The 57671-nt window shown below is 49.6% G+C and carries 56 protein-coding genes and 4 tRNA genes (2 of these 60 only partly in view); 31 read left to right on the top strand and 29 right to left on the bottom strand.

Annotation, left to right across the window (positions count from 1 at the left end; translation table 11 throughout):
• The 3 genes in view from ACNI29_RS11180 to ACNI29_RS11170 are tightly spaced (at most 58 nt apart) and all read left to right on the top strand, a layout consistent with a single transcriptional unit that may run on beyond the window.
• Positions 1–194, top strand: partial view of a P-II family nitrogen regulator gene (locus tag ACNI29_RS11180; RefSeq protein ID WP_419778456.1) — the 3' portion only. The gene continues 154 nt to the left of window position 1, outside the view; only the last 194 of its 348 coding nucleotides appear in the window; its start codon lies off the left edge, out of view; its stop codon occupies positions 192–194.
• Between the two features lie 11 nt (positions 195–205).
• Complete coding sequence (locus ACNI29_RS11175; protein ID WP_419778455.1) at positions 206–601, top strand: CBS domain-containing protein; 396 nt, start codon at positions 206–208, stop codon at positions 599–601.
• A 58-nt stretch (positions 602–659) separates the two neighbouring features.
• On the top strand, positions 660–818 hold the full coding sequence (locus tag ACNI29_RS11170; RefSeq protein ID WP_419778454.1) for a hypothetical protein: 159 nt from the start codon (positions 660–662) through the stop codon (positions 816–818).
• A 182-nt stretch (positions 819–1000) separates the two neighbouring features.
• Here ACNI29_RS11170 and ACNI29_RS11165 read toward each other — a convergent pair whose 3' ends face one another.
• Positions 1001–3577, bottom strand: coding sequence for a PEP/pyruvate-binding domain-containing protein (locus ACNI29_RS11165; protein WP_419778453.1), 2577 nt, complete (start codon positions 3575–3577; stop codon positions 1001–1003).
• A 317-nt stretch (positions 3578–3894) separates the two neighbouring features.
• Here ACNI29_RS11165 and ACNI29_RS11160 point away from each other — a divergent pair.
• The 4 genes from ACNI29_RS11160 (at position 3895) to ACNI29_RS11145 (ending at position 4723) form a co-directional block, all read left to right on the top strand.
• Positions 3895–3971 (top strand) — tRNA-Pro (locus ACNI29_RS11160).
• A 171-nt stretch (positions 3972–4142) separates the two neighbouring features.
• Positions 4143–4218 (top strand) — tRNA-Thr (locus ACNI29_RS11155).
• A 181-nt stretch (positions 4219–4399) separates the two neighbouring features.
• Positions 4400–4476: transfer RNA gene (locus tag ACNI29_RS11150), tRNA-Pro, on the top strand.
• Positions 4477–4647: 171 nt separating this feature from the next.
• A tRNA-Thr gene (locus tag ACNI29_RS11145) sits at positions 4648–4723 on the top strand.
• 64 nt (positions 4724–4787) lie between these two features.
• Here ACNI29_RS11145 and ACNI29_RS11140 read toward each other — a convergent pair.
• Together ACNI29_RS11140 and ACNI29_RS11135 are read right to left on the bottom strand one after the other, a co-directional pair.
• A complete protein-coding gene (locus ACNI29_RS11140; RefSeq protein WP_419778452.1) occupies positions 4788–5228 on the bottom strand; it encodes a nucleoside deaminase in 441 nt (146 codons plus the stop codon).
• Positions 5229–5294: 66 nt separating this feature from the next.
• A complete protein-coding gene (locus ACNI29_RS11135) occupies positions 5295–6467 on the bottom strand; it encodes an MFS transporter (protein WP_419778451.1) in 1173 nt (390 codons plus the stop codon).
• A 100-nt stretch (positions 6468–6567) separates the two neighbouring features.
• On the opposite strand from ACNI29_RS11135, the gene ACNI29_RS11130 reads away from it, so the two are divergent.
• A complete protein-coding gene (locus ACNI29_RS11130) occupies positions 6568–7182 on the top strand; it encodes a LysE family translocator (RefSeq protein ID WP_419778450.1) in 615 nt (204 codons plus the stop codon).
• Positions 7183–7334: 152 nt separating this feature from the next.
• Here the strand turns inward: ACNI29_RS11130 and ACNI29_RS11125 are convergent, their stop codons facing one another.
• Entirely contained in the window at positions 7335–8027 is a 693-nt protein-coding gene (locus ACNI29_RS11125; protein ID WP_419778449.1) for an aspartate/glutamate racemase family protein, read from the bottom strand.
• 200 nt (positions 8028–8227) lie between these two features.
• On the opposite strand from ACNI29_RS11125, the gene pnuC reads away from it, so the two are divergent.
• The 7 genes from pnuC to ACNI29_RS11090 all read left to right on the top strand — a co-directional run bounded on the left by pnuC (position 8228) and on the right by ACNI29_RS11090 (position 15489).
• Positions 8228–8848: a nicotinamide riboside transporter PnuC gene (pnuC, locus tag ACNI29_RS11120; protein WP_419778448.1), complete on the top strand. Its 621-nt coding sequence runs from the start codon at positions 8228–8230 to the stop codon at positions 8846–8848.
• On the top strand, positions 8836–9375 hold the full coding sequence (locus tag ACNI29_RS11115) for an AAA family ATPase (RefSeq protein ID WP_419778447.1): 540 nt from the start codon (positions 8836–8838) through the stop codon (positions 9373–9375). The genes pnuC and ACNI29_RS11115 overlap by 13 nt, the downstream gene beginning before the upstream one ends.
• A gap of 172 nt (positions 9376–9547) precedes the next feature.
• Complete coding sequence (locus tag ACNI29_RS11110; protein ID WP_419778446.1) at positions 9548–11119, top strand: ABC transporter substrate-binding protein; 1572 nt, start codon at positions 9548–9550, stop codon at positions 11117–11119.
• 70 nt (positions 11120–11189) lie between these two features.
• The gene (locus tag ACNI29_RS11105) at positions 11190–12164 is read left to right on the top strand and encodes an ABC transporter permease (RefSeq protein WP_419778445.1); all 975 of its coding nucleotides are present in this window, start codon (positions 11190–11192) and stop codon (positions 12162–12164) included.
• Between the two features lie 103 nt (positions 12165–12267).
• Entirely contained in the window at positions 12268–13179 is a 912-nt protein-coding gene (locus tag ACNI29_RS11100; RefSeq protein WP_419778444.1) for an ABC transporter permease, read from the top strand.
• Positions 13176–14138 (top strand): ABC transporter ATP-binding protein, encoded by a 963-nt coding sequence (locus ACNI29_RS11095; protein WP_419778443.1) that lies wholly within the window; start codon positions 13176–13178, stop codon positions 14136–14138. The genes ACNI29_RS11100 and ACNI29_RS11095 overlap by 4 nt, the downstream gene beginning before the upstream one ends.
• A gap of 313 nt (positions 14139–14451) precedes the next feature.
• Entirely contained in the window at positions 14452–15489 is a 1038-nt protein-coding gene (locus ACNI29_RS11090; RefSeq protein WP_419778442.1) for an ABC transporter ATP-binding protein, read from the top strand.
• A gap of 64 nt (positions 15490–15553) precedes the next feature.
• Here ACNI29_RS11090 and ACNI29_RS11085 read toward each other — a convergent pair whose 3' ends face one another.
• On the bottom strand, positions 15554–15949 hold the full coding sequence (locus tag ACNI29_RS11085; RefSeq protein WP_419778441.1) for a DUF3574 domain-containing protein: 396 nt from the start codon (positions 15947–15949) through the stop codon (positions 15554–15556).
• Positions 15950–16011: 62 nt separating this feature from the next.
• Positions 16012–16800 carry a 4Fe-4S binding protein gene (locus ACNI29_RS11080; protein ID WP_419778440.1) on the bottom strand — a complete coding sequence of 263 codons (789 nt, stop codon included), beginning with the start codon at positions 16798–16800 and terminating at the stop codon, positions 16012–16014.
• Between the two features lie 185 nt (positions 16801–16985).
• Between ACNI29_RS11080 and ACNI29_RS11075 the strand changes: the two genes are divergently transcribed.
• The 3 genes from ACNI29_RS11075 (at position 16986) to ACNI29_RS11065 (ending at position 20566) form a co-directional block, all read left to right on the top strand.
• A complete protein-coding gene (locus ACNI29_RS11075) occupies positions 16986–18836 on the top strand; it encodes an NTP transferase domain-containing protein (protein WP_419778439.1) in 1851 nt (616 codons plus the stop codon).
• A 90-nt stretch (positions 18837–18926) separates the two neighbouring features.
• Complete coding sequence (locus ACNI29_RS11070) at positions 18927–19187, top strand: hypothetical protein (protein WP_419778438.1); 261 nt, start codon at positions 18927–18929, stop codon at positions 19185–19187.
• 188 nt (positions 19188–19375) lie between these two features.
• Positions 19376–20566, top strand: a complete 1191-nt coding sequence (locus ACNI29_RS11065) for a PhoH family protein (protein WP_419778437.1) — start codon at positions 19376–19378, stop codon at positions 20564–20566.
• Between the two features lie 189 nt (positions 20567–20755).
• Here ACNI29_RS11065 and ACNI29_RS11060 read toward each other — a convergent pair whose 3' ends face one another.
• From ACNI29_RS11060 to thyX, 3 genes are all read right to left on the bottom strand, one after another.
• Complete coding sequence (locus ACNI29_RS11060; RefSeq protein ID WP_419778436.1) at positions 20756–21442, bottom strand: DnaA N-terminal domain-containing protein; 687 nt, start codon at positions 21440–21442, stop codon at positions 20756–20758.
• 295 nt (positions 21443–21737) lie between these two features.
• Positions 21738–23096 carry a chromosomal replication initiator protein DnaA gene (locus tag ACNI29_RS11055; RefSeq protein WP_419778435.1) on the bottom strand — a complete coding sequence of 453 codons (1359 nt, stop codon included), beginning with the start codon at positions 23094–23096 and terminating at the stop codon, positions 21738–21740.
• A 984-nt stretch (positions 23097–24080) separates the two neighbouring features.
• Complete coding sequence (thyX, locus tag ACNI29_RS11050; RefSeq protein ID WP_419778434.1) at positions 24081–24821, bottom strand: FAD-dependent thymidylate synthase; 741 nt, start codon at positions 24819–24821, stop codon at positions 24081–24083.
• Between the two features lie 282 nt (positions 24822–25103).
• Between thyX and typA the strand changes: the two genes are divergently transcribed.
• A complete protein-coding gene (typA, locus tag ACNI29_RS11045; protein WP_419778433.1) occupies positions 25104–26951 on the top strand; it encodes a translational GTPase TypA in 1848 nt (615 codons plus the stop codon).
• 101 nt (positions 26952–27052) lie between these two features.
• On the opposite strand, the gene ACNI29_RS11040 is transcribed toward typA, so the two are convergent.
• Entirely contained in the window at positions 27053–29011 is a 1959-nt protein-coding gene (locus ACNI29_RS11040; RefSeq protein ID WP_419778432.1) for a PAS domain-containing protein, read from the bottom strand.
• A 171-nt stretch (positions 29012–29182) separates the two neighbouring features.
• Between ACNI29_RS11040 and ACNI29_RS11035 the strand changes: the two genes are divergently transcribed.
• Positions 29183–30193 (top strand): asparaginase, encoded by a 1011-nt coding sequence (locus ACNI29_RS11035; RefSeq protein WP_419778431.1) that lies wholly within the window; start codon positions 29183–29185, stop codon positions 30191–30193.
• Between the two features lie 57 nt (positions 30194–30250).
• Here the strand turns inward: ACNI29_RS11035 and ACNI29_RS11030 are convergent, their stop codons facing one another.
• The 4 genes from ACNI29_RS11030 to ACNI29_RS11015 all read right to left on the bottom strand — a co-directional run bounded on the left by ACNI29_RS11030 (position 30251) and on the right by ACNI29_RS11015 (position 34948).
• A complete protein-coding gene (locus tag ACNI29_RS11030) occupies positions 30251–30532 on the bottom strand; it encodes a peptidylprolyl isomerase (protein WP_419778430.1) in 282 nt (93 codons plus the stop codon).
• A gap of 126 nt (positions 30533–30658) precedes the next feature.
• A complete protein-coding gene (locus ACNI29_RS11025; protein ID WP_419778429.1) occupies positions 30659–32164 on the bottom strand; it encodes a leucyl aminopeptidase in 1506 nt (501 codons plus the stop codon).
• 97 nt (positions 32165–32261) lie between these two features.
• Complete coding sequence (locus ACNI29_RS11020; protein WP_419778428.1) at positions 32262–33392, bottom strand: ABC transporter substrate-binding protein; 1131 nt, start codon at positions 33390–33392, stop codon at positions 32262–32264.
• Between the two features lie 80 nt (positions 33393–33472).
• Positions 33473–34948, bottom strand: a complete 1476-nt coding sequence (locus ACNI29_RS11015) for an STAS domain-containing protein (RefSeq protein WP_419778427.1) — start codon at positions 34946–34948, stop codon at positions 33473–33475.
• A gap of 147 nt (positions 34949–35095) precedes the next feature.
• On the opposite strand from ACNI29_RS11015, the gene ACNI29_RS11010 reads away from it, so the two are divergent.
• Positions 35096–35773: a 4Fe-4S binding protein gene (locus ACNI29_RS11010; RefSeq protein ID WP_419778426.1), complete on the top strand. Its 678-nt coding sequence runs from the start codon at positions 35096–35098 to the stop codon at positions 35771–35773.
• 41 nt (positions 35774–35814) lie between these two features.
• On the opposite strand, the gene ACNI29_RS11005 is transcribed toward ACNI29_RS11010, so the two are convergent.
• The 5 genes from ACNI29_RS11005 to ACNI29_RS10985 all read right to left on the bottom strand — a co-directional run bounded on the left by ACNI29_RS11005 (position 35815) and on the right by ACNI29_RS10985 (position 41454).
• Entirely contained in the window at positions 35815–36921 is a 1107-nt protein-coding gene (locus tag ACNI29_RS11005; protein ID WP_419778425.1) for an HD domain-containing phosphohydrolase, read from the bottom strand.
• Positions 36922–37098: 177 nt separating this feature from the next.
• Positions 37099–37608 (bottom strand): peptidylprolyl isomerase, encoded by a 510-nt coding sequence (locus ACNI29_RS11000; RefSeq protein WP_419778424.1) that lies wholly within the window; start codon positions 37606–37608, stop codon positions 37099–37101.
• A gap of 50 nt (positions 37609–37658) precedes the next feature.
• A complete protein-coding gene (locus tag ACNI29_RS10995; RefSeq protein WP_419778423.1) occupies positions 37659–38945 on the bottom strand; it encodes a DUF401 family protein in 1287 nt (428 codons plus the stop codon).
• Between the two features lie 26 nt (positions 38946–38971).
• Positions 38972–40687 carry a tetratricopeptide repeat protein gene (locus ACNI29_RS10990; protein WP_419778422.1) on the bottom strand — a complete coding sequence of 572 codons (1716 nt, stop codon included), beginning with the start codon at positions 40685–40687 and terminating at the stop codon, positions 38972–38974.
• 2 nt (positions 40688–40689) lie between these two features.
• Positions 40690–41454, bottom strand: coding sequence for a glycosyltransferase family 2 protein (locus ACNI29_RS10985; RefSeq protein ID WP_419778421.1), 765 nt, complete (start codon positions 41452–41454; stop codon positions 40690–40692).
• Positions 41455–41653: 199 nt separating this feature from the next.
• On the opposite strand from ACNI29_RS10985, the gene ACNI29_RS10980 reads away from it, so the two are divergent.
• Entirely contained in the window at positions 41654–42112 is a 459-nt protein-coding gene (locus ACNI29_RS10980) for a hypothetical protein (protein ID WP_419778420.1), read from the top strand.
• Positions 42113–42124: 12 nt separating this feature from the next.
• Complete coding sequence (locus ACNI29_RS10975; protein ID WP_419778419.1) at positions 42125–42901, top strand: dimethylarginine dimethylaminohydrolase family protein; 777 nt, start codon at positions 42125–42127, stop codon at positions 42899–42901.
• A gap of 43 nt (positions 42902–42944) precedes the next feature.
• Here ACNI29_RS10975 and ACNI29_RS10970 read toward each other — a convergent pair whose 3' ends face one another.
• Positions 42945–43469 (bottom strand): shikimate kinase, encoded by a 525-nt coding sequence (locus ACNI29_RS10970; protein WP_419778418.1) that lies wholly within the window; start codon positions 43467–43469, stop codon positions 42945–42947.
• A gap of 73 nt (positions 43470–43542) precedes the next feature.
• Positions 43543–44223 (bottom strand): methyltransferase domain-containing protein, encoded by a 681-nt coding sequence (locus ACNI29_RS10965; protein WP_419778417.1) that lies wholly within the window; start codon positions 44221–44223, stop codon positions 43543–43545.
• 140 nt (positions 44224–44363) lie between these two features.
• Between ACNI29_RS10965 and cbiQ the strand changes: the two genes are divergently transcribed.
• From cbiQ to ACNI29_RS10945, 4 genes are all read left to right on the top strand, one after another.
• Positions 44364–45137, top strand: coding sequence for a cobalt ECF transporter T component CbiQ (gene cbiQ / locus ACNI29_RS10960; protein ID WP_419778416.1), 774 nt, complete (start codon positions 44364–44366; stop codon positions 45135–45137).
• Positions 45134–45832 (top strand): energy-coupling factor ABC transporter ATP-binding protein, encoded by a 699-nt coding sequence (locus tag ACNI29_RS10955; RefSeq protein ID WP_419778415.1) that lies wholly within the window; start codon positions 45134–45136, stop codon positions 45830–45832. The genes cbiQ and ACNI29_RS10955 overlap by 4 nt, the downstream gene beginning before the upstream one ends.
• A 24-nt stretch (positions 45833–45856) precedes the next feature.
• The gene (locus ACNI29_RS10950) at positions 45857–46255 is read left to right on the top strand and encodes a 3D domain-containing protein (RefSeq protein WP_419778414.1); all 399 of its coding nucleotides are present in this window, start codon (positions 45857–45859) and stop codon (positions 46253–46255) included.
• 211 nt (positions 46256–46466) lie between these two features.
• Positions 46467–46802, top strand: a complete 336-nt coding sequence (locus tag ACNI29_RS10945) for a restriction endonuclease (protein ID WP_419778413.1) — start codon at positions 46467–46469, stop codon at positions 46800–46802.
• Between the two features lie 240 nt (positions 46803–47042).
• On the opposite strand, the gene ACNI29_RS10940 is transcribed toward ACNI29_RS10945, so the two are convergent.
• From ACNI29_RS10940 to ACNI29_RS10930, 3 genes are read right to left on the bottom strand one after another with little or no spacing between them, the layout of a single operon-like run.
• Positions 47043–49193 carry a Tex family protein gene (locus ACNI29_RS10940; protein ID WP_419778412.1) on the bottom strand — a complete coding sequence of 717 codons (2151 nt, stop codon included), beginning with the start codon at positions 49191–49193 and terminating at the stop codon, positions 47043–47045.
• 5 nt (positions 49194–49198) lie between these two features.
• Positions 49199–49684 carry a MamS/MamX family magnetosome protein gene (locus tag ACNI29_RS10935; RefSeq protein ID WP_419778411.1) on the bottom strand — a complete coding sequence of 162 codons (486 nt, stop codon included), beginning with the start codon at positions 49682–49684 and terminating at the stop codon, positions 49199–49201.
• A gap of 27 nt (positions 49685–49711) precedes the next feature.
• On the bottom strand, positions 49712–50290 hold the full coding sequence (locus ACNI29_RS10930) for a hypothetical protein (protein ID WP_419778410.1): 579 nt from the start codon (positions 50288–50290) through the stop codon (positions 49712–49714).
• A gap of 131 nt (positions 50291–50421) precedes the next feature.
• Here ACNI29_RS10930 and ACNI29_RS10925 point away from each other — a divergent pair, with 131 nt between their 5' ends.
• Positions 50422–50967, top strand: coding sequence for a tetratricopeptide repeat protein (locus ACNI29_RS10925; protein ID WP_419778409.1), 546 nt, complete (start codon positions 50422–50424; stop codon positions 50965–50967).
• Between the two features lie 165 nt (positions 50968–51132).
• Here ACNI29_RS10925 and ACNI29_RS10920 read toward each other — a convergent pair whose 3' ends face one another.
• On the bottom strand, positions 51133–52563 hold the full coding sequence (locus ACNI29_RS10920; protein ID WP_419778408.1) for an aminotransferase-like domain-containing protein: 1431 nt from the start codon (positions 52561–52563) through the stop codon (positions 51133–51135).
• A gap of 133 nt (positions 52564–52696) precedes the next feature.
• Here ACNI29_RS10920 and ACNI29_RS10915 point away from each other — a divergent pair, with 133 nt between their 5' ends.
• The 3 genes from ACNI29_RS10915 to ACNI29_RS10905 are packed head-to-tail and all read left to right on the top strand — an operon-like array spanning position 52697 to position 54309.
• Positions 52697–53407: an AzlC family ABC transporter permease gene (locus ACNI29_RS10915; RefSeq protein ID WP_419778407.1), complete on the top strand. Its 711-nt coding sequence runs from the start codon at positions 52697–52699 to the stop codon at positions 53405–53407.
• A complete protein-coding gene (locus ACNI29_RS10910; RefSeq protein WP_419778406.1) occupies positions 53407–53730 on the top strand; it encodes an AzlD domain-containing protein in 324 nt (107 codons plus the stop codon). The genes ACNI29_RS10915 and ACNI29_RS10910 overlap by 1 nt, the downstream gene beginning before the upstream one ends.
• A 24-nt stretch (positions 53731–53754) precedes the next feature.
• The gene (locus ACNI29_RS10905; protein WP_419778405.1) at positions 53755–54309 is read left to right on the top strand and encodes an HDIG domain-containing metalloprotein; all 555 of its coding nucleotides are present in this window, start codon (positions 53755–53757) and stop codon (positions 54307–54309) included.
• Positions 54310–54409: 100 nt separating this feature from the next.
• Here the strand turns inward: ACNI29_RS10905 and ACNI29_RS10900 are convergent, their stop codons facing one another.
• The 4 genes in view from ACNI29_RS10900 to ACNI29_RS10885 are tightly spaced (at most 29 nt apart) and all read right to left on the bottom strand, a layout consistent with a single transcriptional unit that may run on beyond the window.
• Positions 54410–55219: a sugar phosphate isomerase/epimerase family protein gene (locus tag ACNI29_RS10900; RefSeq protein WP_419778404.1), complete on the bottom strand. Its 810-nt coding sequence runs from the start codon at positions 55217–55219 to the stop codon at positions 54410–54412.
• Positions 55220–55248: 29 nt separating this feature from the next.
• On the bottom strand, positions 55249–56985 hold the full coding sequence (locus ACNI29_RS10895; RefSeq protein ID WP_419778403.1) for a M99 family carboxypeptidase catalytic domain-containing protein: 1737 nt from the start codon (positions 56983–56985) through the stop codon (positions 55249–55251).
• Positions 56951–57655 (bottom strand): hypothetical protein, encoded by a 705-nt coding sequence (locus ACNI29_RS10890; protein ID WP_419778402.1) that lies wholly within the window; start codon positions 57653–57655, stop codon positions 56951–56953. Before ACNI29_RS10890 ends, ACNI29_RS10895 begins: the two co-directional genes overlap by 35 nt.
• Positions 57655–57671 carry the end of a L,D-transpeptidase family protein gene (locus tag ACNI29_RS10885; RefSeq protein WP_419778401.1) on the bottom strand. It continues 1252 nt past the right edge of the window, so only the last 17 of its 1269 coding nucleotides appear in the window; its start codon lies beyond the right edge, outside the window; it ends in the stop codon at positions 57655–57657. Before ACNI29_RS10885 ends, ACNI29_RS10890 begins: the two co-directional genes overlap by 1 nt.

The raw sequence follows: 57671 nt of genomic DNA, 5'->3' as shown, positions 1-57671 counted from the left end.
AAGACCAGACCGACATCGTCCTCTTTCTGCTCGAAGAGCATCTGGTTAAACCGGTAATGGAAGCCATCAAGACCGCCGGGGAATTCCACAAGCCCGGAACCGGGATTGCCTTTGTGCTTCCGGTGGAAAATGTCCTCGGAATGGAAAGCCAGATAGAAGTTTTCAAAGAAAAAGTCCGCGACAGCTACCTGTAAAGGAGATAACAATGAGTTTACCTATCATCCGTGTTCAGGATGTGATGCAGTCTGAAATTGTCAGCATTGACGGCATGGCTACAGCCAAGGAAGCCGCAGAGCAGATGCGTCTCTCCGGGATATCTGAACTGCTGGTCAACAAACGCAGCAAAGATGACGCATGGGGTATCGTAACCGTTAATGATCTGGTCAGGGACGTCATCGTAGCCGGACGTGAAGCGGAAATGGTCTACGTATACGAAATTATGACCAAGCCGATCATAACCGTTCCAGCGCAGATGGATATACGTTATGCTGTACGCCTGATCCACCGGATCGGGATTCATCGTGCCCCGGTAGAACATATGAATGAAATAATCGGCATGGTCACCCTGTCGTCACTAATACTTGATAACGACCTGCTTTAATTAACAACAGGCAGGTGAACCGCCCCTTTAACCAGCATACAATGCGGGAACTATAAGCATGTGGGGAATATACTCATCTCTTCTGGCGGCTTTCAACCGCAAACGCAAATGTCCGAACTGCGGAAAAATGAATATTATCCGTATTGAAGACAAGGACAGAACCGTGAAATGCCGAAAATGCGGAACCCCTATTCCGCCCCCCGGCCCCACTGCGTAACAACAACCTTCCAAAGTCCTTAAGCAAAAAGGATCCATACAGACCTCAGGAGAGGAAAGGTTTATCCTTTTCTGAGTCCCCAAAAAACGGCGGAATTACCCCTTCCGCCGTTTTTCTTTGGTTTTTAATAGTACTCCTTACCACTCTAGGCGTATGCCCTTGAATCCGGCAGGCAAACATAATCAGCTGTTAAAAACTTCAAAGTCCTTGAAAAATCTGGCACGATAGCCATCCACCTGTTCCGGGTTGGTCATGATCATATCCAACTGGCGGGTGTGGGTGATCAGATAGCCCAGTATCTTCAAATGATACTCCATTCCTTCACGACTCATCCCTTCAAGGCGGGCGTGCATGTTGTCCTCGCGGATGCGGACCCGGAAATCAAATTCATCCAGAATGGAACCGATAAACTTTGCCCGCAACCTGCGCCGCTCAGGATTTGCAGCCCCGCCCTTGAACTGAAAGCTGGCATAATTCTCTGAAGTACGATCGCCCACAAGGGACTCCACCCCGCAGAAATGAAAACCGAAACGGGACTGCAGACAGCAGTAGTTCCGTGAAATCATGAAATAGTTCTTCTGGGTGTAAGTAGAACGGGTTCCGACATTCAGATTAGGATTCATGGTGGACTCAAACATTACCGACATCAGCCCCTTTCCATGAATAGCAGGCGGTCCCTCCCACGGCACAGCCTGCATACCCGCCCAAAGAGCGCGCATAGGGATTGATTCAACATGTTCCATAAACACGCAACGGTCATTCACCTCACCTTCAGGACTTACGCCGTTGCCGAGGTCCAGGACCCAGAACTGCTTGGGGACATTGCAGATCAGCTGCTTGGAAGCAGCCATGATATATTTATCACTTATGCCGAACCCGAACATTTCACGCACGGCCATTTCATGGCAGAAACGCATGATGTCGTGATAGGTCTTGCACTTGGAAGGCTTGAAATTAGGTCCATCCGGATCAGTCAGGTTCAGGCGGACAATATGCCGTGCAGCCTTACGCAAGACCGCCTGCACCGGGCTGCCCCGCATGAGCCGCTGCCGAGGTTTCTCCGTAAGAAGAGCTTCCACCGGGCCGGAATAAACCCCGTGCCCGTCTGCATCAACAGTCACAATCTGCCCTTCGGAAGATAAATCAAAAGCTCCTTTCACTCCGAACAAAGCAGCTACCCCGAATTCACGGGCGACGTTAGCCAGATGCCCGGCCATACCGCCCTGCTCGGAAATAACTGCACTGCAACGGTCCAACAATGCAGCATATTCAGGCAATGCCTGCCTGATAACCATAACGCCTCCATCAGGGAACGCTAGAGCATCAGCACTCTTACGAATATGAAACACAGGACCAACCCCGACTCCGGGACTCGCTGTGCGGCCCCCTGAAAACAATGCCGCAGGCAGGTCCATTGTATTATTGCTTTGCTCGGAATCATCGTCCAGCAGCATCAGTGGGCGGCATTGCAACAGATAAAATTCACCGGACTCGGTCAAAGCCCATTCAATATCCTGAGGAGGACCGAAATGCTCCTCAATACGCACGGCCACATCCGCCACCAGCAAAGCCTGTTCATCATTCAAAGAAGGTTCGGTGCGACAATTGTCGAGCAACTCGGTACGGCAGACCCCCTCACCGATATCGCAAATGTATTTTTCACACTTCTCGGCAATACGCCTTTCCACCACTTGAGGCGAAGGACCACGGCTGACCGCGAACTCATCTGTCTCCGTTGAGCCGTCAACAACCGCCCGCGGCAACCCCCAGACAGAATAAATTGAAATATTCTCATCACGTATATTCACCGGATTCCGCGAATACGCAACCCCGGATGCAGACGGGACCACCATCTCAATGCAGCCCACACTCATAGCAACATCTTCATCTTTCAAACCGCGGCTGCTGCGGTAAGCCATGGCTTGCATTGAATACTTGGAAGCCATGACCTCTTTAACCGCCATGAGTAGGGAATCAGAATCAACGTTCAGGATAGAGCAATACTGCCCGGCAAAAGCGGAACCTTCCACGTCTTCGCCCAGAGCACTGGAGCGCACTGCCAACATAACCTCATGCCCCAAAGACTCACGCAAACGTGCGTATCCATCCATTATGGAAGATGATATTTCATCTGAAAATTCAGTGGTTATGATCAGCTGCATTACCTTGGATGAAACCTGAAAGACCTCATCCCGATTACCGAAATCCGTGGATTGGATGATGCGGTCAATCTCATCCTGAAGGCCGTCAAGCTGCATGAAACGACGGAAAGCCGCAGTTGTGACCACAAACCCGGCGGGAACCCTAAACCCAAGACTCTTCCCGGCCTCACCCAGCATAGCCATCTTCGGACCGCATAGATCTGCCTGATCCCGGCCCACACGGTCAAAATCCAAAACCAACTCACCTTCGCCGGAGAAAGAGACCGGCTCAATCTGCGCTGAGATCTGTTCCTGTATTTCCTTGAAGCGGTCAAAAAGAGCACTGTATGGCTCCGGATTCAGCTCATTCAACTGCCGTATCATCTTATATACGGTGACTGAAATGCGGGTACACAAAGCACGCACATAATGAATGCCGTAGGGATGGAAACCGCGCAAGGCTTCCTCCAACTCGGCAATAAGCTCATGCGTTTTGGTATTGGCCTGAATCAGCAGACGGAACTGATTGTAACGAGTAGTAAGTAATTTACGCGCCTCTTCAGGGTCGAGCTGCGGTCCCTTCGGTTTAAAAAATGGCAACCAATCCAACAAACTCATATGCAACGGCCCTCTGGTTACAGAAAAGTTAGCAAGAAATATTACACCGCCAATCCCATGCGGTATTCATACTCCAGTCTACCCCGTAAACAACCGGGACCGCAATGAAAACCGAACAAAAGGGCCAATAAAGTAAGTAATTGAACACTCCAAGACATCCTCGGCAATTGCTTTCTATCAATTTCATTAACCAAAAAGAAAGGCCACAACGCTACTAATTAACCCCTCAATTTTCCTTATTTTTAACTTTTTTCATTTTTTTAAGAAAAGCTATTGACTTCTCCAGAGGTTTTCCATAGAACCTCTCTTCGTGACGTCGGGATGTAGCGCAGCCTGGGAGCGCACTTGAATGGGGTTCAAGGGGTCGGAGGTTCAAATCCTCTCATCCCGACCACGTCAAAAAGATACCCCCGAGGGTCGTAAGACAAACTTTACGACCCTCATCTTTTGACACTACGATCTTTTTAAAAATTGGTTCTCTAAGGCTTTCGACGAAGCTCCCGCTTAAAGCGGTTGAGCGTACCTAACAAGGTATTATCGCTAAAGAAAGCCACCATATAAAGGTGCTTCCGTGGCTCAGTCGGTAGAGCGCGTCCTTGGTAAGGACGAGGTCAGCAGTTCAATCCTGCTCGGAAGCTCCACAGCAAATCAAGCCCTTACAGCTTTAAGTTGTAAGGGCTTTTTTACGTCCTATGAATTTGAGGGCTGTACGGGACCGTTATGAAAACAAAAAAATGCGAAAAATATAAAAAAAATGCATTTCAGGCTCCCTAACAAGTTGACTTGTTCGAGAGTTTTCCATAGAACCTCTCTTCGTGACGTCGGGATGTAGCGCAGCCTGGGAGCGCACTTGAATGGGGTTCAAGGGGTCGGAGGTTCAAATCCTCTCATCCCGACCACGTTAAAAAGATACCCCTGAGGGTCGTAAAAATAAACTTTACGACCCTCATTTTTTAACATTACGTTCTTTTAAAAATTGGTTCTCTAAGGCTTTCAACGAAGCTCCCGCTTAAAGCGGTTGAGCGTGCCGGAAACGGCATTATCGCTAAAGAAAGCCACCATATAAAGGTGCTTCCGTGGCTCAGTCGGTAGAGCGCGTCCTTGGTAAGGACGAGGTCAGCAGTTCAATCCTGCTCGGAAGCTCCACAGCAAATAAAAAGCCCAGCTTTAGAAATAAAGCTGGGCTTTTTGTATTTGAATCTTAAGCTAATTAATCTTCACCGATATCTTCGGCCCAGAGTGCGGGCTTTTCCGACTTCAATCTTTCCATGAGTGCAATACATTTGGGATGGTCCAGAATTTCCACTTCAACTCCACGTGACCTGAGAAATTCCTCATTTCCACCGAAATTAAGGTTTTCGCCGATAACCACTCGCGCTATTCCGAACTGTACAATAGTGCCGGAACACATCATACACGGGGAAAGAGTGGTATAGATTGTCGTATCCTTATATGTCTTCTGCCGTCCGGCATTGCGGATGCAGTCCATCTCACCATGGGCTATTGGATCCCCTTTCTGAACCCGTTGATTATGCCCTTGTCCAATTATCTCACCATTGCGGACCAAAACCGATCCAATGGGCAATCCACCTTCGTCAAAACTCTTTTTTGCCAGTTTGTAGGCCTCTTCCATAAATTTCATATCAGACATGATCAGCTCCATAAATTAGCATTATCTTTACATATAACTGTCTTTTTATATTCAAGCCAGCCTTAACTACTCCACCCTGCCCATCAACATAAAAATTAAAGCCGTACAGGCAGTCCCCGACGCAGCAATCCACAGGAACCCGCCGTAACCGATGGAATCCACTGCAATCCCACCCAGCAAAGGCCCTAAAAACGATCCCAGATGCACGGTAAACATCATCATATTCACATTAAAACTGCGGAAATGCGGTTCGCTGACCACAAACATAAGCGAATTCAGAGCCGGAGCACTCAGCCCCATGCCCGTACCGAAAACCACAGCAATAGGCAGAAGCATGGATTCATCATGCAGGTCATTAAGCAGCACAAATCCGGCAGCTGTAAATATAAACGCAGTTACGATCAGTCCGCGCTTGGAAAAACGGTCAAACACAGCACCGCCGAACAGACGGATTGCTATCATCACTCCCATCTGCAGCGAAAAGAAATACCCGGCTTTAACAACTCCCCTTGAGAGCGCAAAATCCTGAAAAAGAAAAAATAAACCTGCGAAAATCATAAAGTAGACGCCGTTGACCGCCAATACTGATAAAATTTTCAAGCGGAACAGGTTTGCATAGGAATCGCGCATGGAGACAGGTTCCTGCTGTCCATTGCCACGCTGCTCTATCTTGGAGGTGCGGAATTTTAGAAATACAGTCAGCAAAAACGCCAACGGAGTCAGTCCGGCTGTTCCGACATAAATCCACTCAGGTCCGGCAACCAACGGACCAAATTGTTCCGAGACGTGAGGCATAACCGCATACGGCAGCAGCAAAGCTGTGGAGTAAAGGCTGAACGCCGAGCCAGCATTCTCCGCACTGGTCATGGAAACAAGAATCGCCACACATGGAGCCAGAACCATAAAAATACCCACCCCCTGCCCGATACGCAGTAGAAGCAGAGGCCAGAATTCATTGATATAAACATACCCGCAACCGCATATCCCCACCAGCAGCATACCCGTGAACATAAAACGATAGGCATTCACTGCATTAATGCGGCTGCTGACTGCAAGGTACATGAACATCCCCGACAGTGAATAGAGACTTATCAACAAACCGGAAGTAGCCTTATTAAATCCAAGACCTTGGAGATAGACATTCAGACTGTAATAAACGGAAATATTGCACACAGCCAAAAAGACCACGCAGCACAGGGTGACAAAATCAAGGAACGGAAGAGATTTTTTTTCAGCCATATATCCTCATAGACAACTCCGCCCGTACTGCCAATGCATAAATCACTGGACCGGGCGGACTCTGACGAGTTATCGATAGCCTGAATAATGGAGCAAAACAATGACAATCACATCCACAATTGCACTGATATTTGCAGTTTTGATTTTCGCCCTTATCCCCGGTCCGGGAGTAATGTCCATCATCGCCCAGTCTGTGGCGCGCGGATTCAAATCCACCGCTCTGTACTGTCTAGGCGTTGTCAGCGGAGATCTCTGCTATCTGCTGATGGCAATCTTCGGTATGGGATTTGTGGCCCAGAAACTCGGTGCCGGATTCATGATTTTGAAATGGGCAGGTGCGGCCTATCTTATATACCTTGGGATCAAAAGCTGGAGGGCAGCACCTCCTGCTGTAGACGGCTCTAATCCGCCTGTAGCCAAAGGTACTGGGAAAACATATCTTGCCGGACTCTGCGTTTCACTGGGCAACCCTAAATTGATTGCATTCTATTGTGGATTTCTGCCCGGATTCATGAATTTACAGGCCCTGACTTCCAGTGATGTTGTCATCGTAGCCTGCTCGGTCATTCCCACAGTATTGTCCGTCCTGTTGGTCTACGCGTGGCTCGGGGACCGCAGCCGCGCCGCCATCCGCAGTCCAAAAATATGGAAAATTGCCAACCGCTGTGCCGGATCTGTCCTGATCGGCTCAGGGGTGGCTGTGGCTACTGAGTAGTTTGCCTCCGGCGGCCCTCCGGGGTCCAAAGAAACTTTTCATCGGGGCTTCGCCGCTTCGCATTAAAATTATACATATAAATCAAACCGCCATAACAACTAAGTTATGACGGTTTTTATTTTGAAAAGGGTTTAAGCCACCGGAGGCATAAGCTATTTCAAAATATAATCCAGTGCCAGACTTACGTGGGCCTGAACCGTATCAATCAGCGGCACGGAGACATCTTCCGGCTTGACCAACAAACCGATCTCGGTACAGCCAAGCACGATTGCCTCGGCTCCCTGCGCGGCCATTTCTTCGATAATTTTAACATATCCCTCTCTGGTATTATCCAGAATCTTCCCGCAGCAGAGTTCATCAAAAATAGAACAATGAACCATGGCCCGGCCTTTACTGTCAGGGACAATCACATCCAGCCCGTACTTTTCCCTGAGCGGACGGGACAGAAAATCCTGCTCCATGGTAAAGGCTGTCCCGAGCAAACCAAGTTTGGATGCTCCGGTCTTTTCCGCGCCCCCGGCGATGGCGTCAGCCATATGCAGCAGCGGAATATTGACTGCCTCCTGAACTTCACCGGCAACCTTGTGCATGGTGTTAGTGGCAATTATCAAAGCATCCGCCCCTCCGGCCTCAACACTCTTCGCGCCCTCGACCAATCCGGCAGTTATACTTTCCCAATCATTTTTAGCCATCAGCTTTTCAAAAGGGGCGAAATCCACACTGTGCATTACCATGCGACAGGAGTGAAATCCGCCTAACTCAGTACGCACACCTTCATTTAACAATTTGTAATATGATATAGTTGATTCCCAGCTCATACCGCCGAGAATTCCTAGAGTTTTCATCTGCTCCTCCTTGAATTGAAACTTTGAGATTTTCATATAGCAAAACAATCTGTACCGCAAAACTGACAGCGAAAAGAAATATTACCGGAACAGATCATCTCAGCCGATGCCATGAATAAGCGGCATGGACTTTATCCCGGAAATTGATAACATCCTGAGACCAACTTAAAGCTTAACCAAATACCAATTGCAGGACAAACATGGAAATCTTTAATTTCATTGTCAATTTCGTATCCGCCATGAGCCTCGGCGAACAACTTTCCATCGCTACCGGACTGATCTACATATTTTTGAGCGTGCGCCAGAACCCGATCTGCTGGCCTTTTGGTATTGTCAGCGTTGGAATCTGGATGGTTATCGTCTTCCAAGGAAAACTCTATTCTGACGCCTTCCTGCAATTTGTCTATGTCGTGCTCGGATTTTACGGGTGGTATCAATGGCTGCGCGGCGGTACAGATAATTCTCCGCTCAAGGTCCAGCGCGTGGACCGCAAACTGGGCTTGCGTTTAACCTTAATCGGTCTGGCCGCTTTCCTGCCTACCGGATACATCATGGAAAACTATCTGGAGGCTTCCTTTCCTTGGTGGGACGCGCTGACCACCGTTATCTCCCTCATCGCCCAATATCTGCTGGCTAAAAAATACATGGAAAACTGGCTGCTCTGGATCAGCGCTGATGTGATGTACATTGGAATATACTACGCCAAGGGCTGGACCGGATACAGCGGGCTCATGGCAGTCTACACCGCCATGGCCGTGCTCGGCTTCATCAGCTGGCTGAAATCCTACCGCGCCGACCGGGAGCTTGAATGCTCCGCGTAGTCCTCAGCGGCTCGGAATGTACCGGAAAATCCACCCTTGCAGCTGCGCTTGCCGCGCACTATGGAGTGGAACCCGTCCCCGAATATCTGCGTGAATATTTCGCGCTGAAAAGCGGCATCCTGACCGCAGACGATGTTATCCCCATTGCCGATGGACAGCTGCGGCTTGAGTCAGAAGCTGCCGCCAAAGGATTCAACCCGCTTATCTGCGATACGGATATTATTTCGTCCATGGTCTACGCCAAGCACTATTTCGGAACCTGCCCCGACTGGCTTAACGATAAGTTTGCACGGCTCGGTCCCAGTCTCTACCTGCTCTGCGCCATTGATATTGAATGGCGGGCAGACGGTCAACGCGACATGCCCGAAAATCGCGAACACATGCAGGGACTTTTTATAAAGGAACTGCAACGACTTAATATTTCTTTCCATAATATCAGCGGCGATATTGAACGCAGAACTGCAAAGGCCATACGCATCATTGATACGGCACGAGCCAAATCACAACCATGTCATTATGTTACGTAAAACACTCAACATTGATTGATTGATCAAATTCACAGCACAACAAAGCGAAACAACAAAAATACACCCCTCATATTTCCGCATTCATTAATTCCATAATCACCGAAACCTTGATTTCAGACGATATTTATGTAAAGTACAGCTGGCTTTATAAGACTGTAAAAAGGAGTATTGAATGCGCCAAAAACTATTGATCGTTCTTGCTATCGTGGCTTGCTTTGCCTTCGGGGCAACCATGGCCCATGCAGAAAAACTGACCCTCGGCCTGAAAGGTGAACCCACCTCTCTCGATCCCCATTTCCACAACGTATCAGCAAACAACATGCAGTCCCTGTATGTTTTCGACAAGCTGGTCCGTCAGGATAACAGACAGAAACTCCAGCCCGGTCTGGCTCTTTCCTGGAAACCTGTTTCCGACAATGTATGGGAATTCAAACTCCGTGAAGGCGTAAAATTTCACGATGGCTCCCCCTTCACTGCTGAAGATGTGAAGTTCACCATCGAACGCATTCCCAATGTACCCAACAGTCCTTCTTCCTTCACCGGATTTGTTTCCAACATCCAGAAGATCGACATCGTTGATCCCCTGACCATCCGCTTCACCACTGAAGCACCTGCACCGCTGCTGCCCCGTCAGATGGCTGCTTTCCCCATCATTTCCAAGAAAAATGCTGATGGCGCTGCCACTGAAGATTTCAACTCCGGCAAAGCATGCATCGGAACCGGTCCTTACGCACTGGTAAAATGGGAACGCGGTGACAAAATCATCTACAAACGCAATGACAACTACTGGGGCGAAAAAATGCCTTGGGAAGAAATCATTGTGCGCCCCATCACCAACGACGGAACCCGTGTTGCAGCACTGAAATCCGGCGATGTGGACATGATCAACTTCGTGCCCCCGGCAGACGTTGACAACCTCGGTGAAAATAAGAAAATCACCCTTTCCGAATCTCCCTCCACCCGTCTGATCTACCTGCACCTCGATACCGACCGTGATGATTCGCCCACTGTTTCCGGTAACAACGGCGAAAAGATCAAAAACCCGCTGAAAGATTTCCGCGTACGTAAAGCTATCTCCAAGGCCATCAACCGCCGCGCCATCGCAGGCCGCATCATGGACGGTCTCGCAGTGCCTGCCAGCCAGATGGTTCCTGACGGATACGAAGGTACAAGTAAACGCCTCAAGCCTGAAGCATACGATCCCAAAGGCGCAAAGGCCATGCTTGCCGATGCTGGATACCCCGAAGGCTTCAAGCTGATCATCCACGGTCCCAATGACCGTTACGTTAACGATGCTGACATCGCTCAGGCAATTGCTCAGATGCTGACCAAAGTAGGCATCACAACTGAAGTTAACACCATGCCTAAGAGTGTTTACTTCGGCCGCGCTTCCAAGCTTGAGTTCAGCTTCATGCTCGTAGGCTGGGCAACTGATACCGGTGAACAGTCCAACTGCATCGGCGCACTGCTGCACACCTATGATAAAGAAAAGGGTTTCGGCTCCTCCAACCGTGGCCGTTACTCCAACCCCGATCTTGACGCTACCCTCGAAGAAGCTCTGGTTACCGTTGATCCTGCAAAGCACAACGAGCTGATCATCAAAGCTACCGAAATGGGCATCGGCGATCTGGGTATTATCCCCATCCACTATCAGGTAAACGTCTGGGCATCCAAGAAAGGACTTGAGTACAACGGCCGTACCGACGGTTACACTCTGCCCCGCGAAATCAAAACTGTTAAATAGAACGCCTGCTTAATAATACAATCAAAAGGGGCGTACGTTGTGCGCCCCTTTTTTAACTGGAGCAAAATAGATGCTCGCATTTCTGATTCGAAGAATTTCACAATCCATCGTCGTCCTGCTGGTCATGTCCGTGCTGGTCTTCGGCGGTGTATTCTGTATCGGGAACCCGGTGGATATCCTCATCGCTCCCGACGCCACCCCGGCGGAAAGGGATCGCGCCATTAAAGAACTCGGTCTGGATAAACCGCTGCCCGAACAGTACATGCGCTTCCTCAAGGATGCCATGCACGGAGACCTCGGTAATTCCTTTGTTTACAACGAACCGGCCCTCAAACTTATCATGCAGCGTATGCCCGCGACCATGGAACTGGCGGTAACCGCCATGCTCATGGCCGTATTTTTCGGCATCCCCTTAGGCATGGTCGCCGGGATAAAATCTGACACGCTACTCGGACGAAGTATCATGCGTTTCTCCATACTGGGCTTCAGTCTACCCACATTCTGGGTCGGGCTGATGTTCATCATCATCTTCTCGGTATATCTGGGCTGGCTGCCCTCCGGGGGACGTGGGGAAACGGTTGAATTACTAGGTGTTCCGGTAAGTTTCCTGACCTGGGACGGCATACGCCATCTCATTCTCCCGGCCATGAACCTCGCCCTGTTCAAGACTTCGCTGGCAATCAGACTCAGCCGGGCCGGGGTACAGGAAAACCTGCAAATGGATTACGTTAAGTTCGCCCGAGCCAAAGGACTTACCAATACCCGCATCATCGGGCTGCACGTCATGAAAAACATCATGATCCCGGTCGTTACCGTTCTGGGTATGGAGTTCGGCGGACTTATCGCATTCGCGGTTGTAACCGAGACAATCTTTTCATGGCCCGGCATGGGTAAGCTGGTTATCGACTCCATCGGAGTTCTCGACCGTCCGGTTATCGTTGCCTATCTGCTAATAACCGTGACCATGTTTATCATCATCAATTTAATAGTAGACATAATTTATTCAATTCTTGATCCCCGAGTAAGACTGGGAGACCAGAATTAATTAATAACCCAAGCGGCAAAGCCTTACTAAAAGGTTTTGGGATTCTTAAACCCTTTTGCAAAAGGGTTTAAGGCCCCCGGCAGGGTCGCCGAAGGCAGAAAATATGGCAGAAACACAAGAAATACAGCAGCCGGAAAAGGATGAATCCCTGCTCCTGCAATCGCTGAAAGAATACTTTGAAAGCAAGACCGCTACCATCGGTCTGATAGTGCTGACTCTGATGGTGGTTGTGGCGCTTATGGCCCCTTACATCTCGCCGCAGAACCCGTACGACCTGATGACCATCGACATCATGGATTCCAAGCTCGAACCGGGCGAAAAATCCATGGACGAATCCATCTCCTACTGGCTGGGAACCGACAGTCAGGGCCGCGATATGCTCAGTGCCATCCTTTACGGCCTGCGCATCAGCCTCGGTGTCGGCGTGGTCAGTACCATCATCGCGCTGGTAATAGGTTCCGTCATCGGCCTCTGGGCCTCGTTCATCGGCGGGCGCACGGACTCGTTCATCATGCGGGTGGTCGACCTGCAACTGAGCTTCCCGGCCATTCTGGTGGCCCTGATCCTGCTGGCGATACTCGGCAAGGGGGTGGACAAGATAATCCTCTCGCTGGTCATAGTCCAGTGGGCATACTACGCCCGCGCCATCCGCAGTAACGTGCTGGTGGAACGCAAAAAGGAATACGTGGAAGCGGCCAAATGTCTGGCCCTGCCCCAGAACCGAATCATGTTCGGACACGTGCTGCCCAACTGTACCCCGGAGCTGATCGTTATCTCCACCGTTAAAGTGGCAGGGGCCATCGCCCTTGAAGCTACCCTTTCCTTCCTCGGACTGGGTATGCCCATTACCCAGCCTTCACTGGGCCTGCTTATCGCCAACGGTTTCAAGTACCTGCAATCCGGCTACTACTGGATCAGCTTCTATCCCGGTGTGGCCCTGCTCATCCTCATCGTATCCATCAACCTTGTGGGTGACCGGTTGCGCGATGTTCTGAACCCGAGGTTGAAAAAATGAGTGAAAATATTCTCAGCATACAAAATCTTAAGACCTACTTTTACACCCGTGCCGGGATTGCCAAGGCTGTTGACGACATCAGCCTCGACATCGGTAAGGGCGAGATCGTCGGTATTGTGGGCGAGTCCGGTTCCGGCAAATCCGTAACCGGGTTCTCGGTCATGGGTCTGGTGGACCCTCCGGGTGAAATCGCAGGCGGTTCCGTCAAGTTCAAAGGACAGGAAATCATCGGCCAGTCCGAAGAGGAATGGCGCAGGTTCAGGGGCGCAAAGGTCTCCATGATCTTTCAGGACCCCATGATGACCCTGAACCCGGTACTGCGTATCGACACCCAGATGATGGAAGCCATCACCGCCCATGAAAAGGTCAGCAAGGATGAAGCGCGACGCCGTTCCATCGAAGCACTGGCCATGGTCGGTATTCCCTCACCGGAAGAACGCATCAAGGCTTACCCGCACCAGTTCTCAGGCGGTATGCGACAGCGCGTTGCCATCGCCATCGGGCTTATCAACAAGCCGGACCTGATCATCGCCGACGAACCGACCACTGCGCTGGACGTAACCATTCAGAGCCAGATTCTTTCCGAAATGCAGGCTCTCTGCCGCAAGACCGGGATGGCCCTGATCTGGATCACCCACGACCTTACAGTAGTAGCCGGTCTGGCCCACAAGGTAGCGGTTATGTATGCCGGACGGATCATCGAGCAGGGTAATGTTCAGGAAATCCTCGACCACCCCATGCATCCGTACACCCACGGTCTGATCGGCTCCGTACCCAGCCGCAACAAACGCGGCGAACCGCTGTTCCAGATTCCGGGCATGACCCCGTCACTGATCAATATCCCCGAAGGATGCTCCTTCAGGATGCGCTGCCCCTACGCAGATGATCAGTGTCTGGTCGCCCCTGAAAGGGTCGAAATGGGAGACAGACGCATAGTTCGCTGTCATCATCCATTGTAATAATGCCTCCGGCGAGTCTGCGACGCTTTGTTTTGATGCGCTACCGCGCTTTTTGATAAAAAGATTTTGCCTTCGGCGACCCTGCCGGGAACCTTAAACCCTTTTGCAAAAGTGTTTAAGAATCCCAAAACCTTTTATTAGGTTTAAATAAGTTCAACTTTAAAGGACGTCTCAGTAAGCTACTTGCGAAGCATTACTAAAACGTCTTTTGGGAAGAGGGGATGGGGTCTGGGGAAGGGGAGAAGCCCTTTTGGGCGTTAGCAAAAGGGTTTCTCCCCTTCCCCAGCCGCCGGAGGCAATAAGGATTATAAATATGAATAATAATACGCCATTTCTTAGCTGCGAGAATCTTAGCCGGGTATTCGTCAAGAAACTCGACTTTGCAGGTAAAATCGCCCAGAAGCTTGGTTCAAAGATGCGTGAAGAGCGTGTTCAGGCCGTGGACAGCGTCAATCTGGACATCATGCCCGGCGAAGTGCTGGGACTGGTTGGTGAATCAGGTTGCGGTAAATCCACACTGGGCCGCATGCTCTGTGAAATCCTCACCCCGTCGGGCGGGGATATTTTCTACAAAGGCCGGAATGTAAAGGACATGAGTTCCAAGGAACATATGGACTACGCACGCAACGTGCAGATGATCTTCCAGGACCCCTTTGCCTCGCTGAACCCGCGCAAAAGGGTCAATCAGATTATCGGCGAAGCACCGCTTTACCACGGCCTGACCGACAAGGCCGGATTCGATAAGTACCTTGCAGACGTTATGCTGCGCTGCGGGCTGGACCCCAGCTACAAGAACCGCTACCCGCACCAGTTCTCCGGCGGTCAACGCCAGAGAATCGGTATTGCCAGAGCCATGGCCATGCAGCCGGAATGTCTGATCTGTGATGAATCAGTTGCCGCACTGGATGTATCCATTCAGGCCCAGATTCTGAACCTGTTCATGAACCTGCGCAAGGAACTGAACCTGACCTGCCTGTTCATCAGTCATGACTTAGGCGTGGTTGAGCATATCTCGGACCGCATCGCGGTCATGTACCTCGGCCGGGTAGTTGAAGTAGGAACGGTTGAAAAGCTTTTCAGCAAGCCGTTCCACCCCTACACGCAGGCCCTGCTCAACGAAGTGCCCAGACTGGATAAACGCGACGTGGACTTTGCCCCGCTCAAAGGCGAAATCCCCTCGCCGCTCGATCCCCCGAAAGGCTGCCACTTCCACCCGCGCTGTGCCCATGCCATGGACATCTGCCGTGAAGAAGCACCCAAAGACAAGGAACTTGGCCCCGGCCACCGCACCTGCTGCCATCTGGAATACAAGCCGGAAGAAAAGAAGCAGGACGAATGGATTAGTTTGTAGGGATTTTTGGATAGATATAAAGCAAAAAGTCCCCCGGCGCACAAGCGACGGGGGACTTCTTTTATTACCTGAACTCAACATCAACAGGGCTGACAACTTTCAGCACCGCTTCCTGCTGGAACATTTCCTTGTAGGCCTTGGCAATCTCATCAATCCGCTTTTCAGCGTTCTTGTCCGGCGAGACGATCATGATGACCTTGCTTCTCTCGGAATATGTAAAACCGCCTTTGCCGCCCCAGAAACCTTGGGCATCGAGAATGGTGTAACCATCGCTGAACTTGGGAGTAACTTCCCTGCTCAAAAAATCCTGAAACTGTTCACCGGAAACCTGCTTCTGACCATCCTGATAAGTCTGACCCATGTACAACTCATAGCGGTTCCATTTACCGGATGCACAACCGGACAACCACAAGGCCGACAACACAACCGCAACAGCCAGCATACGTACAGAATTACGCATAAAACAACTCCTCCAAGTCTACGACAAAACTCCAACGAAAGCCGGAGGCCAATGCGCATCAACTATATAAAAATCTCAGGTTCGCGACGCTCGCTGAAATTATCAGCCAGCCACTGCGAGACTTCGAGCAGGCGGGGAACTTCGAGCTTGCGGGCTTCGAAAGCACAGACCTTAACGCAGGCACAGCAAAAGATGCATTTATCAGGATCAGTCTCGACCATAGCTCCTACGGATATAGCCGCAGTAGGGCAAACACGCTCGCAGGAACCGCAAAGCTGGCACTTGTCGTTGGATACGGGTGATGCGGAAGCCTTGGGTGAACGTTCTTTGTATGGATGGTCACCGGGAACTTCAACGGAAGCAGAAAGAGTACCCTCTGCCATCTTGGCGGCGAGGGACTTACCAAATTCACGGGCCTTGTCGATATCATCCTGATCAGGGCGGCTGACAGCGATGGGAGTCTTCTCGGTGGAAAAGGAATGCTCACCGATGAACGCAGCCCCGGCAACAGACTTGAATCCGGCCTCAACAACGATATCGCTAAGCTCGATCAGGGCATCCTCATAAGCGCGGTTACCGTAAACTACAACCGGAACCGCAGGAATGCCACAGGACTTCAAAGCCTTGAAACGCTGGGCAGCAGTCAGGGGAATGCGTCCGCTGTAGACCGGAGCACCGATTATCACCAGATCATCATCAGCACATTCGCAAATCTCTGGTACGCGGTCAGCACGGGTCACATCAATGACTTCCAGCTGCTCCGCGCCGACGCCTTCCACAATGGCATCGAGAATGCGGCGGGTGGTCCGGGTAGGGGAAAAACAGATCATTTTCAATTTATTGCAGGACATAAAAAACTCCGTATCAGATTACTCAAGTAAGACATCCGCCAAGTGACTTTACTTTCTGAAAGCATAAGTACAGGGGGAACGGGGATGTTGTAAACTGTTTTGCAACCGGCAGGCATCCATCAGGCTTTTTTCAGCATAATAAAAAGGTTATGGCACTGGATTTCCTTTTATGCGATATAAAGTGCATGACCGGAAACAATGCATCATACCCTCAAATCAGCGCAGCAATCCTGGCTGGTGGCGAAGGCCGCCGCATGGGCAGGACCGATAAATCATGTCTGGAAATTTCCGGTGAAAAACTGATCAGCAGAATTATCCGTTCCCTCGACGGAATTTTCGCGGAAACATTTATCATTACCCGCACCCCGGAAAACCACACGGACCTTGATGTCCGACTGGTGGGCGATATTTTTGAAGCGCGCAGCTCCCTGACCGGAATCCATTCCGCACTGCACCATACACAGACAGAGCACGTATTTGTCACCGCCTGTGATTCCCCTTTCCTGAACCGGGAACTGATCACTGAACTGCTCAGCCGGGTTGAAACTGACGACGATGTGGTCATCCCCATCCACCCCGACGGATTTTATGAACCGCTTTGTGCGGTCTACTCAAAACGCTGCCTGCCCTTCATTGAGCAGAACCTGCAAAATAATATTTTCCAAATCATCCGCTTTTTCCCGGATGTGAAAGTCCGCACGGTGGGAACAGAAGAGCTTAAGCACAAAGACTGTGAACTGGAAACCTTTGTCAACATTAATACTCCTGACCAGCTGGTCCGGGTACAGCAAGCCGTAAGCGGCGTGAAAACGTCAGACGCAGGCTTCCCGCTTTCCATCCCGCGTAGCGCAGCACTTAAGCTTATCCGCAAATCCCTGCGTCCGGTACAAGCCCATTTCATGGCCGTAACAGATTGCGCCGGACTGGTAACTGCTGAAACTGTTTCCTCAGGAATATCTCTTCCCGAACATGACCGCTCGGCTATGGACGGCTTTGCCGTGCATAGCAAACTAACGGAGAAAGCTTCGGATAAAAATCCGGTTGTGCTGGCTTTTTCCGGAGAAGTGCGCCCTTCATGTCCGGTTTCAGAGCAAAACAGCTCAGGAGGAGCAGTTCGGGTGCTTACCGGGGGCATTATCCCGCAGGGAACAGACGCTGTTATCCCCTTTGAAAAAGTTACTGCCGACGAATGCTCCATCAGCATCAGCAGTCCGGTTCGCGAAGGAGAATTCATCCGGAGAACCGGTTCCGATATTTTAAAAGGCGAAACCATCATCAGCAAAGGTTCCGTTATTTCGCCCTGCGACGCCGCCCTGCTCGCCTACGCAGGAATCCGTTCTGTTCCGGTCAGCCCACTACCGTCTGTGGCGGTGCTGGCTGTTGGCAACGAACTCTGCGACCCGGCCAAGGAAACGGAGTGCGGCCTGATCCCGGCGGACAACCTGATTCTCATGAAATCACTTTGCGCTCGCTACGGAATCAAAGACATCCGCATCTCCCCCTGCGCCAACTCACCGGAAGCCATTTCCGAAGCAGTGCAGGCCAATAACGATTGCGGGCTGATCGTCACCACCGGGGGGACTGGTCCCGGCAACCGCGATTTTGTTTTCAATTCCGTTCGGCAGGCCGGAGGAACACCTATTTTCAAGGGACTGGCCATGCATCCGGCAAAATCAATATTCGCCTGCAAGCTGGCAAATTCCATTGTTATCGGCCTGCCCGGACCGCCAAATGCCGTAAACCTCGCATTTCACACCATCATCAATCCGGTGCTTTCCATGCTGCAGGCAAAATCCGAAATATCCAGCACCATCCCGGCAATTCTTACCGAAGAATTGAAAGGAGGAAGGGACCGTGAGAAACTTAGGCCCTGCCTGATCACAGAAAAAGAAGGAATAATATTCACCGACCCGCTGCTGGATAAAACCCTTTCACCACGTCGAGTCATGAGCTTAAGTAACGGGATAATCATCCTCCCTGCGGACTGCGGGCGGGTTGATAAGGGGGCAGTAGTTCAGGTCATCAGGTTCACCTAGATATTTCAGAACAAGGTAGATGTCCTTTTTCTGGAAAACGGCATCAGTACCGATCCCCCGGTAGAACTGACCACAGACGGGTCAGGCAATGTGCGCGTCAAGGGAGATCACCCCGATAAAGATAAAATCGAACAACTCTTTCAGGATGACCCGGACCTTTCCAACGATTTCCGTGGTATCAGCGCGCTGAGCAGTCTTGTGGAGGCAGGAAAAGAATATCTCGAATTCGCCAAGGCATATGAAAAGGACCCTTACGAAGCCGTGGCCCGCTTCGGTCATCTATTTAACGGCATGAATAATGAGGAATTCAGCATGATCATCGGTGGCGATAAGGCCGTTACAAAAACTTAACCTAACCGGGATAAAATAAAGTTTTCCAAAATAAACATCGCGTGTACCTTTAGGACATGAGAATGAAAGCTGCAGGGAAATCCTGCATTATAACCAGAACATCACGGATGTATTTTTCATAGCCAAGGCGACCAGACTTACGGGTCGCCTTTTCTCTTTTGTACAACCGCAAAAAGAGTTGAGGAATTATGGGACAAAAAAATTTTGTTTTGGATACCAACGTACTCATTGAAAACCCGCAATGTATCACGGCCCTGAGAAATGGAGTGGAAAACAAGGTCCACATTCCCTACACAGTGCTAACCGAACTGGATAAACTAAAAAGGGATTCACGCATCGGACACATTGTTTCCCAAGCCGTACATTCCATTCTCAGGGACGATAAACTGACCATCCTTTCCCCGGAATTTGCCGAAAAGCTCGGTGAGCTCAGCCCGGATGACCGTATACTCAAGGAAGCTCTCAACGCGTCCATAGAAAACCCCATACTGGTCACCAATGACCGAATTCTGCAAATCAAAGCCGGGATCTATAATCTCAAGTGCGAGGAGTACAAAGATTCTGACCCCTTCCGTTCCGATTCTCAAATGTACACCGGCTTTGTGGACGACGACCAAACTCCCTACCTGAACAGCTTTCGCTGGGAAAACGGAACTCCGGTATTCTACGGGGACAAAGAAAACAAGGCCATCTCCTATACCCACGAAGTCTGGGGAGTAAAACCTCGTAACATCTACCAGAACCTCGCCCTTGAACTGATGCTGAATCAGGACATCAACCTCGTCTCCATCCAGTCCGAGGCCGGGTACGGCAAAACATTTCTCGCTCTCGCTTCTGCGCTCTATCTGGCTCTTGAAAAAAAAGATAACCCTTTTGAAAAAGTCTATCTGGTCAAACCCATCTGGGAGATCGGGGCCAAAATGGGCTACCTGCCCGGTTCTGTGGAAGAAAAGATGCAGCCTTACGTGCGCTACGTCCGCGACCTGACTGTGAAGTTGCATGAACAGCGTCCGGCGAACCGCATTTTCATGGATACCGATTCCGACAAGTTCCGCTTCAACCAAAAAAAATTCGAGATCCTGCCCATCGCCTATATCCGGGGCATGAACCTCGAAAACTGCGTGGTCATTATTGATGAAATGCAAAATATGTCACGGTCCGAAGTACGCTCGCTGCTGACCCGCATGGGCGAAGGGGTCAAATGCATCTGCCTCGGTGATACCCGGCAGGTGGATAACCCCTACCTCAACGAAAGCAACAACGGCCTCAACTGGGTGGTAAAGAAGCTGCGCAACAACAAGGAATACGCGCACATGGTCCTAAAGGGAGAACGCTCACGCGGGCCGATAACCGACATGGTTTTGAAAACCGGATTATAAAGATGCCTCAGGGCTAATGCAAGAATCCCAAAACTTTTTAATAAGCTTCGGAGTTAGCTTATTTAGGCGAATTCCAAATAAAAACCGCCATAGCTATCAAGCTATGGCGGTTTTTAATTTCTATACAAAATTTTGGGATCAGGTGGAGAAACCCCTAATAAAACGTTTCTCTGGCCGCCTGAGGCAATCTTATTTCTGAAAAATTCTCAATAACAATTCATCCAGATCCTCGCCATTATCGATGGCTTCAGATATTTCGCTTTCAAGCATTTTAGCTCCGTTGCGAACTTCGGAAACGGTGCAATCCATGTTCAGGGCAACTTCTTCGGCGGGGATGCCGTAGCGGTAGCAAAGATAATACAAAGCTCGGCGGGCCAGAACGGCATGCTCATTTTCCTGCATCATCAATTCCCGAAAACTGACCCCGAAAGCTTCGATAACAGCATCAAGAATGGAATCGAAGGTCTGCACTTCCAGTGGTGGCATAGTTTCTTCAGCTTCGGCCTGATTCTCGACGAAATCAACTGGAGCCGCACTGCGCACTATTCCGGTTAACCTGTTAATACTACTTAAAATTTCATCCACTGCATAGTAAGCGGATACATCAGAGATAAACTCACGGGGCTGGTTCTCTTTGCCGCTTTCCAAATCAATGGTAACCCCGACCTTGGCCTCAAGCACTTCCTGAGCCGCATCCTTAATGCGATCCAGCAAATGCTCCTGCACCCAGTTCATGACAAACTCATTGGGCGCGGTAAGCTGCACAACCCCGTCTTCATAACGCGCTGATAAAGGTTCCACCCAAACCCTGACCAATACGGGATTAATACGCACAAGAAGCTTCTTCTTTATGGAGTTCCATACATTGGAATTCATTTCCCACCTCTGCAATTGAGCCCCAAAAACAAAGGGCCGTCTAAGAACATTCACAAACCGGAGTTATGAGTATCCCCAAACCCGAAAAAGAGCAAACAGCACGAAGCTGTCACTCTTTTTCGGGACAAAAAACGCTAACCTTCTTAAACAATAAACCTGCCTCCGACACGCCTGGTTAACTAAAAAGCTCCAGATGCGTGAAGCAAAGAGAAGGCAGGAACGAAACATATCTACATACGTGAGTTTCTGTCTCCTCTACAGCGGCAAAGCAGATGATGCTTTATAGGCTGTCAGACTAGGGAGTAAGACGGTCTATTGTATCCTGCAGCTGTCTACCAAGAGGAGTCTGCAGGGAAATTTCGCGTTCAATATTGGTGATACCTTTAATTACGGTGGAATGTCTGCGGCCCAGTCGGGTACCGATATCTTTCAAGGAAAGCTCGGTGTGTTTACGGGCGAGGAAGAAAGCGGTGTTTCTAGCCAGTACAATCTGGCGCTTACGGCTTTTCGAACGCAATTGATCAGCAGTGAGTTCATAGGAACGGCAGATATGGTCCACGATAGAATCATAACTGGGTGCAACCCTGGCGATGGAGTAGTTCTCCAATACCTGCCAGGCGAGTTCCTGCGAAACATCACGGTTTAAAAGTCTTGCCTTGAGTACGAGGTTCTGCAGGCAGCTTTCCAGCTGTCTTACATCAGTGGTAATACGGTCCGCCAGCAACTCGGAAATGGAATCCGGAACCTGGGTTCCCAAACGTATGGCTTTACTTTCAACGATTCGTTTTCTGGTCTCGAAGTCCGGAGTGGAAATAAGTGCCAGCAGTCCCGAACTGAAACGGGAAACAAGCTGCTGATCAATTTTTTCCAGATCACGGGGCAGGAAAGAACTGGTCATAACCACTTTGGAGCCACGCAACTGCAGACTCTTCAGGGTTTCCAGAATTTCATCCTGCATCTTCTGCTTACCCTGGAAGAAATGAATGTCTTCCAGCAGCAGGCAATCTACATTTTCCCTGAATTCAGACTTGAAACGGGAGATTTCTCCCGCTTTCAGAGCCAGAACCATTCTATTCGCAAACTCTTCTGCTGTCAGACAGGCAATAGAAACATGCTTCTTGTTGCTGGAAGCACATAGATTCTTGCCGATCGAATGCAGCAGATGAGTTTTTCCAAGACCGGGCGCAGAACTCAGGAAGAGCTGGTCGCCGGGCAGGGAGTTGTCACAGAGACTTCTGGATGCAGCACAGGCAAGTCTATTGGACTCGCCGATTACGAAATCATCAAAAGAAAAACGCCAGCGGGGAATACGTGTATTAACCACGGCAGAAGACATCATGGGCAAGCCCAAGCTTGTCTGAACCGGTCGTGCTACAGCAGGCGCAGCTTTAGCCTTGTAAGCAGGTTTTTTTACGGCTTTCCTGACCCCAATCTCCACCTTGGGGCTGGTACCGAGAACCTGCTCGCCTGCTTCTTTAATGTTGTCCATGAGACGGTCCCTAACCCAGGCAGCCACGAAATCATTGGGAGCATACAACTTAATTGTGTTGTTGCTCACCTCAGCTTTCAGAGGCTTGATCCATACTTTGTACAGACCCGGGTTCAAACCCTTCTCAAGAAATTTTAAAATCTTATTCCAGCTGTCTCTCATCATGAGGGGATACCTACAGCAGATTGAACAGAACTATCAACTCGCGATACAGGGATGGACTACCGATGTTTTCCAATTTGTTTTCTACAGTCTAACTGCTTAATTTAAAAGAATTTTCTTATTATCCTTACAAATATGGTTCATAGGGCGACAATCGTGCTGAGCACCGTGAAATCAAGCTTAAGCCATTTTATAACATTTTTTATCAACACCTGTGGAAAACTTTTTCCACAGACACATTTTAATTATACTCAATTTTTCATAAAATTACCCCATTTCTCTCATTGTTTCATTTATTCTTACTCATTATTTCATTTAGTCACCCACACTACTTTTTCACTATTCAATCACTTAAATGCCTATTTTAATAGCGCTTATTAAAAATAACACCAAAAACATTTATTTTTTTAAGTTGTTAATTTTAAAACCGAGTAGCCATGAAGCCAGTAAAATAAAGGGTTCAGCAGCAACCCACTTTAGAACAAAACATAAACACCTGATATAGATGGTCTTTTATTTCCTTGACACTCAAAAACACCGATAAACAAAGGGTTAAGACTATACACAATTACAAACAAGGAAGCTTCGAAAGATGCAAAGATTGATCGAATAATCAATCAACAGCCGCCGACAATAGCTGTGCAAACAAAATTACTGGGAATATAACTGTCTATCCGCACGGAATGGACGTTTATGTGAAATGTCGAACATTCAACTTTGGAAGCAAAACATGTTGTCATAGCCCACTTGAGGGCTGTCTGTGAGAGTGAGTCAACACATTGTTAGCTACAAATTAGTCTCTGAACATATTCTACGACCTTATTCCCGATTTCAGCCAATTTCAGACGGTTTTGGGTATATTTTAGATAACAAAAAAGCCCGTCCTAAAAAAAGAACGGGCTTTTTGCTACCTATCTAAAGAAAACTTAATAAAAGTTCTCTGCTGCGCGCTAGGCGCACGCTACATTATATAATGCAGCTGACTGCTCACTTTTCTGTCAGCTGTTTGAGAGTAGGATAACGGCCACAGGCAAAGCGATCTGCTTCAGGACAGTACCCAAGCTGCTCACAACTTGCGCCGCCATTACGGAATATGGCCGGGAACTCCTCCTTGCAGATTTTGAGCATCTTATCGGCCATCTTGCGGACTTCCCATTGCGCACGCTGACAGCAGCGCAGATTAAAGAAATGCATCAAGGAACGGCAGTTCATGGTGATGACGATCTTGGTTTCAGCTGCCTGCGGAAGGACAAAACGAGCGTCTTCATTGGCCTTAGCTTCACGGCCGGCGTCAACAAGAATCTCTCGCAAATCTTTGTAGGCACTGCCTACCTCTTCCATGAATTTTTCAAAACGTTCGCGCGCTTCCGGGATCTTGGCGATTGCAGGAGGAATGATGTAATCCATATCGTTCTCGGCCACATAACGCTGGCTCTGCTGCGAGTAGGAAGCAAGACGGTGGCGCACTATCTGGTGGGAACAGGCCCGGGAAATACCTTCAATAGCAAAGGTGAAGCTGACGTGCTCAATGGGACTGTTGTGGCCGGACTCAAGAATCTTGGAAACAAACTCGGCCTGCTTCTCTTTGTCGATTTCCCCGTTAACCAGCCGAGGCCACATGTCAGCCACGAATCCGGCATGGTAACACTGGCGGAAGGCGGCATAGAGCAGCTCAAGGCTGTTGGGAGTCATGGACAGAAGTTCCACTCGTAAATCTTTCTCAGGCATATGCGCTCCTTGAATTTATGAACCCTACATAAAGTAATTAATACCGGGGCGCAACTTGATATAGGTAGTGCGCCGGAAAAGCAAGCCCACGGCCCTTACCGACTAAAATTCGCCTGAATGTCACCAGAAAGCCCATTTTTTCCCTTGCCAGCCGTTCTAATATACCCTAACTAACGTCTCCTTATCTCTACTTTAACCAGCCGCTGAGAATTTGTCCCATTTTGTACTGCATCCCCCGTGCAGGGGATTTTTTTTGGCAAATCTCCGGCGCCGGAGGAATCCGTGACTAAACTTACCCAAAACGAAAAAATTAGAAATATAGCTATCATAGCACACGTTGACCATGGTAAAACTACCTTGGTAGATGGCATGTTCAAACAGAGCGGCCTGTTCCGTGAGGGTCAGGAAGTTGATGACCGCCTCATGGACAGCATGGACCTTGAACGTGAACGCGGGATCACCATCGCCGCTAAAAACTGTGCCGTTGACTGGAAAGGCGTAAAAATCAACATCATCGATACCCCCGGTCACGCCGACTTCGGTGGCGAAGTTGAACGTTCCCTGTCTATGGCTGACGGCGCCATCCTACTCGTTGACGCTTCCGAAGGCCCCCTTCCCCAGACCCGTTTTGTACTCAAGAAGGCACTGGAAGCAGGTCTCAAAATCATCGTTGTCGTCAACAAAATCGACCGTGGCGATGCCCGCCCGGACGAAGTTCTCGACGAAGTATACGACCTCTTCATCGATCTTGACGCCAACGAAGAACAGCTCGAATTTCCCCTGCTTTACGCCATTGGGCGTGACGGCATCGCACAGGAAACCCTTGAAGAAAAGGGCGAGAACCTGCACCCGCTCATGGACCTCGTTCTGGATCAGGTTCCCGGTCCTTCTTATAATGAAGAAGAACCTTTCCAGATGCTGGTATCCGACCTCGGCTACTCCGACTACCTCGGACGTCTTGCCATCGGTAAGGTCATCCACGGTGAAGCCAAGCAGAACGAACCCCTGCTCTGCATCAATGAAAACGGGGAGCATGTATCCCTGCGCCTGACCAAAATCCAGACCTATGACGGCCCTTCCTTTGCAGAAACCAATATCGCCAACCCCGGTGACATTGTTGTTGTTTCCGGCATCGATGACATCACCATCGGGGATACCATCTGCACCAAGGAAGCTCCGAAGGCACTGCCCCGCATTACCGTTGACGAACCGACCGTTTCCATGCGCTTCACCATCAACACCTCGCCCATGGCAGGCCTCGAAGGTAAGTTGGTCCAGTCTTCCAGAATCCGCGAAAGGCTACACAAGGAAACCCTGCTCAACGTGGCTGTCAAGGTTGAAGAAAGCGACGAAAAAGACAGCTTCATCGTTAAGGGGCGCGGCGAATTCCAGCTGGCGATTCTCATCGAAACCATGCGTCGTGAAGGGTTCGAACTTTCCGTAGGCCGTCCTGAAGTTATTTTCAAAAAGGAAGACGGACAGAAGCTTGAACCTATGGAACAGGTCTTCATCGACTGTGAAGAAGCTTTCCTCGGCGTAGTTACCGAAAAACTTTCCACCCGCAAGGGTAAAATGACCAACTTGGTCAACAACGGTAAAGGGCGTGTGCGCATAGAATTTTCCGCACCTTCACGCGCTCTTATCGGTTACCGCGATGAATTCCTGACTGACACCAAGGGAACCGGTATCATGAACTCCCTGTTCGCAGGTTACGAACCGTACCGTGGAGATTTCCCCTCCCGCTACACTGGATCTCTTGTCTCCGACCGCGCAGGTAAGGGCGTTCCTTACGCCATCTTCAACCTCGAACCCCGCGGCGAAATGTTCATCGAAGCCGGTGATCCTGTTTATGAAGGCATGATCGTAGGTGAACACAACAGGGATAATGATATCAATATCAACCCAACCAAAGAGAAGAAGCTCACCAACATGCGTGCTTCCGGTAAGGACGAGGCAGTTATCCTGACCCCTATCCGCCCCATGACCCTTGAACGGGCCATGCACTTCATCCGCGACGATGAGCTGATCGAAGTCACCCCGGAATCCATCCGCCTGCGCAAAGTGGAACTCTCCGCTACCAAGCGCCACATGAACCGCGGTAAGCAGCTCAAGGCCTCTGGTCAGAAATAAGCAGCTTCCATATGAATCTAATAAGCCGGGGAAAGTCTACATAAGACTTTCCCCGGCTTTCCCTATTTTGCCAACTTCCCTTTGGCCGTGTTTCCGAGGGACTAAATCAAACCCTTGGAAAATATATCTGAAACAGGTCCACGCGGAATCTGAATGGTAAATCTGGTGCCTCTACCCGGCTCGGAATCAATTCGGATGGTTCCCCCATGATTGCGGGTGATGATGAAATAAGCCACCGACAATCCTAAACCGCTTCCTCCTCTACTTCCCGTACTGAAAAAAGGCTCAAAAGCTTTTTTGCGTGTGTAGACATCCATGCCCGGGCCATTATCCTCTACTTCAATATTCAGATAAGCACTGTTGCTATAGCCCCTGATCACGATTTCAGGCTCTTTGCCTGAAACATCGGCATCGATCACAGCTTGAGCGGAATTGTTGACAAGATTAAGCAGAACCTGCTCCAGTTCTGCTGCAAAACAGAGAACTTCCGGCAGATCATCCTGTAATTCCCGAACAAATTTAATCTTACGGAACTCACACCCTTCATCATGGCACAGCTCCTGATCAGCAAGCTCAATCACCTGATCTACAATATCAGGTATGGAACAATAATCTTTTTTATTATCAGACCGACGGCTGAAATTGAGCATATTGACTATAACTTTAGCCGCACGAGCACCGGCCTCTTTAATCTCTTCGACCATACTAAGAATCTTTCGCTCGCGAAGGTACCTGCGAACAGAATCAAGCGAGACCCCTATATTCTCGGCAGTTTGAATATTTAGAGGAAATTCCGTTGAAAGCCTGCGCTCGATATTCTGGGCGGACTGGGTGATGATTCCCAAAGGATTATTAATTTCATGAGCCATGCCTGCGGAAAGACTGGCCACGGTTGTCATCTTTTCAGTTTGAATCATCAACTCCTGAACTTTCATCTTATGAGAGTAATCGCGGAGCACACCGACCATGCGCATCGGTTCGCCGTTGGCATTCATAACAAAACTTCCTTCATCCTCCACATACAGATAACTGCCGTCTTTGCGCTTGAACCTGTACACGGAAACAAAAGGCCGCCCTTCGCGGATACAATCTTCCAACTCGGCAATAACGGAATCGCGGTCATCAAGATGTATGCCTTCCTCCCAACCCTTGAGGTCTACAGACTGAAACTCTGCTTCCCCATACCCGGTAATTTCTTGAACCGCCCCGGACCAGACCAGCTTACCGCTTGCAATATCCAAATCATAAACAAGCTGTCCGGTCTTTTCCGCCATCAGCCGGTAGCGTTCCTCGCTCTGATGCAGGGCCTGCTCAGCCAGCATTAGCGGCGTTACATCGGTGATAAAGCCTTCAAGAAAGCTCTCACCATCATCACCTCGGGTCTCCACGCCCTTCTCCCAAACCCATTTTTCACCACCGGAAGCGGTCCTGATCTTGTAGATCATTTCAAAGGGTTCATGGTCATGTACAGCTTCTTGAACACACTCCCAGACATGAGCCCGGTATTGGGGCAGGATAAGATCGGAATATGCTATATCCCGATTAGCCAACAGCGAATCCACTTCATATCCGGTCAGCTCAGAACAGCCCTGACTAACAAAATTCATGGTCCAATTTACATCGTTGCGGCAGCGGTAGGCCATACCGGGCAAATTACCCAGCAAAGTTGATAAAATTTTTTCTTTCCCATCAGAAAGATTTAAATCAGATGCGGAGTCCGCGCTCTCCACCAGCCTGCCTTTAAGAATAATCAGTCCGGAATCATCGTGGTAGATACCTTTCCAAAGGATAACACCATCATCACATCTTGACTCAAAGCAACCGGCTGGCAGGGGATCTTCATTCATGACTCTATCTACAAATGCCCCCAGCCTGCTTAACAGGGAGTCTTTGCGTGCCCCGAGATATTCCCCGGCAGTCAGATACCCGGAAAGAACCGCAGCATTTTCCCCACCCACAAAAACAACCCGTTTATTCTCATCAAGGCCGACCACAACTCCGGGATAATCCTGAGCCAGAAACTCGAGCCCCTGCATGATATATCCTTCTAAAACCACCATGCTTGAAGCACCCTCCAAAGCAATTAGTACACAAACATAGTTTCACCATATCATACCCGGAGCAGAAAAGTAGATCATTTTATTATTTCTGATCCAGCAGTGTGCAGTTGTTGCCATCACAGAATTCATGAGCTACCAGATTCGCATACTCTACTTTCACGGAGACTAAAAATGGGTTCAAATAATATTTCTGGAGAAGTGATTCTCATCTTTACCGGCGGGACCATCGGCATGAGTGAAAAACCTGATGCCGGGGGAGTTGTACCGGACGACAATTTTACCAAGCTGCTTAACGAAATAACCCCGGACGGGCATGACATAAAAATACGGCCCGTACTCTGGTCGGATATCCCCAGCCCGCACATGTGCCCGCAAAAGATGCTAAAACTGGCCCACGATGTGGAAGAGTACCTAGCCGAAGATCAGGTGCTGGGCGCAGTCATTCTGCACGGAACAGACCTCATGGCCGAGACTGCTTATGTGCTGGATCTTACCGTCTGCTCTCCCAAACCGGTGATCCTCACCGGAGCCATGCGCTATTTCAATGAATCCGGATACGACGGCATTCGCAACCTTGTTGATGCCATCCGCACCTGTCTGCTGCCTCCGCCGGAAGGAACCGACGTCATCATCCAGATGGCCGACAAACTCTTCGCTGCAAAGAATGCCATCAAATCAAGCTCCCTGAACGTTGACCCTTTCATCGGTCAGAACACAGGGAGAATCGGTTTTATTGCCGGGGAATCAGTCATACTCACCCGCGCCAAGCCGGGCCGTAGGCCTAGACTGTCCTTTCCGGTCACCGCTATGGCAGAGAAGGTCCACCTTGTGGGCTGCCATCCGGGCATGGATTCCACCGTGCTTGACAAACTGCTCGAAAGCGGAGCTAAAGGAATTGTGCTGGAAGGATTCGGAGCCGGGAACATCCCTCCCGGAGCAGTCCCCGGAATTGAAAAATGTATTGCCGCCGGAATCCCGGTTGTACTCTGCACCCGCTGCGTTGAAGGCGGAGTCTGGCCCATTTACGCCTATCCGGGCGGAGCCGCCAACCTGAAGCAGAAAGGGGTCATCATCGCCGGAGGACTTTCGGCACTCAAAGCCACCCTGCTGCTACAAATGCTGCTGGGGTCAGGATGTCCCTGCAACAGGATTGAAGAAATTTTCGCAGATGAGAGTGTGTAACAAGAAAAAGCCCCGACTAAGTCAGGGCTTTTTTTTATTACAAGGGTGAAGAGTTGTTTAGTCTTCGCGGCTATCGATTACCAGAAGGTGGTAACCGAACTGTGTTTTTACCGGGCCATGAACTTCGCCAACAGCTTCATTGAACACAACGGTATCAAATTCCGGGACCATCTGTCCGGGGCGGAACTCACCCAGATCGCCACCGCGCTGTCCAGAGGGGCAGCTGGAGTGTTTTTTTGCCAGTTCACCAAAATCTGCGCCTTCCTGAATTTGTTTTTTCAGGTCCAGACAGGTTTCTTCATCACTAACCAAAAGATGACGGGCAGATGCTTTTGCCATGTACGTGCTCCTATAAGCTTAAATATAAGATTTTTAATAAACCATGTAATCTTGCCGTTGCGATTTAGTGCGTCGCAAAAAATGAAGCTTGCATGAATATGCATGGACTGCAAGATGAAATACTGTCTACATATCTTCCAGATCAATACTCTCTGAAATCTCCACCAGTGTGCGCACGCCGAATCCGGTTCCTCCGGCTGAACCTGCGGGAGTCTTTTTCTTGCGCCATGCAGGTCCGGCAATATCTAGATGCGCCCAAGGCGTGTCCTCGGGAACGAATTCCTTAAGGAACATCCCGGCATGGATGGTCATCCCTTCTCGAGAACCTATGTTTTTGAGGTCCGCAACTTCACTCTTGAGTTCTTCCTTGTAGATATCCCAGAGCGGCATAGGCCAGAAACGCTCACCCACATTCATACCTGCATCAATGACCAGATTCTGCATCATTGGGGAGTTGTCCATCACCGCCGCCACATTCCATCCGAAAGCCACAATGCAGCCCCCGGTCAGGGTGGCGAGATCAATGATCGCCGCAGGCTCATACTGCGCAGAATAAGCAAGTGCATCGCAAAGCAGCAAACGCCCTTCGGCATCAGTATTCAAAATCTCAATGGTCTTACCGGAAAAGGACGTAACCACCTCGCCCGGACGCGTCGCATTGCTGTCGGGCATATTGTCTGCACAAGGCAGAATAGCAACAATGGGCAGATCAGGCTTGATCTCACCGATAGCCCGGAAAAAACCGAGAATAGCCGCAGCCCCGGCCATATCGCATTTCATGTCTTCGATGAATCCGGTCGGCTTCAGCGAAATCCCCCCGGTATCGAAAGTTACGCCTTTACCCACCAGCACCAAAGGTTTCTGCCCCTCACGGTCTTTCGGGCAGTATTCGAGAGTAATCATGCGCGGTTCATCACTGGAGCCGCGAAAGACTGATGCGTAAGCACCCATGCCTTTATCGATTATCTCTTTGCGCTTCATGGCCTTGAACTTAAAGCCGTACTTCTTGGCCATTTTCTTGGCCTCATCAGCAAGAAAGACCGGAGTAGCCACATTGGGCGGCAGATTGACCAGATCTCGGGCATAACCGATACCCTGACCAACAGCGTGTCCCTTGGAGAGCATTTCATCCAGATGTGCCGGAGGCTCTTCTTCGGTCAGGAAACGGATTGTCTCCGGCAGGTCCTTCTTCTCGTCCTTCTTTGATTTAAACTGGTCAAAAGAATAGAGACCTTCCATGGCGCCGATTACAAAGTGTTGCAGCTTATCTTCAAGACCGAGTCCTTCAAAAGACACAAGAGGCACACCCACTGTACGGAATTTAAGTTCCCGGCATTTACGCATGGCAGAACCTACCGCTTGTAAAAACTGCTCCACGCCAAAGTCTTTTTCCTCACCAAGGCCGACCAACAGCACCCGCTGCACAGAAGTTCCCGAACCGTAAATTACAGCCGAACCACCCAGTTCACCGGAAAAATCCCCAAGAGCGGGAGATCCGGCTACCCAGTCCGCATCTGCAGCCATCCATGAAGAAAAACCGGAAAGATACTCATCTGCACCTTTAAACGCAAAAAAAATAACCGCGTCCGCAGACCATGCGGAAGCAGGTTCTTTGACAATGCTGAATTCCATATATTGCTCCATATCAAGTGCTGAAATAAAACATGTGTAAGGTCTTCAAAACAAAACCATTTCATTCTGAAGATATTAAAACGATTCTGCAATAAAACTAGTTAGGGCTGATCTGCTCAACAAAAGAAAATGTACCATTTTGATATTTAACGATATCCACAGTTTTCATGGGAACCCTTATCCCTTCGGGATAATAAAATTCTCCGGTTACACCTTTAAAACCATCGGTTTTAGACAAAGCTTCTCTGACTTTTTCCGAATCCGCAACACCGGCCCGTTCAATGGCCTGTGCCAGCAGCATAACCGTGTCATAACCTAGAGCGGCAAATCCTGATTCCGGTTTCTTGCCGAACATCCGTGTATAGCTGTCTACAAATTCCTGAACCATAGGCGCCGGATTATCCAGTGCTACATGGGTGGCGAAGTAAATGGAGTGGGCATACTCGGCAGGGACATCCCGCAACCCCGGAGTATCAAATCCGTCACCAGACACGATGGGCTGATTGAACCCCGCTTTGCGGACTTCGGTAATATATTTGGGTGCATCAGGTGGGATGGACGAGATGAAAATCAAATCCGTATCCTTGGATTTATCCTTGGGCAGAGGATATTTATCCGCACCGGAATTATACCAGAGTTCCTCCACAACAGTTCCGCCGTACTTGCGGTAACGGCGCTTAAAATACTTGGATAACGTTTTGGTAAACTCATTGGAAATATCCGTTCCCACAAAGCTGTGTGAAGTTTCCAGCCTGCGTTTGGCAAACTTGGCAACAGCGCGGGCCTGCATATTATCACCGAAAGCTGTCATGAAAAAATATTTCCCATACATGTAGGGCAGGTTCTGCATGGTTGCCCCGGCGGTGATAAAAATTGTATCCTTGGCTGTAATTGCCGGAGCCGCAGACATTACATAATCGGTATCATTCAGCCCGATCACAGCCACCATATCATCCTGCCCGGCCAGAGCTTCGGAGGCCATGGCTGTAGAATCAAGGTTTGAACGACAGTCGGAGATAACAAGACTTAATTTTCGTCCCAGTATGCCGCCACCGGAGTTGATAATATCTTTGGCCAACTCCATGCCCTGCATTCCGGGACGATCGATGGCAGCCATGCCCCCGGTCAGGTTGTAGAGCACTCCAACTTTGATTGTATTATCCCCGGCATACGCCGAAGTAGACAACATCATTATGAAAAGAAGGCATAGAGCCATACGGAAACGCATATATACTCCTGAAATTAAACTGCATTAAGTTAATCTGATCTACCGTGGATTGTTACCCGCAAATCCGGGTAACAGGCAACCTATTTCCCCTGTCCGCCGAGCTTGGCCTGCTGTGCTTCAAGGAATCGTTGAAATTTATGTATTTCGGCCTCACGCTTTGCCGGAACCAGAGGAAACTCTGCTTCTTCCCGGTAGCGTTTCTTGGCTATGGTCCGGCTGGTCGGCATTTCCGTACCCAGCCATCCTGAACTGTCGCGAACCAGCCTCTGGATATAACTTATGCCCAGAAAAGCACGGGTGATACGGGTATTGTCACGCAATTTGCGCATATCCTTAAACTCTGCTTTTGCTGAAACCTCACGGACCATCTTATCAAGACAGACCATTTTATCCGGCATATGGGCCTGCTCAAAGACAGCAGCGTGGTTATTCAGGATATGGCCCCGGTCCCCGGCTGTAGCCGGATCAATATAAAAGGCGGCATAAAGACCGGACTGGTCGTAAACAGAAAGATCGCATGAAAGATCAACCCCAACCCCGCAGGTAAGGCAGGTCACATCCCGGTGACGGGGTAAGACGTCACGCTTGAACCATTCGTCGCTATTGGATGGATCGGTGATCGCCCTCTTGTTTTCCGGTGCGAACTCCCGCACCGGGGACCGCATCATTGTTCCGGCCAGCAATTCACTGGTCTGCATCCACGCGGCAACACCGAGCACGCCCTTGAAGTCCCTGCGCCGTCTCCGGGCCAGAAGAAACATGCCGCGATAAAGACGGTCCAGAGTTGTTCCGCCCTCCTCGCTGGAGTCGAACATTATATACTCATTGAAACTTCCGGGTAGAGTCAAATTGAAGGGAGTGCGGATCATAACCGAACCGGTATCATTGCGCGGCACCAGAAAATCGGCAAGATCATGACCATCCGTGGGCAGCCAGGCCATTGTTCCACCAATGGTCAGCATGGAGCCGAGCACTTTCATATAATCATCAGCCACCTCACCAAGTCCGCCCACACCTATGGAATATTCAGTCTGGGAAAACCCCCGCGAGAAAACGCGTCCCTCATCAACACGCGAATGAAAAATATCAGCAAGGGAACCGATGACTTTCAAGTCTGCCTGAGCATTTTCACCGGGAACAAACCTGAACCGGCCAATAGGGGAGTCAGCTATCTCCATGCGCTCCCAATTTTCCAGAGCCTGACGCTCCCAGTGCACGGATTGCAGGAATCCCATAGCCTCACTATGGGTTGAAAAAATATTAAGGGAACGGGTCATCCCGGCTGTATCAAGAACATTGCGGCAGTAGGAACAAAGAGCACAAATGGCAAGCGCACCGTTACGCTTGCGCAGAATTTTCATGGTCCGCACAATGGATCGAATACCGGCACTGCTCAAATAACGGACCTCAGCCATATCAAAAGCGACACAAGCGAGATTCCCATCGGCAAGGAGATCTTTCAAGGTCCGGTCCAGCTCTCCGGCCCCGTAAGCATCTATCCTTCCGCCCATCGAGACAACAACAGTCTCTCCATGTCTGCGAACTTTTATATCCATTCCTAACTCCTGTTCAACTCGACCCCGGAATATGGTATCAGGTACTTGAACAGCATAGACATAAGCATAGTGGATTGTGAAGTTGCTTCTGGAAAAACTGTACTATTTTTTCCGGCTCTGATAATTATGTCTATAAGAGGGAGAACCATGAAAAAGAACTTGAATTTCGCGGATGACTTCGCCGAAAAATATCACGGCAAGCTCATCCCTACCAAAAAAGCGATCAAACTGCTTAAAGCAATGGTGACCGACGCTGCGGTATCACCTGAAGGTGAGTCGCGCTCTGCAAAAAACAAGCTCGTACTTTTTGAATCTCCCTGCCCTGACACCGAGGATAAATCCCCGTCTCTGGCGGAATTATGTATTTTTGCCGAAAGACCGTCTGAGTCATTTATAATTGAGAACAAACTGATAAATGCACGGGAAGTAAATGAAGAAGAGCTTGTAAGGATTCTCGAAACCAAAAACGCAAAAGGCCATGTGCATTACGTTTGTTTCAAGGAGAGCTCATCCGGCAAGAGTTGCGCCATCTGCAATTGCTGCCCCGGATGTTGCGGGCCTTTGAAGTCCGGAGACAGTAAGGTTCCACTGCTGGTCCCGTCCGGCTATATCGCCGTTGTGAACCCGCGAAAATGCATCGGCTGCGGCCAGTGCATGGAATACTGCCCCTTTGGAGCTATGAATCTGCGCGATAAGCGCATGCGCATTGATCCCAAGAGGTGTATGGGATGCGGAGTGTGCACAAACAAATGCCGCAAGGATGCCCTGCGTCTGGCACGCAACAAAAAACACCCCGAGCCTTTGCTGGTTGATAAGCTGAAATAATGAAAAAACAGTCCGGTTTCACCACGGACCGGATGCAACGGCTAGCCGTCAGGAAAAGTGCGCCGCAACTCTAATATTTCATCCAGATTTTCGAAAAACAAATCAGTTAGATGCGGGTCAAACTGCTTGCCCTTGCTCTCCTCGAAATAATCTTTAATTTTTTCGATGGGCCAAGCTTTTTTGTAAACACGCTCACTGCCGAGTGCGTCAAAGACGTCCACAATCCCGATAATCCGTCCGTATATATGAATATCGTCACCGGCCAATGCGCGGGGATATCCTTTACCGTTCCACCATTCATGGTGCTCATAAGCAACTATCGCTGCGGCCTTGATGATCGGACGCTCGGAATGCTTTAAAATTTCGTGTCCTATGGTGGTGTGCGATTTGATCAGCTCGAACTCTTCGGGGGTAAGCCGTCCCGGTTTGTTGAGTACGGTGTCAGGAATACCGATCTTACCTACATCATGCATCGGAGAGGCCAGACGCAAGAGATCAGCTTCTTCTGCACTCAGGCCGTAACGACGGGCAAGGATATAGGCCAGTTCGGCGACTCTGCGGACATGGTTCGCAGTTTCATTGGAACGGGTTTCCACAACTTCGCCCAGAGTGAGAATCACTTCTTTCTGGGTTTCAATTACCTCATCCTGAATAGCCATCAGCGCATCCTGAGCTTCACGGCGCACTTTAATCTCGTGGCGCAGATCCTCAGTCCTCTTTTCAACTTCGGCTTCAAGATGTTCTTTGTAACGACGGTTTTCTTTGATCAGGGTAGCTCTTTCAAGTCCCTGCCCCAGAGCATGCTCAAGAATATTCAGGTCCACTATGGGCTTGGTCACGAAATCCCAGGCGCCAAGCCGGACAGCCTTAATGGCGTCCTGAATAAGTCCTGCACCTGAGACTACAATGATCGGGGTGTCAGGACTTTCAGCTTTAACATGTTCAAGGACTCCGAAGCCGTCAACCTTGGGCATGTTCAAATCAACAAGAACAGCATCCGGCTTTTCCCGTTGAAATATTTCAATCCCTTCCTGACCATCACAAGCATCAATAGTGTTGAACCCGGAATCACTAAGATAGTCGCAGATTGTTTCCCGCACAAAATCTTCATCATCGATGACAAGGAGAGTTAATTCAGAATTATCCAATTGTTACCTCTGATCATTTATACGCTTAAGCTGTAATATCCACCATTTGATTACAGACATAGCAAAAAAACTATCCATTTAAAACTGTTATTCTAAAAGTATAACCCTCCTAATAAAGAAAAAGGCACTGGAAAAGAATTTCCCAGTGCCTTAGCTACTTAATGTGCGTTAAAAGAATTAATCTTCAAAACGCTTCATAGAAATGATGCTGATAGGATCAACCGGAACATCGTCCATGGGACCGTAAGAACCGGTTTTTACTTTTTTGATTTTTTCAACAGCTTCCATGCCGTCGACAACTTTACCGAATACGCAGTAGCCCCAGCCCTGAGGGTTCTTGCCGGAATGGTTAAGGAAACCGTTGTCTTTCACGTTGATAAAAAACTGTGAGGTTGCGGAATGGGGGTCCATGGTGCGAGCCATAGCCAAAGTGCCCAGCTCGTTTTTGAGGCCATTGTCTGCTTCGTTTTCAACAGGAGCGTGGGTATCTTTCTGCTTCATGGAGAAGTCGAAGCCACCGCCCTGGACCATAAAGTTATTGATGACGCGGTGAAAAAGGGTTCCTTCGTAGAAGCCTTCATCAACGTAGCGCAAAAAGTTTTCTACTGTCTTGGGAGCTTCTTTCTCGAAAAGTTCAATCAGAACTTCACCTTCAGGTGTTTCCATAAGTACCATGGGATTGGACATATTTAGTTCCTCCGATTTTTTTTATCTTACCCGCGATGGGGATTTTTGATCTACATTAAAACAAAAAAGTACGCTACTCCGAGCAACATAAGCATCAAACTGGGAATGACAACCTTTTTCCATGCACTGACCATATCCACTTTGAAATATTCGCAGGTCAGAAGGAAACAAATATGCAGCGGCGAAGCCATGATCCCGGCGAAACCGCAGAACATGCACAGCACAGCCCAAGCCGGAAGCTGATCCTGCATACCGGACGCCTGCACCAGACCAACCACCAGCGGCATGGCCGAGCCGACAAAAGCCAGAGTAATCCCGGCAATAAAGCCGACCAGAAACGGAATAAACACCGCGGCGGCAATGAGCGCAGCCTCTCCGCCGGCCAGACGGGACAGTTCATCCACTACCCCGCAGGCTCCCAGAATATCTTTGAATACAAATACGCAGACAATCATGAAGATCATGTCCAAAAACCGTCTTTCGAGAAGCAGTCCCCGAATAATTTTCCCTGCTCCCGGATTTGCGGACAGGACACAGAAAACCGCCCCCAGCAAAGCAAGGATAATGCCCATCTCAAAAGGAATGTCCGGAAAAAAGAAGCTCAACAGGGTTTCAAAAACAAAGGCCCCGGCAATGGCAACAATCAGCGGCAGTCCTTCTTTTAAAACAAGTTTGAAATCCCGTCCGTTAGCAGAAACATCTGCCTCGCTGCCATTGTTAGCCATCGGCAGGACCGAAGGACGCAGATAGAAAAAATATCCCAACCCGATACAGGCAAAAGCTCCCGGAAAAGTATAACCGATATACTCAAAAATAGTCATACCGCACAGCGAAGCGGCGAGGATCATTCCCGGATAAAGAGGCCACGCCAACTCCCAGACATGGCGGAACCAATAATTGATGATAACCTTGTCCTTACCGGAAACATCCAGCCCGTTGGCCGCTTCCTGAATCATGGGAGCGGAGAAGATTGCCCCTCCCGGCATGGGCAGCAGACCGATAAGCGCCGGAAAGAAAACCAGCCGCAACCTTGGGCTTCGCAAGTACCCGGTCAGGGAATTCATAATCCTTCCGGCCTGTCCGGTTTTCTCAAGCAACCCTGAGAGAACCATAATCAGGGCCACAATCATAGCCAGAAAAACCGTCTTCTCATCCAGCAGGGCCGAAGCACTTACCTTAAGTACTTTCCCCACCCCCATGGACGTTAGCGCAGCAAGAATCCCCCCACCCATCAGAATCGACAGACCGACTCCAAGCCGAAGCCTGATCCCGATAAGCATGCATATAAAAACTAAAATAATCTCAAAAAGAGGCCACAGATTATGCAGTAGATTCATATCTACACCCCGGATGCGATAACAGGTTAAGGAATAATAGCCAGATTCTTACGGGCAATCTTGTTCTGCGGGTCGATCTGCAAAGCCTTGCGCAGCCACTCCTTGGCCTGAACATTGTCACCGCGCATGTAATAGAGCAAACCCATGTTGATCATGTGGTTGACATCCTGCGGCTCAAGTTCACTTGCTCTGCGCAAGTCAATCATTGCGGCATCAAAGTTACCCTGCTGCATATGCACTATACCCCGGTTTCCGAGCGCGACAGCATAATCGGGGTTCAGCCTTAAAGCCTTCCTGTAAAGTTCCAGTGCGGAATACAGTTCCCCCTTACGGCTGAGGATAGCAGCAAGACTGCTCATTGCTTTATAGTGGGAAGGGTCAGCTTTGACGGCTGCCTTGAAATGTTTTGCGGCTTCGGTGAAATTCTTTTCCCGTTCCAGCAGATTACCGTAATTGTAGTGCATGTGATGGTTATTTTCAGTCACAGCCAGCGCGCGGGTATAAAGAGCCCTGCTATCCTTCCAATGTCCGGTCTGGAGATACGCCCCGGACAGCAAGACAACAAGGATAAACGCCCCCAGAACAACAGCGGCTTTCCCCGGCACACGCCCGGAATCAACCAGCTGGGCTGAACCGAAAGCGAGGATCATATAAATTCCCATAAAAGGAATGTAAGCATAGCGGTCAGCCATGGACTGGTCACCAACCTGAACAAGGCCGATAACCGGAACAAGGGTTCCCAGATACCAGAACCAGCCCACTGCACCGAGAGGGAACTTCTTGATAAAACGGACCGCGACAGCGGAGACTGCAATGAGGAACAAAGCTGCCAGAGTCGGTTTCCAAAACGGGATTTCATGCGGATAGGGGTAGAAAACGGCCAGATTGACCGGGGCAATCATCTTGCCCAGATAGGCAACCCACGAAACAAGGGCATTGGAAAGGCGAAGGCTTAAAGGGAAGGAGTCCACGCTCTGCATGGCTCCCCCGCCATGCTGGGCCATAACGGTCAGCACGGAAGAAAGCACTGAAAGTCCGAAGATCGGCAGCTTTTCCAGAATCAATTTACCCAGCTGCGCAACAGGATTCTTTGCGAAATCCACACGGTTCAGAGGCCAGACATCCAGCAGCACCAGTGCCGCAGGAAGGGTTACAACCATTGGCTTGGCCAGAATCCCCAGTCCGGTAAAGAAAAATGTCAGCGCGTATGACGCCATTTTCCTGTCGTTAACCCAGCCCAGCCAGCTGTGCATGGCACTAAGCCAGAAAAAGGTAGACAGCACATCCTTACGCTCGGCAACCCAGGCCACGGATTCCACATGGACCGGATGCACGGCAAAAAGCGCGGCTGCGAAAAACGACGGAATCAGCCCCCCTTCCTTGAATCCGGCAGTAGCTTTGATCAGGAAAAAGAAAAGCAGCAATACGTTGCAGAGATGAAAAAATACGTTAACCAGATGGCGCGCACCCTCAGAATCACCGAACAGGGTGGTATCGAACATGTGCGAGACAACAGTAAGTGGATGGTAGTTGGAAAGCTGAAAGGTGCTGAAGGCCCAGCCGATATTTTCACTGGAGACACCCTGCATAACACGCTGGTTGTTGGTAACGTAACTGCCGTCATCGTAAGTGACCAGCTCAAAGCCGCCGCACTGGGCATAGACAATAAGTACCAGCGCGGACAGGATTGCCGAAGCAATCAGGTTTTTCTTTAATTCATTTCCAGCTTTCGCTACGCTCATGGCTATTCCGCCTGTCCCCTTTTGGGAACACCTTTCAGGAAATCACTTTTCAACCAGCCCAGCCTATGCCCCAGCGTTTCACAGGAACAACGCAATACCCCCAGCCCGTAGCGCACCGAACGGGCAAAACTGATGGAAGAGGAATCATCCATGTAGCGTGTCGGACAGGTCACTTCCCCGATGTCGTAACCGGAATAAATGATCTGGCAGAGCATCTGGTTATCAAAGATAAAATCGTCGCTGTTCTCTTCAAATGGAATATTTTCCAGAAGATCGCGGGAGAAAGCACGGTAACCGGTGTGGTATTCCGAGAGGTGGTAACCGACCAGCAGATTCTGGAACCATGTCAGCGCACGGTTGGAAACATACTTATAGAGCGGCATTCCGCCCTTGCGAGCACCTGTACCGAGAATTCTCGAGCCGAGCATGCAATCAAAGACCCCGTTGGCAATGGGCGAAACCATAGCGGAGATAATAAGGGGAGTGTACTGGTAATCAGGATGGACCATGACCACCACGTCAGCACCCATATCAAGGGCGGTCCGGTAGCAAGTCTTCTGGTTTCCGCCATAACCGGTATTGCAGGTGTGGACCACTGTCTTGATGCCGAGGATTTTGGCCTGCGAGACAGTATCATCCCGGCTGCAATCATCAACCAGCAGAATTTCATCCACTACATCAGCCGGCAGTTCGTCCAGAGTTTTTTTCAAAGTGGATGCCGCATTATAAGCAGGCATAACCATGACAACTTTTTTACCATTTACCATTACTAGATTTTCTCCTGAAATTAACTGCCCAAATATATTCTTATGTCTTTGAAGTCTTCTTTTGTAGATACGAAGCAGGCTTACCACCAAACCTGTGAGCGAATCAAGTTAAGTAAAGTACAGCTGTTGCCTGTGCTGCCTCTTTTTAGTAATCAAGCAGCAACTTTTCTATAAAACTTAGCAGACAGGGAATTTAAAAATGCAGGAAACCGAAATAAGAGAATATATCTATAAAATCATCATGGATAAATGCACTGCGGACAAAGAAGCCCGTCAGGATGCCCTTGGCGAATTCATCGCCATGACTATGCCCAATATCGACGAAGGCGCGGTCCGCAACATCAAATCCATGATCCCGCCTATCACCGACCTCTACGATAAATGGGCAAACATGTTCGTTGAACGCCTGCTTGAAACCGTACCCCGCAACCAGATTGAAGAGCTTTGCAGCGGCACTGCTGACAACGATTCCGCACTGGTGCTGGTTTACATAATGTTCATGGAATCCGAACGCATGGAAAAACAGGTCGCCGATGACATCGCCGCTTTCGCCCCCACTCAGGACGACGAAGCCGGAAACATCGCCAGTGCATACATCCGTTCCAAGCTGACCCTTATCGCCGAAGAACAGAAAAAGAAAGACGCCCCCATCCAGTAAGGAGAGTTGGAAATGTTCAGCAATATCATCGTCAGAACCCCGGCTGAAAATCTCGGACAAGGGCTGACTGAGGCAGGACTCGGCTGCCCGGACATTCCCCTGACCCTTGCACAGCACAAGGGCTACATAAAGTATTTCGAACAGGCCGGAATCAAAGTCACCGTCCTCCCTGCGGTAGAAGAATATCCCGATTCCGTTTTCGTGGAAGATACCGCTGTGATGATCCCGCACGAAAACGGTACGGCAGCTTTCCTGACCTGTCCCGGTGCTGAATCAAGACGCGGAGAAGTCGACCATATTCAGACCGCCATTGCAGCCCGGACGGATGAAATTATCCGCATGGAAGGTAACGGCCTCATGGAAGGCGGAGACGTCTTGCTCATGGGCAAGACCTTTTATGTCGGCATTGACACCCGAACCAATGCAAAAGGCTGCGGGCAGTTCACTAAAGCTGCTGCTAAATTCGGGTACAAAACCGTGCCCGTGCCGTTTACCAACGGCATACCGCATCTCAAGACGGAACTTTCCGCGCTGGACGATGAAACTCTGATCATGAGCGCACGCTTTGCAGAACGCGAAGAATTCAGCGGCTTCAAAAAACTGATCGTACCGGAAGGTGAAGAATACTCAGCCAACTGCCTCTATCTGGGCGACAGACTGCTCGCACCGGAAGGATTTCCCAAGACAGCAGAACTGCTTGATAAAAACGGCTTCAAGCCAGATTTCATCAACATGTCGGAATTCCGCAAAATGGACGGCGGACTGACCTGCCTTTCTTTGAGATGGTAATAAAAAAGCGGGGATGCTGATCTTGATCAGCATCCCCGTTTTACTAAATTGCAATCTTTTCCAACACATCCTGCAAAATTTCTTCTTCACTTTGATCCGAACGCACAATGTGATGCGCGGCTTCCATAAAACTCGGTTCAAAACGGTTCAGCATCAGCGAAATCTGTTCGCGGGCATCATCGGAACCGTCCGAAGCCGCCAGCAGAGTCATAAAATCACACATGATAAAAAGGACCTTTCCATTGTCCTTCAACAGCTTACGGATCTTTTCGGACTTGGCAGCCCCGCGCGGAAGGCTGACGATCTGATTATCGCCCCCGGCGAGCTTCTCCAACACCGGGTTACCATCACTGCGGCTGACAACCACATACTCCCGGCCAAGTTTTTCAGCCACTTTTGCAGCTACGGACTTGCGCAGATCGTCATTAAGACAAAGAATAAAAACATTACCCGAATCACGGCCGCCTATGATCATATCTTTAGCCATACCGTGAACGTAGACGCTTCTCTTTTCCTGATCATCCACAACATACTCAATATCCGTCATCTCGACATATTCTTTAGCCATCATAAATCCTTGTCTTTATTGATATCCTAAAATCTGAACAGAAAAATTAATCACTCCACCCCGGAGGGCAAGACTACTTGCGTTTAAAAAACACCGTACGCTTGTACTGCTCATCATCGGGATGCGGCTTGGAAACGTAGGTCATTTCCCAGTCTTCAGCAAAAAGATCCACCGCAAAATCAAGCAGGCTGAACAGACCGTCTTTGATTTCAGCCTGCGGATACATTTTTATGAATTCTTCCGGCTCAAGTCCCAGATGTTTCTTCACGTAATATTCAGGACGGAAGGTGAGCAGCATTTCGGATTCAGAACGTTTTTCAAGCCCAAGGAGAATTGCCGCCATATGCCCTTTGGCAATATTCATCTTGCCGAGGATATCAATGAGCATGCCAAGGTCAAAAGTCCGTTCTGGCTCCTCATAGGCAAAATTGCAGACCCTGAAATCAACCTTGTCCATTGAATACAGCCCGGCAAGCTTCAACGCACCGGCGACAACCTTGGGTTCGAGATCATAACCGACAACTTCCCGCGCGCCACGCTCACGTGCGTAAAAAGAAAAATGTCCCATGTTGCAGCCCAGATCACAAACGCTCTTACCCGTAAAATCGAGATCTTTAAATTCAGGATCAATTCCGTCGATATCATCACCCACACCATCAGCGAGCTGCGTCTGCTCAAAATCATAGAGAGGACGCCAGATCAGCTCTTCACCTACTTCGGCAACAATTTTTTTCAATTCAGCGTTTTTGCTCATGCATACCTTCCGGAAAATCGTTAGTATTCAAAGTTCAAGACAGGGATATAGCCGCATTACGCTGCCAGCTCAAGGGTTGTTTCAGATTGCATGGAATCAGGATGCGTGCTACTCCAATAAGCCGAAATCAGGAGATTCTTTTGCAGCAGATCAGCGAACCATTTGCCCTCGGCAACTCAATTATCCACTCCATGCATCCCGGATTCAGGCTCGCCTGCGCTTTTCTTTTTTCCATTGCCGGAGCACTGCTGACAAACCTTACTGCAGCCGGAAGCGTTCTTGCCGCCGGAATCCTCTTTTCCATAGCTGCCCGCTTAAATTTCAAACACCTGCTCAAACGGCTGCTTATCGTTAACTTCTTCATCCTTTTCCTGTGGATTTTTCTGCCCTTTTCAAAGCCCGGAACACCTGTATTCAATGTCGGCCCATTCAACGCTACACTAGAAGGGATCACCTACACCGCGATCATCACCCTGAAATCAAACGGGATACTTCTGGCTATCACCGCATTGGTCGCAACCATGCCTGTGCAAACCCTTGGCTCTGCCATGCAAAGTCTGAAAATACCGGACAAACTCTGCCGTCTATTGCTTTTCAGCTGGCGCTATGTACATGTAATGATGACTGAATACACCCGTATGCGTCGGGCCGCCGCCATGCGTGCATTCAAACCACGCACAAATTTACACACTTACCGCACCTACTCTTGGCTCCTCGGTATGCTGCTGGTACGCAGTATGGACCGTGCACACCGGGTCTGGCAGGCCATGCTCTGCCGCGGATTCAACGGCACATTCCACACCCTGAGCAGCTACAAAACCGGTAAACGGGATCTGACCCTGCTGGCAGTCACTGCCGCTTGTGTTACAGTCTTTATCTCCCTTGAATTCAATATTATCGAGGTTTCCCTGTGAGTTCGCCCATATTTTCACTGCATGATGTAAGCTTTTCATATCCCGGAAATGATGTGCTCAAAAACGTGGATTTCGAACTGCGGAAAGACCAGAAGATCGGCCTCACCGGATACAACGGCTCGGGTAAGACAACCCTGCTGCATATCATTATGGGACTACTGAAGCCGCAAAGTGGACAGGTCCGCTACATGAATAAGGACCTGAAAACGGACGAAGATTTTATGGAGCTGCGCAAAGGCGTAGGACTACTCTTTCAGCAGGCCGACGATCAGCTGTTCTGCCCCACGGTGTTGGAAGATGTTGCTTTCGGACCGCTAAATCTGGGCAAGTCTCCGGAAGAAGCCCGCAAAACAGCCGAATACACCCTCTGCACCCTTGGCCTTTCCGGCTATGAAGACCGGGTATCCTACCGCCTTTCCGGTGGCGAAAAGAAACTGGTTTCCCTCGCCACGGTTTTGGCTATGGAGCCGCAGGCTCTGGTACTCGATGAACCGACCAATGATCTCGACCCAACCATGCGCGAAAGATTGATCGAAATCCTCAATTCACTTGATATCGCCATGCTGGTAGTTTCCCACGATCTTGATTTTCTGGTACAGATTACTGACATGGAGTATTCCTGCAGCAAAGGAAAAATCCTCCGCGGTGCTTCAAATTTCAAAGACAATCACGACTACGGGCAATGTGAACTTTAACCGGAACCCGAAAAGGAATGTATCATGACTAAATTTCGTAATCTCATCTTAATTTTAGCCGCTATTTTCATGCTTTCAAGCTGTCTTGGAGAAAATAATACAGTAACCATGAAAGTTGCATCCACAGCCTACACATCGCACGTAGCCCAAACATCCGCACATCCCTTTCTGGGAGCATGGGGTGATGAGCTCAAGCCGGGGATGAAATGCATAGCTGTTTCAAGGGACCTTATTCCCAAGGGCCTGACCCACAATACCAAGGTCAAAATAGAAGGACTGTCGGGCGAGTACATCGTCAAAGATAAAATGAACAAACGCTGGACTGATAAAATCGATATCTACATGGGCCTCGACACCAAAGCGGCCAAAGAATGGGGCAAACGAGAAGTGACAATTACTTTCGAAAAACAAGAAAAAAAATAAGTTTCCCCCACTCAAAGCAGGCTTAAAAGGCGTATCCCGGCAACAGGATACGCCTTCTTTTTTCATACATTAAAGTAACTTAAAAAAATATTTACCACCTGCCCCGATCCACTCTTTATTTTTGCGTCCGATTTACGTAAAGATGAGCTTTCGCGGCCACGGATGAAGATGTTATCCATAAAATTTACCGCCGCATTAAACGGAGAACAAATTGAGCGAACGGAAAAGAAATCCTCACCAGTCCATACGGGCCTACTGCCTATGGTGCATGGGCGGCAGCCCGCAACTTGTCAGGGAATGTGAGGACAATGATTGCTCTCTTTATGAATTGCGCGGTCCGAAAACCGAGGAATCACAAAGAACCTGCATCCGCGCTATTCGCAGACACTGCCTCGCCTGTACCGTAGGCGATCGTCAGGCGATTCGCGATTGTAAAGAAAAAGAATGCGTGCTGCGCCGGTTCCGCTTCGGTGTGCACCCCAAAACCATGCAGAAACGCCGCAAAAGACAAATTGAAAAAAGCCATTTGATGCTGCCCGGCCTTTAAGCCTTCGGGGAGCCTCCCGGCGGGCGCTTTCAGCGGGACCAAAGAAACTTTTTGTAAAAAGTTTCTCTGGACTCTTCAAAAACTTTTATTATGGCTTCGCCGTTTCGCATTAAAGTTTGTGTAAAAAATAAGCCCACAATATCTCACGAGATATTGTGGGCTTTACTTATGGTTCAATTTGAAAAATTTATCTGCGAAGCATAATTAAAACGTCTTTTGGGAAAAGAGGATGGGGAGGCATCACAAATCCGAAGGACGCATGCTCAGGGATATTCTTTTACGCTGGGTATCAACTTCAAGCACTTTGACTTTCAGGGGTTGTCCGGGATGCACGACTGTTGCAGGATCACGCACGAAATCATCGGCCATGCGGCTGATATGAACCAGTCCATCCTGATGCACTCCGATATCCACAAAAGCCCCAAAAGCGGTCACGTTGGTCACGATTCCGTTCAGGATCATGCCTTCACGCAGATCGGAAACTTCTTTCACGGAATCATCAAATTCTACGGCTTCGAACTTCTTACGAGGATCGCGGCCCGGCTTCTCAAGTTCCTTTATGATATCTTTAAGGGTCGGCAATCCGAGATCATCAGAGACATAATCTTCAAGTTTTATCTGAGAGCGTAACTCAGAAGACTTGATCAGATCCGCCACATCCGCACCGAGGTCTTTGGCGATTCCGGCAACTGCTTTGTAGCGTTCCGGGTGAACAGCCGTACCGTCCAGAGGATTCTTGGCTCCGCGAATACGCAAGAAGCCTGCACACTGCTCGAAAGCCTTGGGACCGAGCCGGGGAACCTTGAGTAATTCCCGGCGGGAACTGAACGGCCCGTTTTCATCACGAAATTTAATCACATTGGCAGCCAGCACAGGACCTAAGCCGGAAACTGACTGCAACAATCTCGCGCTGGCAGTATTCAACTCCACCCCGACCATGTTCACGCAGGATTCGACCACGCGCCCAAGGCTATCGGCCAGCCCTTTCTGGTCCACATCGTGCTGATACTGACCGACACCGATGGATTTGGGATCAATCTTGACCAGCTCCGCTAAGGGGTCCATGAGCCTGCGCCCGATGGAAACTGCACCGCGCACGGTGATGTCATAATCCGGGAACTCTTCACGGGCAATTTCAGAGGCGGAATAAACCGAGGCTCCCGACTCATTGACCATGATCACCTGAATAGATGAATCAAGAGCCAACTCTTTCACAAACTGCTCAGTCTCACGTCCGGCAGTACCGTTACCGATAGCCACCGCTTCAATGGAATATTTATCCACCAGAGCGCTGACAATGCGTGCGGCCTCCTTCTTCTTGCCTTCGGAAGTTACCGGATAAATGGTCTCGTTGTGCAAGAGCGTTCCCTGCGCATCAAGGCAGACCAGCTTGGCTCCGGTACGAAAACCAGGATCAAGGGCCAGCACCCGCTTACCGCCCAGTGGCGGAGCAAGCAGGATTTCACGCAGATTGGAAGCAAAAATATTGATTGCCTCGGCATCAGCCTTTTCAAGCAGCACACCACGTAATTCTGTTTCCATCTGCGGAGCCAACAAACGCTTGTAGCTGTCAGCGGCAGCCTGCTCAACCTGCTTGGAGGCGGCAGAATTGGAACGGACCAGCTTGCGGTACAGGATTTCCAGTGCTTCTGCTTCTTCCGGGCGGATGGAAACCTTTAAAAATTTGTCACGCTCACCACGAAACAAAGCGAGGATACGGTGTCCGGCCGCTTTTTTGGCCGGCTCGCGCCAATCAAACCAATCCCGGAACTTGGAAGCCTTGTCCTTGTTCTCGTCTGTCTGTGCTGCCTTGGTCGGCTTGGATTCAATCAGGGCCTTGCGCTCGAAAAGAGAACGCACCGCCTCACGGGTGACTGTATTCTCGGCAATCTTCTCTGCGATAATATCTCGCGCCCCGGCCAGCGCATCGTCCACAGACTCCACGCCTTTTCCAGCAGAAACAAATGCTTCAGCTTCTTTTACCGGATCACATTTTTGGGCAAAAATCTTATAGGCCAGCGGTTCCAACCCCTTCTGTATTGCAGCCTGTCCCTTGGTTTTACGCTTGGGCTTATAGGGCAGATACAGATCTTCAAGCTGGCGCATGGTCTCGGCAGCATCAATTTTTTTGCGCAGAGTATCATCAAGCTTGCCCTGCTCTTCAATGGACTTGAGCACGGTTTCGCGCCGCTTATCCAGCTCCTTCAACTTATCAAAAAGGTCACTGACCGCAGCAACCGCCACCTCATCAAGGCTTCCGGTGGCTTCTTTGCGGTAGCGGGAAATAAAAGGGATAGTCGCTCCTTCATCAAGAAGACCGACCACGGCTTTTACATTCTTAGAAGGAATACTTAGTTCAGATGAAATACGAGTAATATTTTTAGAATGCATAAAAACTACGAACCGGATTCTTCTTTTTTCAATTCTTCGGGAGACAGGGACCAGAAGGGAGTTCCGTCTTTGGTCAGGCGGAACTTGTACTTACGTTCTTCCCCTGCCTTGAGTTTGGCGGCCATGTATTCATATTCGCCATCCAGCTCAACCAGCACACCGTAAACCTTAACCCTTGCGCCGGGACGCAGGTCTTTGATGCGCGGCTCAACAAAATCTTTGGGGCCAAGATGAACAAGAACTTCTTCACCGTCTTCCTTATCTTTTACCAACACAGCAATCCCCTCGGTCATGCCGTCCATGGGAGTGATGTCCTTGATTTTAAGGAGCGTGCCTTTGAATACATCACGGTCGGTATTGTCATAAAGAGAGTCGTATTCTCCGCCTTTTTCCCATCCTTTCACATTCATATCACCGGCAAAAGCGATAGAAATGGAAAAAACCATAAGACAAAGTAAAGCCGCAGAAATTTGAAAAAAATTCTTGATCACTACAAAACTCCTTTTAAATCGAAGAACTTAACGGTTAAGCCATTTATTAAAGGCACGCAGGGTCACCTGCTTGATGTCAGGTCCGGCTTTTTTCCCAAGAAAGTCGGTCCGAACAAACTCGACTACAACTTCCCCGCTCTTCACGTCCACCAAGAAAAGACGGATAGAGTCAGGCAGGGAAATATCACTGGGATCATTAAAACCGACTGCGTTATCTGCAGAAATATCATAAAGCAACGCCAGATCGGCATCGACCCCGGAAAGCGCAGACTGTACTTCCGACACTACAGGATAATATTTTCCATACTTGCGGCGTTCCCACAAGCTGGATTTCTGAATATTTTCCAGAATCGCAACGTCACCGCCGTTAACAGCGTAAGTGGACCAGTTCAGCGTAAAAGCTCCGGATTCCTTGCAGGCGTTGCGCAGAGATTGGGTCATGCGCCAGCGGTACTTGTAATCAAAATCCATACTAAAAGTCCGCCACGGAAGCAAAGCCACCTTGTAAACCTTCCCTCCGGTATCAAATGGAGTACGGTAAGGATCAGTCATTGCACAGGAAAAGCAGACAAAACAAAGCACCAGAAGCAACAGTATTTTTTTCATGACAACCTCATTATTGGTAATAATATACCAGTTTATAACGAGCAGGCCTGCATGTCCATAGAGTCGAAATATGCTTGGCGTTCGGGCTGTTTGCCGTTACACTCCGGCAGTTTTTCAATGTGGAGGAAAATATGTCCGGCAAAAAAAAGGCCCAGAAACTTTCCAGAAGAGGTTTTCTCTTCGGCGGATTCAGAAAAAAAGAAGACCGTGAGCAGGCCCAGAGTGCTGCAAAACCTATTGCAGCCAAGGAAGTCAATCTCGATACCCTCGCCGAGGCCAATGTTGCCTACGAAAACGGGCGGTTCGAAGAAGCGGCCTCAAAATACAAAGAGTTCATCAAAACCGAACCGCAGAACGCCGATGCCCGCAAAAGACACGGCCACTGCCTCTACAAGGCCGGTAAATATATTCAGGCAAAAGTTGAATTTGAACGCGCAATCCGCATCTTGGGCAAAGACAACTTCTCCTATCTGTACTTGGGACTTCTGCTTTGCCGAGCCGGGGCAGGTAAAAAAGCCATTCCGGTCTGGAAACTGTATTTCGACCCTGAAAACATCACCCTGCAACGGGAAATCAACCTACAGATCGCCCTCATCGAATCCGATCCAGAGGCTTCTTTCGAAGATGCCGCCAACATGGTTGAGCAGGTCATCGAAGAAACTGCGATGCAGGCTTAAAAAAGCAATATTTTACAAGCTTTCACTAGACTTAATCTGCTACAAATTTTGAAGCTATACGGCGAAGCCCTAGTAAAAGTTTTTGGGAGAGTCCAGAGAACCCTTTTGCAAAAGGGTTCTTTGGACCCCGGAGGGACTAGCGGTAGCGCCCGCCGGGAGACAAATTTACTCAGCCGCAAGTTCGCCGAGTCTGCGGACTCCGGCCTGAATTTCGGCACTCCAGAGCGATCCGCTGGAGAGCCGGATATAGTTTGAAAATATATCCTGCGGAGAGAACACCGTTCCGGGCACAATCCCGATTCCCTCTTCACGGGCCTTAAAGAAAAGATCTACTCCGTCCTTTTCTTCGGGCAGCTCTACCCAGAGCACGGACCCGCCCTTGGGATTAGTAACCTTTGTTCCTTCGGGAAATGATAGACCTATCTCGGTACGCATCTTCTGCATCTGGTCCTTCATGGCGGCACGAAGCTTTTTAAGATGGCGGTCATACAGGGTTTCGCGCAGGTAGCGGGCAATGGCCATCTGAGTGGCAGCCACACAGGAAACATTGGTTGTGGCCTTGATTTCAAGGGCCTTTTCCAGATAACGCCCGGGTGCAAGCCAGCCTACCCGGTAACCGGGGGCTATGGTCTTGGAAAAAGACGAACAGAGCAGCACCCCGCCCTCACGGTCATAAGATTTGAATGTGCGTGGCCGGGATTCGCCGAAATAAATTTCCCCGTACACATCGTCCTCCACCAGAGGAATTTTGCGCTCCGCCAGAATTTTAACAATTTCTTTTTTACGGGCATCCGACGTGAGTCCGCCGTCAGGGTTGTTGAAATTAGGCGAAAAAATACAAGCCTTGATGTCAAAGGTGCGGGTGATGTCGTCCACCCTGTCCGGGTTGATCCCTTTTGTCGGGCAGGAGGGAATTTCAATGGCCCGCAATCCCAGGTTTTCCACCAATTGCAGAAAGCAATAATAGGAAGGAGACTGGATAAGCACCAGATCTCCGGGCCGGGTCAGGGTTCGCAGGGAAATATAAAGAGCTTCCATTGCCCCGGTAGTGATAATCAGCTCATCCGCCGTGGCATTTGATCCGCAATCCACTGAACGGAAAGCAATCTGCCGGCGCAGGTCAAGGTTGCCGGGAATCATCTCGTACCCTGCGGTATCAAGCGGATTTTCCCGAATGACACTATTCATTATCTTGGCCAGTTGCCGGGTCGGCAGCAGGTCATTACTGGGACAGACCACTCCCAGCGGCAGCAATTCCTTGTTGCCGACAGTCTCAAGTGCAGTGCGGATAAGTTTGTTCTTGGTCGCCAGATGTGGCTCAAGCTTCTGGGTGGTCTTAATCTGCGGAGTGGGGATGGTGCGAAACTCGCTGCGCACATAATAGCCCGAACGGGGCCGTGATTCGATAAGTCCCCGCTTTTCAAGCTCTTCATAGGCATGGGAAACAGTTGAAATGGAAACCTTGAGCGTTTTGCTCATCTGGCGCAGGGAAGGAAGCTTGTCACCGGGCACGAGATCACCGGCTTCAATATGCTTTGAAAGCTCCTGTTCTACTTTTTTATATCTGTACTGATTCTCTGAACTGTCCAGATTCATAATTTTCCCCCTGCACTGCAAAACTGTTATGGTCCATTTTTCCAAAATCTGTATCTGTACTGATGTCAGATTTTGTGTAGACTGGCAAGAAGATCGAAATGGCACATTGAACTTTTTACCGGGAGAGGTAAGCATGGAATCCGTTATGAATTCCTCAAAGATAAAACGAAGCAGCGTACTGGTTTCAGCATTCAAGCAGGCACTGCCCATTGTTCTGGGCTATCTGCCTGTGGGTTTTGCCTACGGCGTTCTGGCCCGCAAATCCGGGATTTCCATAGACAACACAGTACTTATGTCCCTGATAGTTTTTGCCGGATCAGCACAGTTTATTGCAGTTGGGCTTATTGCCTCCGGCGCATCCGCCCTATCTGTCATCATCACTACCTTTATCGTCAACCTGCGCCATATGCTCATGTCCGCCGCTCTTTCGCCCTATCTTAAGAAATGGACCAAGCTGGAGCTGGCCGGCTTTACTTTCCAGCTGACCGATGAAAGCTTTGCGGTGCATTCCACCCGCTTTGCCAATGGCGATACACACAAGGGTGAAAGCTTCCTGATCAACTCCATTGCACAGGTGGCATGGGTCGGCGGAACTGTACTGGGTATCTTTTCCAGCACGCTCATCAATGACATAAAGCCCATGGGTCTTGATTACGCGCTTCCGGCCATGTTCATCGCCCTGCTCATTTTTCAGATTAAAGATAAAAGCCACGTAATCGTGGGGCTCATCACCGGGCTGCTCTCAACTGCACTGGCTCTTGGTGGCGCAGGACAGTGGAACGTAATCTTCGCCACTCTGATCGGGGCCACACTCGGTGCAGCAGTAAAATGGGGGAATAAATAATGGACCAGCAAACAATACTCCTCACCCTTTTCGGCATGATGGCCGTGACCTACATCCCGCGCATGCTCCCGGCCATGGCCCTGAGTTCCCGCGACCTGCCCCCGCTGGTGGTCAAATGGCTGTCCTACGTCCCCACTGCGGTGCTCTCCGCCCTGCTGGCCCCGTCACTGCTCGCGCCCGAAGGAGTTGTAGATCTCAGCTTCGGCAACCTTTACTTCTGGGTAGCAGTGCCTACATTTGCGGTAGCCATGTTCACCCGCAACTTTTTCGGTACAGTGGCTGTCGGCATGGGACTGGTGGCAGCAGCCAGATATTTTTTGTAATTTCAGCAACAAAAGGATGCCAAAATGATTTCACGCGATGAAGCTCTTGAACTTCTCAAATCGAATGTAACTGAAGAAAACCTGATCCAGCACTCCCTAGAATCCGAGGCGGTACTCGGTGCGCTGGCTGAAAAACTTGGACAGGATGTTGAACTCTGGTCCATGACCGGACTGCTGCACGATCTCGACTACAGCCAGACTGCGGACACACCGGAAAAGCATGGCCTGATTGCCGCTGAAATGCTCGAAGGGAAACTGCCGGACGAAGCGATTCAGGCCATCCGAGCCCACAACGGCGACATGACCGGAGTTGCACCGCAAACGGATTTTGATTTCGCCCTGCGCTGTGGTGAGACCGTGACCGGCCTGATCCACGCCAACGCACTCATGCGTCCCGAAAAAATGAACGGCATGAAGCCCAAAAGCCTCAAGAAAAAGATGAAGGCCAAAGCTTTCGCTGCCAGCGTGGACCGTGAGATCATTAAAGAATGTGACAAGGTAGGCCTTGAACTTGGTGATTTTTTCGCCCTGTCTATCGAAGCCGTAACCAAAGTAGCACCTGAAGTAGGTTTGGGATAAGAGTAACTGGAAATAAATTTTGTTCCCTGCTGGAACAATCACCAAAAAAAGCGGGCCGACATTATCCAGAAATGTCGGCCCGCTTTGTATCTGTTACAATCTAAAACAGCCTGGTTGCCACGTGCTCCTTAAAATAAGCATAGGTCATAATGAAATCTTCCCTGTTATGCGGCTCAAGGGTGAAGGTCGGCAACGGGTCAAGCTCCTGAGTACGCGAGATTATATAATCCCAATCCATGCTGCCCTGCCCGAGCGCGAGATGCTCATCCTTGCTGCCGTGATTGTCATGCAGATGCATGTGCCTGATATGCGGAGCAAAAGCATCAAACCAGACATCAAAATCGCCGTGCTCATATCCTTTGGAAAAAGAGAACCAATGGCCAAGATCGAAACAGATACCGATATTGTCCCGGTCCAGATCCCTGACCAGCCGCACAATAGCATCCGGGGTAAATTCGTAAGTATTCTCGAGGCACAGCGGAGGATGATCCGGCCATGAATTGCTAAGGCGACGAATCCCCTCAACGCAATTGGTGTAGGCACGCTCAAAGAGAGGCGGCTCCAGCCATGAAGTAAATGAAGGATGCAATACCATTCTCTTTGGGGAAAAAATCTTGGCCAATTCGAAAGAGGTATGCAGGGTATCTATGGAAGCGTTGCGGATCGCAGGATTCAAACTGGATGGCTTGAGATCCAGAAAAGGAAGGTGCACTGTACAGCCAAGCTCGGCCTCGGCAAGACGATCCCGGATATCCAGTAACCAGTCCATGCTCAAACACTCATCACCGAGGCAATCCAGACCCAATTCGGGCTGGATGGAATTCTCAATAAAGAAATCAAGATACTCTGGAGTATTATAAATATATCGTAACGGCAGATTGACGTAACAGGTTTCGAATTCAGGCTTCATTTCAGGTCTCCCTTCCGGGCCGAACCTTTCTACTGGTCAAGCCTGGTCTGTAAATAATCCGTGCCTTTGAAAACCATTTGTCCCACCGGGACAAAGGTAGTGGTGTGACGCATGGTCAGCACTGTTTCCTTTCCGGAACGAACGGAAAAGGTTTCACCCCAAGAAATAGGAATATTATCAACAAAAGCCTGTATTTTGCAACGGTCTCCGTTACTCCATACATCTTTAAGGGAGTATGAATCAGGCCGCATAAGCTTATGTTGCCCATTTGCCCAGTTAACAAAATCAGGATCGCCATCCTCACCCTGCAGCTCAAGAGCCTTTATTGTGCGGGGTGCAATGGACAAATAGAACTCAGACCTTTTCTTGCCGGGAGTTTCGCGCACAACCCGGTAGCGGGAAATTCCGTCCGGCCCTTCAAGCATGTATTTTGCCATAAAATTAGCAGGATCGGCGATGATCTCATGCCCGACATCCTGCCCACTATTGAGCATAATAGAAGCCACAAAACCCTTGAGGTTCAAGATCTCCTCCCGACTGCTGCCAAGGATACCTTCAAGAATTATCTGATCACCTTCTACGGCCTCCAGAGTGCCTCCGGCACTGATAAAACGGGGCTGTCCGTTGAGCCAGCAGAGAAAAACAGGACCGTTAACTTCCGGCAGGTCCGGCTTGCTGCCTTTCCAGCGAACTCTGGCCTTGGCTTGCCTGCTGCCATCAATACGCACTTCCAGTGCCGGAAACTGTGACAGGGCCATGCGCGGAGCGGTAAGCAGATTGAGATTAGGCCGGTCACTGGCAAAAACCGCTACCGCCGGTTCAAGCCCGGAGTCCGCAACAGCTTTACCGGAAGTGGAAACCGGAGCACCGCGCACAAGTTCAATGCTCTTGCCCCGCAGAGGCTTGCCATTGATCAGGATTTCAAAACCCTTACCGCTCGGCGATTTGGGAAATGTAAATTCAGGAACGTCCAGCTCAATGCCGAATTCACGCAGCAGGTAAACTGTCGCCCGCAACTGCTGATGCACTTTCCAGCCGAGATCTTTGATATCTTTACTTACTTCAACAGCCATAGCCGGAATGCCGCGCTCATGCAGAGCGTAACAAGTCAAAGACTTCAACATCTCCGGGTACTGCGTGGCTTTGGCGAAGGTGTCGGTATTAAAGAGAGAAAACCAGTATGATTTGTTGCTTATCTGCGCATTCAACTTAGAAATAGCGCGAGCGCTCATCTCAGCCAGCTTAATGTCTTTATAGACTGCTGCATCAATGATGAGCGACTGCCCGTAACGCTTGGGATTACGCAGGCTGTTCACGTATTTGGGGCTGTAGAATCCGCTGCCCTCGTGAAGGTGGATAAAACCTTCGGCACCGGAAATGAGAAAACGAATCGCGCGCGCAAGGCGGTCTTCGTAAAAACTATTGTATTCCTTGTCGAAACGGCGGTTCAAATCGACATTAATCTGCCGGGTACGCCTGAGAATTGAAGGTTCATTGGCCCGGGGGACAATTATAAGGCTGCCTTTGCGAACTTTACAGCGGGTCAGCAGCTGGGCGGTGAAGAAACCGGAAAGCTCGTCTCCCTGAATACCGCCCTGAACCATGATTACAGGTCCCGGTTCATCACCGAAAACCCAGGTCACCCGCAAAGGATACTGCGTACCTTCAAAAAAGGTGTAGTTCTTTACCTGCTGTGCTGCTGCCGGAACAGCAAGACAGAAAATAAAAACACTAATTAAGAACGCGCGACAAAGGATATACTTCACTGAAAATCAACTCACCCTTATTTGTAGTGATCATCAACCTGATTCCGTAAATGTCATCAAGTTCAGCACCAGAAGGAAGCCCAAACCGGGTTCTGACCACTTTGAACCTCTGGATATGAAAAGACATATCGTTCCGGTTGGCTTTGATTTCAACGCTTTGGCCATTATTTTCAATCAACTGGACTTTAGCCAGTCCGCCAAGGGCAGTAGAAGTCTGTAAGTTATTCAGATCGAAACTCAAGGCAAGACTACTGCCTGACTTACGAAGCTTTACATTCTCAACACCAGCCCGCATCAGATTCTTATAAAAGAGGAGTTTTTTTAAATCGATGACATGCGCAGACTCCACCCTTTTCTCTTCCATGGGTACAGCTGCAAGCAGAGACTGCAACTCGTTAGGATCATAGGAGTCGAGAATCTTGTTTACATTCTCCAGACGCTCAAGCTGAACAGAGGCATCATTCAGGGTCTTCTGCAGTTCTATTTTTTCCTGCTTCAACTGGCCGTTTTCCGTCCAGAACGTATAACCTGCCCAGGAACCGACTCCGGCGCAAACCGCCAGCAAAATAACAATCCAGACAAGAATATTCAGCCAGAAAGGGCTGAGACGGTAACGCTTGACGGTATCATCGTCGCGCATGAAAAGCACATTGTACTTGGTGTTGCCCATTAGAGCTTTCTCCATT

The organism is Maridesulfovibrio spiralis (SeqCode), assembly GCF_048571135.1.
Lineage (GTDB): Bacteria > Desulfobacterota > Desulfovibrionia > Desulfovibrionales > Desulfovibrionaceae > Maridesulfovibrio > Maridesulfovibrio spiralis.
The sequence above is the reverse complement of the archived record's forward strand: the minus strand, read 5'-3'. Positions and strand labels throughout refer to the sequence as shown.

What these genes read in the sequence shown, in the direction of transcription:
- ACNI29_RS10900 (WP_419778404.1), bottom strand. Translation starts at nt 55,219, where the DNA reads ATGAAGCCTGAATTCGAAACCTGTTACGTCAATCTGCCGTTACGATAT.
- ACNI29_RS10920 (WP_419778408.1), bottom strand. Translation starts at nt 52,563, where the DNA reads ATGAATCTGGACAGTTCAGAGAATCAGTACAGATATAAAAAAGTAGAA.
- ACNI29_RS11025 (WP_419778429.1), bottom strand. Translation starts at nt 32,164, where the DNA reads ATGGAATTCAGCATTGTCAAAGAACCTGCTTCCGCATGGTCTGCGGAC.
- ACNI29_RS11135 (WP_419778451.1), bottom strand. Translation starts at nt 6,467, where the DNA reads ATGGCTGAAAAAAAATCTCTTCCGTTCCTTGATTTTGTCACCCTGTGC.
- ACNI29_RS11015 (WP_419778427.1), bottom strand. Translation starts at nt 34,948, where the DNA reads ATGGATATAAAAGTTCGCAGACATGGAGAGACTGTTGTTGTCTCGATG.
- ACNI29_RS11115 (WP_419778447.1), top strand. Translation starts at nt 8,836, where the DNA reads ATGCTCCGCGTAGTCCTCAGCGGCTCGGAATGTACCGGAAAATCCACC.
- ACNI29_RS11010 (WP_419778426.1), top strand. Translation starts at nt 35,096, where the DNA reads ATGAAAAAGAACTTGAATTTCGCGGATGACTTCGCCGAAAAATATCAC.
- ACNI29_RS11020 (WP_419778428.1), bottom strand. Translation starts at nt 33,392, where the DNA reads ATGCGTTTCCGTATGGCTCTATGCCTTCTTTTCATAATGATGTTGTCT.
- ACNI29_RS11170 (WP_419778454.1), top strand. Translation starts at nt 660, where the DNA reads ATGTGGGGAATATACTCATCTCTTCTGGCGGCTTTCAACCGCAAACGC.
- thyX (WP_419778434.1), bottom strand. Translation starts at nt 24,821, where the DNA reads ATGCCTGAGAAAGATTTACGAGTGGAACTTCTGTCCATGACTCCCAAC.
- ACNI29_RS10905 (WP_419778405.1), top strand. Translation starts at nt 53,755, where the DNA reads ATGATTTCACGCGATGAAGCTCTTGAACTTCTCAAATCGAATGTAACT.
- ACNI29_RS11090 (WP_419778442.1), top strand. Translation starts at nt 14,452, where the DNA reads ATGAATAATAATACGCCATTTCTTAGCTGCGAGAATCTTAGCCGGGTA.
- ACNI29_RS10985 (WP_419778421.1), bottom strand. Translation starts at nt 41,454, where the DNA reads ATGGTAAATGGTAAAAAAGTTGTCATGGTTATGCCTGCTTATAATGCG.
- ACNI29_RS11100 (WP_419778444.1), top strand. Translation starts at nt 12,268, where the DNA reads ATGGCAGAAACACAAGAAATACAGCAGCCGGAAAAGGATGAATCCCTG.
- ACNI29_RS10915 (WP_419778407.1), top strand. Translation starts at nt 52,697, where the DNA reads ATGGAATCCGTTATGAATTCCTCAAAGATAAAACGAAGCAGCGTACTG.
- ACNI29_RS11060 (WP_419778436.1), bottom strand. Translation starts at nt 21,442, where the DNA reads ATGAATTCCAATGTATGGAACTCCATAAAGAAGAAGCTTCTTGTGCGT.
- ACNI29_RS11130 (WP_419778450.1), top strand. Translation starts at nt 6,568, where the DNA reads ATGACAATCACATCCACAATTGCACTGATATTTGCAGTTTTGATTTTC.
- ACNI29_RS10930 (WP_419778410.1), bottom strand. Translation starts at nt 50,290, where the DNA reads ATGAAAAAAATACTGTTGCTTCTGGTGCTTTGTTTTGTCTGCTTTTCC.
- ACNI29_RS10980 (WP_419778420.1), top strand. Translation starts at nt 41,654, where the DNA reads ATGCAGGAAACCGAAATAAGAGAATATATCTATAAAATCATCATGGAT.
- ACNI29_RS11110 (WP_419778446.1), top strand. Translation starts at nt 9,548, where the DNA reads ATGCGCCAAAAACTATTGATCGTTCTTGCTATCGTGGCTTGCTTTGCC.
- ACNI29_RS11065 (WP_419778437.1), top strand. Translation starts at nt 19,376, where the DNA reads ATGGGACAAAAAAATTTTGTTTTGGATACCAACGTACTCATTGAAAAC.
- ACNI29_RS10940 (WP_419778412.1), bottom strand. Translation starts at nt 49,193, where the DNA reads ATGCATTCTAAAAATATTACTCGTATTTCATCTGAACTAAGTATTCCT.
- ACNI29_RS10975 (WP_419778419.1), top strand. Translation starts at nt 42,125, where the DNA reads ATGTTCAGCAATATCATCGTCAGAACCCCGGCTGAAAATCTCGGACAA.
- ACNI29_RS11080 (WP_419778440.1), bottom strand. Translation starts at nt 16,800, where the DNA reads ATGTCCTGCAATAAATTGAAAATGATCTGTTTTTCCCCTACCCGGACC.
- ACNI29_RS10965 (WP_419778417.1), bottom strand. Translation starts at nt 44,223, where the DNA reads ATGAGCAAAAACGCTGAATTGAAAAAAATTGTTGCCGAAGTAGGTGAA.
- ACNI29_RS10890 (WP_419778402.1), bottom strand. Translation starts at nt 57,655, where the DNA reads ATGGGCAACACCAAGTACAATGTGCTTTTCATGCGCGACGATGATACC.
- ACNI29_RS11030 (WP_419778430.1), bottom strand. Translation starts at nt 30,532, where the DNA reads ATGGCAAAAGCATCTGCCCGTCATCTTTTGGTTAGTGATGAAGAAACC.
- ACNI29_RS10910 (WP_419778406.1), top strand. Translation starts at nt 53,407, where the DNA reads ATGGACCAGCAAACAATACTCCTCACCCTTTTCGGCATGATGGCCGTG.
- ACNI29_RS11125 (WP_419778449.1), bottom strand. Translation starts at nt 8,027, where the DNA reads ATGAAAACTCTAGGAATTCTCGGCGGTATGAGCTGGGAATCAACTATA.
- pnuC (WP_419778448.1), top strand. Translation starts at nt 8,228, where the DNA reads ATGGAAATCTTTAATTTCATTGTCAATTTCGTATCCGCCATGAGCCTC.
- ACNI29_RS11035 (WP_419778431.1), top strand. Translation starts at nt 29,183, where the DNA reads ATGGGTTCAAATAATATTTCTGGAGAAGTGATTCTCATCTTTACCGGC.
- ACNI29_RS10925 (WP_419778409.1), top strand. Translation starts at nt 50,422, where the DNA reads ATGTCCGGCAAAAAAAAGGCCCAGAAACTTTCCAGAAGAGGTTTTCTC.
- ACNI29_RS11055 (WP_419778435.1), bottom strand. Translation starts at nt 23,096, where the DNA reads ATGATGAGAGACAGCTGGAATAAGATTTTAAAATTTCTTGAGAAGGGT.
- ACNI29_RS11140 (WP_419778452.1), bottom strand. Translation starts at nt 5,228, where the DNA reads ATGTCTGATATGAAATTTATGGAAGAGGCCTACAAACTGGCAAAAAAG.
- ACNI29_RS11175 (WP_419778455.1), top strand. Translation starts at nt 206, where the DNA reads ATGAGTTTACCTATCATCCGTGTTCAGGATGTGATGCAGTCTGAAATT.
- ACNI29_RS11105 (WP_419778445.1), top strand. Translation starts at nt 11,190, where the DNA reads ATGCTCGCATTTCTGATTCGAAGAATTTCACAATCCATCGTCGTCCTG.
- ACNI29_RS11085 (WP_419778441.1), bottom strand. Translation starts at nt 15,949, where the DNA reads ATGCGTAATTCTGTACGTATGCTGGCTGTTGCGGTTGTGTTGTCGGCC.
- ACNI29_RS11165 (WP_419778453.1), bottom strand. Translation starts at nt 3,577, where the DNA reads ATGAGTTTGTTGGATTGGTTGCCATTTTTTAAACCGAAGGGACCGCAG.
- ACNI29_RS11000 (WP_419778424.1), bottom strand. Translation starts at nt 37,608, where the DNA reads ATGTCCAATCCCATGGTACTTATGGAAACACCTGAAGGTGAAGTTCTG.
- ACNI29_RS11040 (WP_419778432.1), bottom strand. Translation starts at nt 29,011, where the DNA reads ATGGTGGTTTTAGAAGGATATATCATGCAGGGGCTCGAGTTTCTGGCT.
- ACNI29_RS11095 (WP_419778443.1), top strand. Translation starts at nt 13,176, where the DNA reads ATGAGTGAAAATATTCTCAGCATACAAAATCTTAAGACCTACTTTTAC.
- ACNI29_RS10990 (WP_419778422.1), bottom strand. Translation starts at nt 40,687, where the DNA reads ATGAGCGTAGCGAAAGCTGGAAATGAATTAAAGAAAAACCTGATTGCT.
- ACNI29_RS11075 (WP_419778439.1), top strand. Translation starts at nt 16,986, where the DNA reads ATGACCGGAAACAATGCATCATACCCTCAAATCAGCGCAGCAATCCTG.
- ACNI29_RS10970 (WP_419778418.1), bottom strand. Translation starts at nt 43,469, where the DNA reads ATGGCTAAAGAATATGTCGAGATGACGGATATTGAGTATGTTGTGGAT.
- ACNI29_RS10950 (WP_419778414.1), top strand. Translation starts at nt 45,857, where the DNA reads ATGACTAAATTTCGTAATCTCATCTTAATTTTAGCCGCTATTTTCATG.
- ACNI29_RS10995 (WP_419778423.1), bottom strand. Translation starts at nt 38,945, where the DNA reads ATGAATCTACTGCATAATCTGTGGCCTCTTTTTGAGATTATTTTAGTT.